Annotated in this window: 53 protein-coding genes and 1 pseudogene (1 of these 54 only partly in view); 20 read left to right on the top strand and 34 right to left on the bottom strand. The window is 71.2% G+C overall.

Features of this window, described 5'->3' with window-relative positions; all coding sequences use genetic code 11:
* Positions 1 to 517: 517 nt before the first annotated feature.
* The 3 genes from ppdK to Q5762_RS20790 all read right to left on the bottom strand — a co-directional run bounded on the left by ppdK (position 518) and on the right by Q5762_RS20790 (position 5,666).
* Positions 518 to 3,229 (bottom strand): pyruvate, phosphate dikinase, encoded by a 2,712-nt coding sequence (ppdK, locus tag Q5762_RS20800; protein ID WP_315893681.1) that lies wholly within the window; start codon positions 3,227 to 3,229, stop codon positions 518 to 520.
* Between the two features lie 376 nt (positions 3,230 to 3,605).
* Positions 3,606 to 4,742 (bottom strand): tRNA dihydrouridine synthase DusB, encoded by a 1,137-nt coding sequence (gene dusB, locus Q5762_RS20795; protein WP_315893680.1) that lies wholly within the window; start codon positions 4,740 to 4,742, stop codon positions 3,606 to 3,608.
* A gap of 33 nt (positions 4,743 to 4,775) precedes the next feature.
* On the bottom strand, positions 4,776 to 5,666 hold the full coding sequence (locus Q5762_RS20790; RefSeq protein WP_315893679.1) for a helix-turn-helix transcriptional regulator: 891 nt from the start codon (positions 5,664 to 5,666) through the stop codon (positions 4,776 to 4,778).
* A gap of 53 nt (positions 5,667 to 5,719) precedes the next feature.
* Here Q5762_RS20790 and Q5762_RS20785 point away from each other — a divergent pair, with 53 nt between their 5' ends.
* Positions 5,720 to 7,234 (top strand): MFS transporter, encoded by a 1,515-nt coding sequence (locus Q5762_RS20785; protein ID WP_315893678.1) that lies wholly within the window; start codon positions 5,720 to 5,722, stop codon positions 7,232 to 7,234.
* A 25-nt stretch (positions 7,235 to 7,259) separates the two neighbouring features.
* On the top strand, positions 7,260 to 7,763 hold the full coding sequence (locus Q5762_RS20780) for a GNAT family N-acetyltransferase (protein ID WP_315893677.1): 504 nt from the start codon (positions 7,260 to 7,262) through the stop codon (positions 7,761 to 7,763).
* Between the two features lie 112 nt (positions 7,764 to 7,875).
* On the opposite strand, the gene Q5762_RS20775 is transcribed toward Q5762_RS20780, so the two are convergent.
* On the bottom strand, positions 7,876 to 8,079 hold the full coding sequence (locus Q5762_RS20775; protein WP_315893676.1) for a DUF6243 family protein: 204 nt from the start codon (positions 8,077 to 8,079) through the stop codon (positions 7,876 to 7,878).
* 263 nt (positions 8,080 to 8,342) lie between these two features.
* Between Q5762_RS20775 and Q5762_RS20770 the strand changes: the two genes are divergently transcribed.
* A complete protein-coding gene (locus tag Q5762_RS20770) occupies positions 8,343 to 9,377 on the top strand; it encodes an aldo/keto reductase (RefSeq protein WP_315893675.1) in 1,035 nt (344 codons plus the stop codon).
* A 33-nt stretch (positions 9,378 to 9,410) separates the two neighbouring features.
* Positions 9,411 to 9,995 carry a TetR family transcriptional regulator gene (locus Q5762_RS20765; protein WP_315893674.1) on the top strand — a complete coding sequence of 195 codons (585 nt, stop codon included), beginning with the start codon at positions 9,411 to 9,413 and terminating at the stop codon, positions 9,993 to 9,995.
* Positions 9,996 to 10,071: 76 nt separating this feature from the next.
* On the opposite strand, the gene Q5762_RS20760 is transcribed toward Q5762_RS20765, so the two are convergent.
* The gene (locus Q5762_RS20760; RefSeq protein WP_315893673.1) at positions 10,072 to 11,454 is read right to left on the bottom strand and encodes a glycine--tRNA ligase; all 1,383 of its coding nucleotides are present in this window, start codon (positions 11,452 to 11,454) and stop codon (positions 10,072 to 10,074) included.
* A gap of 175 nt (positions 11,455 to 11,629) precedes the next feature.
* Between Q5762_RS20760 and Q5762_RS20755 the strand changes: the two genes are divergently transcribed.
* The 4 genes from Q5762_RS20755 to Q5762_RS20740 are packed head-to-tail and all read left to right on the top strand — an operon-like array spanning position 11,630 to position 14,806.
* Entirely contained in the window at positions 11,630 to 12,634 is a 1,005-nt protein-coding gene (locus tag Q5762_RS20755) for a metal ABC transporter substrate-binding protein (protein ID WP_315893672.1), read from the top strand.
* Positions 12,635 to 12,657: 23 nt separating this feature from the next.
* The gene (locus Q5762_RS20750; RefSeq protein ID WP_315893671.1) at positions 12,658 to 13,428 is read left to right on the top strand and encodes a metal ABC transporter ATP-binding protein; all 771 of its coding nucleotides are present in this window, start codon (positions 12,658 to 12,660) and stop codon (positions 13,426 to 13,428) included.
* Between the two features lie 10 nt (positions 13,429 to 13,438).
* Positions 13,439 to 14,335, top strand: coding sequence for a metal ABC transporter permease (locus tag Q5762_RS20745; RefSeq protein ID WP_315893719.1), 897 nt, complete (start codon positions 13,439 to 13,441; stop codon positions 14,333 to 14,335).
* A 48-nt stretch (positions 14,336 to 14,383) separates the two neighbouring features.
* Positions 14,384 to 14,806: a transcriptional repressor gene (locus Q5762_RS20740; RefSeq protein WP_315893670.1), complete on the top strand. Its 423-nt coding sequence runs from the start codon at positions 14,384 to 14,386 to the stop codon at positions 14,804 to 14,806.
* A 76-nt stretch (positions 14,807 to 14,882) separates the two neighbouring features.
* Here Q5762_RS20740 and Q5762_RS20735 read toward each other — a convergent pair whose 3' ends face one another.
* The 6 genes and pseudogenes from Q5762_RS20735 to Q5762_RS20710 all read right to left on the bottom strand — a co-directional run bounded on the left by Q5762_RS20735 (position 14,883) and on the right by Q5762_RS20710 (position 19,001).
* Positions 14,883 to 15,401 carry a YcxB family protein gene (locus Q5762_RS20735; protein WP_315893669.1) on the bottom strand — a complete coding sequence of 173 codons (519 nt, stop codon included), beginning with the start codon at positions 15,399 to 15,401 and terminating at the stop codon, positions 14,883 to 14,885.
* A gap of 29 nt (positions 15,402 to 15,430) precedes the next feature.
* Entirely contained in the window at positions 15,431 to 16,255 is an 825-nt protein-coding gene (locus Q5762_RS20730) for an isoprenyl transferase (protein WP_315893718.1), read from the bottom strand.
* 18 nt (positions 16,256 to 16,273) lie between these two features.
* Positions 16,274 to 17,023, bottom strand: coding sequence for a DNA repair protein RecO (gene recO / locus Q5762_RS20725; protein WP_315893668.1), 750 nt, complete (start codon positions 17,021 to 17,023; stop codon positions 16,274 to 16,276).
* A gap of 69 nt (positions 17,024 to 17,092) precedes the next feature.
* A pseudogene (locus tag Q5762_RS20720) lies at positions 17,093 to 18,169 on the bottom strand (S8 family serine peptidase).
* A gap of 371 nt (positions 18,170 to 18,540) precedes the next feature.
* Entirely contained in the window at positions 18,541 to 18,756 is a 216-nt protein-coding gene (locus Q5762_RS20715) for a hypothetical protein (RefSeq protein ID WP_315893667.1), read from the bottom strand.
* Complete coding sequence (locus Q5762_RS20710; RefSeq protein WP_315893666.1) at positions 18,753 to 19,001, bottom strand: hypothetical protein; 249 nt, start codon at positions 18,999 to 19,001, stop codon at positions 18,753 to 18,755. Before Q5762_RS20710 ends, Q5762_RS20715 begins: the two co-directional genes overlap by 4 nt.
* Before the next feature lie 117 nt (positions 19,002 to 19,118).
* Here Q5762_RS20710 and Q5762_RS20705 point away from each other — a divergent pair, with 117 nt between their 5' ends.
* Positions 19,119 to 19,952 carry a helix-turn-helix transcriptional regulator gene (locus Q5762_RS20705; RefSeq protein ID WP_315893665.1) on the top strand — a complete coding sequence of 278 codons (834 nt, stop codon included), beginning with the start codon at positions 19,119 to 19,121 and terminating at the stop codon, positions 19,950 to 19,952.
* Positions 19,934 to 20,203, top strand: a complete 270-nt coding sequence (locus Q5762_RS20700) for a DUF397 domain-containing protein (RefSeq protein ID WP_315893664.1) — start codon at positions 19,934 to 19,936, stop codon at positions 20,201 to 20,203. The genes Q5762_RS20705 and Q5762_RS20700 overlap by 19 nt, the downstream gene beginning before the upstream one ends.
* Here Q5762_RS20700 and Q5762_RS20695 read toward each other — a convergent pair.
* Positions 20,193 to 20,645, bottom strand: coding sequence for a DUF3592 domain-containing protein (locus Q5762_RS20695; protein ID WP_315893663.1), 453 nt, complete (start codon positions 20,643 to 20,645; stop codon positions 20,193 to 20,195). The two genes, Q5762_RS20700 and Q5762_RS20695, sit on opposite strands and share 11 nt — an antisense overlap.
* A gap of 84 nt (positions 20,646 to 20,729) precedes the next feature.
* On the opposite strand from Q5762_RS20695, the gene Q5762_RS20690 reads away from it, so the two are divergent.
* The gene (locus tag Q5762_RS20690) at positions 20,730 to 21,581 is read left to right on the top strand and encodes a hypothetical protein (protein WP_315893662.1); all 852 of its coding nucleotides are present in this window, start codon (positions 20,730 to 20,732) and stop codon (positions 21,579 to 21,581) included.
* A gap of 152 nt (positions 21,582 to 21,733) precedes the next feature.
* Positions 21,734 to 23,107, top strand: a complete 1,374-nt coding sequence (locus Q5762_RS20685) for an FAD-dependent oxidoreductase (protein ID WP_315893661.1) — start codon at positions 21,734 to 21,736, stop codon at positions 23,105 to 23,107.
* Between the two features lie 74 nt (positions 23,108 to 23,181).
* Here the strand turns inward: Q5762_RS20685 and Q5762_RS20680 are convergent, their stop codons facing one another.
* Positions 23,182 to 23,802, bottom strand: a complete 621-nt coding sequence (locus Q5762_RS20680) for a LuxR C-terminal-related transcriptional regulator (protein ID WP_315893660.1) — start codon at positions 23,800 to 23,802, stop codon at positions 23,182 to 23,184.
* Between the two features lie 64 nt (positions 23,803 to 23,866).
* Positions 23,867 to 25,918: an MMPL family transporter gene (locus Q5762_RS20675; RefSeq protein ID WP_315893659.1), complete on the bottom strand. Its 2,052-nt coding sequence runs from the start codon at positions 25,916 to 25,918 to the stop codon at positions 23,867 to 23,869.
* Positions 25,919 to 26,137: 219 nt separating this feature from the next.
* Here Q5762_RS20675 and Q5762_RS20670 point away from each other — a divergent pair, with 219 nt between their 5' ends.
* Positions 26,138 to 27,943 carry a LuxR C-terminal-related transcriptional regulator gene (locus Q5762_RS20670; protein WP_315893658.1) on the top strand — a complete coding sequence of 602 codons (1,806 nt, stop codon included), beginning with the start codon at positions 26,138 to 26,140 and terminating at the stop codon, positions 27,941 to 27,943.
* 84 nt (positions 27,944 to 28,027) lie between these two features.
* A complete protein-coding gene (locus Q5762_RS20665) occupies positions 28,028 to 29,407 on the top strand; it encodes an FAD-binding oxidoreductase (protein WP_315893657.1) in 1,380 nt (459 codons plus the stop codon).
* Positions 29,408 to 29,423: 16 nt separating this feature from the next.
* On the opposite strand, the gene Q5762_RS20660 is transcribed toward Q5762_RS20665, so the two are convergent.
* Entirely contained in the window at positions 29,424 to 30,116 is a 693-nt protein-coding gene (locus Q5762_RS20660) for a TerB family tellurite resistance protein (RefSeq protein WP_315893656.1), read from the bottom strand.
* Between the two features lie 252 nt (positions 30,117 to 30,368).
* On the bottom strand, positions 30,369 to 32,126 hold the full coding sequence (leuA, locus tag Q5762_RS20655; RefSeq protein WP_315893655.1) for a 2-isopropylmalate synthase: 1,758 nt from the start codon (positions 32,124 to 32,126) through the stop codon (positions 30,369 to 30,371).
* A gap of 294 nt (positions 32,127 to 32,420) precedes the next feature.
* Here leuA and Q5762_RS20650 point away from each other — a divergent pair, with 294 nt between their 5' ends.
* Together Q5762_RS20650 and Q5762_RS20645 are read left to right on the top strand one after the other, a co-directional pair.
* Positions 32,421 to 33,497, top strand: coding sequence for a M4 family metallopeptidase (locus Q5762_RS20650; protein WP_315893654.1), 1,077 nt, complete (start codon positions 32,421 to 32,423; stop codon positions 33,495 to 33,497).
* 24 nt (positions 33,498 to 33,521) lie between these two features.
* Positions 33,522 to 33,785: a protealysin inhibitor emfourin gene (locus Q5762_RS20645; RefSeq protein ID WP_315893653.1), complete on the top strand. Its 264-nt coding sequence runs from the start codon at positions 33,522 to 33,524 to the stop codon at positions 33,783 to 33,785.
* A 199-nt stretch (positions 33,786 to 33,984) separates the two neighbouring features.
* On the opposite strand, the gene era is transcribed toward Q5762_RS20645, so the two are convergent.
* From era to Q5762_RS20610, 7 genes are all read right to left on the bottom strand, one after another.
* Positions 33,985 to 34,935, bottom strand: a complete 951-nt coding sequence (gene era, locus Q5762_RS20640; protein WP_399495211.1) for a GTPase Era — start codon at positions 34,933 to 34,935, stop codon at positions 33,985 to 33,987.
* Positions 34,936 to 34,975: 40 nt separating this feature from the next.
* Complete coding sequence (locus Q5762_RS20635) at positions 34,976 to 35,920, bottom strand: WxL protein peptidoglycan domain-containing protein (RefSeq protein WP_315893717.1); 945 nt, start codon at positions 35,918 to 35,920, stop codon at positions 34,976 to 34,978.
* A gap of 113 nt (positions 35,921 to 36,033) precedes the next feature.
* A complete protein-coding gene (locus tag Q5762_RS20630) occupies positions 36,034 to 37,377 on the bottom strand; it encodes a beta-xylosidase (protein WP_315893651.1) in 1,344 nt (447 codons plus the stop codon).
* Between the two features lie 210 nt (positions 37,378 to 37,587).
* Complete coding sequence (locus Q5762_RS20625; protein WP_315893650.1) at positions 37,588 to 38,070, bottom strand: hypothetical protein; 483 nt, start codon at positions 38,068 to 38,070, stop codon at positions 37,588 to 37,590.
* A 201-nt stretch (positions 38,071 to 38,271) separates the two neighbouring features.
* Positions 38,272 to 38,634: a cytidine deaminase gene (locus Q5762_RS20620; RefSeq protein ID WP_315893649.1), complete on the bottom strand. Its 363-nt coding sequence runs from the start codon at positions 38,632 to 38,634 to the stop codon at positions 38,272 to 38,274.
* Positions 38,635 to 38,661: 27 nt separating this feature from the next.
* Complete coding sequence (locus Q5762_RS20615) at positions 38,662 to 39,390, bottom strand: hypothetical protein (RefSeq protein WP_315893648.1); 729 nt, start codon at positions 39,388 to 39,390, stop codon at positions 38,662 to 38,664.
* Positions 39,391 to 39,510: 120 nt separating this feature from the next.
* Positions 39,511 to 40,332, bottom strand: a complete 822-nt coding sequence (locus Q5762_RS20610) for a helix-turn-helix transcriptional regulator (RefSeq protein ID WP_399495215.1) — start codon at positions 40,330 to 40,332, stop codon at positions 39,511 to 39,513.
* Positions 40,333 to 40,491: 159 nt separating this feature from the next.
* Between Q5762_RS20610 and Q5762_RS20605 the strand changes: the two genes are divergently transcribed.
* The gene (locus Q5762_RS20605) at positions 40,492 to 41,892 is read left to right on the top strand and encodes an MFS transporter (protein WP_315893646.1); all 1,401 of its coding nucleotides are present in this window, start codon (positions 40,492 to 40,494) and stop codon (positions 41,890 to 41,892) included.
* Position 41,893: 1 nt separating this feature from the next.
* Here Q5762_RS20605 and Q5762_RS20600 read toward each other — a convergent pair whose 3' ends face one another.
* The 5 genes from Q5762_RS20600 to Q5762_RS20580 all read right to left on the bottom strand — a co-directional run bounded on the left by Q5762_RS20600 (position 41,894) and on the right by Q5762_RS20580 (position 47,427).
* Positions 41,894 to 42,247, bottom strand: coding sequence for an MmcQ/YjbR family DNA-binding protein (locus tag Q5762_RS20600; RefSeq protein ID WP_315893645.1), 354 nt, complete (start codon positions 42,245 to 42,247; stop codon positions 41,894 to 41,896).
* The gene (locus Q5762_RS20595; RefSeq protein ID WP_315893644.1) at positions 42,237 to 43,544 is read right to left on the bottom strand and encodes a hemolysin family protein; all 1,308 of its coding nucleotides are present in this window, start codon (positions 43,542 to 43,544) and stop codon (positions 42,237 to 42,239) included. Before Q5762_RS20595 ends, Q5762_RS20600 begins: the two co-directional genes overlap by 11 nt.
* A gap of 19 nt (positions 43,545 to 43,563) precedes the next feature.
* Positions 43,564 to 44,067, bottom strand: a complete 504-nt coding sequence (gene ybeY / locus Q5762_RS20590; protein ID WP_315893643.1) for an rRNA maturation RNase YbeY — start codon at positions 44,065 to 44,067, stop codon at positions 43,564 to 43,566.
* Positions 44,068 to 44,078: 11 nt separating this feature from the next.
* A complete protein-coding gene (locus Q5762_RS20585) occupies positions 44,079 to 46,187 on the bottom strand; it encodes a PhoH family protein (protein WP_315893642.1) in 2,109 nt (702 codons plus the stop codon).
* 124 nt (positions 46,188 to 46,311) lie between these two features.
* The gene (locus Q5762_RS20580) at positions 46,312 to 47,427 is read right to left on the bottom strand and encodes a PfkB family carbohydrate kinase (protein WP_315893641.1); all 1,116 of its coding nucleotides are present in this window, start codon (positions 47,425 to 47,427) and stop codon (positions 46,312 to 46,314) included.
* A 296-nt stretch (positions 47,428 to 47,723) separates the two neighbouring features.
* On the opposite strand from Q5762_RS20580, the gene Q5762_RS20575 reads away from it, so the two are divergent.
* Both Q5762_RS20575 and Q5762_RS20570 read left to right on the top strand, forming a co-directional pair.
* Positions 47,724 to 49,046 carry an MFS transporter gene (locus tag Q5762_RS20575; protein WP_315893640.1) on the top strand — a complete coding sequence of 441 codons (1,323 nt, stop codon included), beginning with the start codon at positions 47,724 to 47,726 and terminating at the stop codon, positions 49,044 to 49,046.
* A gap of 123 nt (positions 49,047 to 49,169) precedes the next feature.
* Positions 49,170 to 49,502 carry a hypothetical protein gene (locus tag Q5762_RS20570; protein ID WP_315893639.1) on the top strand — a complete coding sequence of 111 codons (333 nt, stop codon included), beginning with the start codon at positions 49,170 to 49,172 and terminating at the stop codon, positions 49,500 to 49,502.
* Positions 49,503 to 49,554: 52 nt separating this feature from the next.
* Here Q5762_RS20570 and Q5762_RS20565 read toward each other — a convergent pair whose 3' ends face one another.
* The 6 genes from Q5762_RS20565 to Q5762_RS20540 form a co-directional block, all read right to left on the bottom strand.
* A complete protein-coding gene (locus tag Q5762_RS20565) occupies positions 49,555 to 50,559 on the bottom strand; it encodes an adenosine deaminase (protein ID WP_315893638.1) in 1,005 nt (334 codons plus the stop codon).
* A 4-nt stretch (positions 50,560 to 50,563) separates the two neighbouring features.
* Positions 50,564 to 51,466, bottom strand: a complete 903-nt coding sequence (locus Q5762_RS20560; protein WP_315893637.1) for a ribonuclease Z — start codon at positions 51,464 to 51,466, stop codon at positions 50,564 to 50,566.
* A gap of 3 nt (positions 51,467 to 51,469) precedes the next feature.
* On the bottom strand, positions 51,470 to 51,829 hold the full coding sequence (locus Q5762_RS20555; protein WP_315893716.1) for a histidine triad nucleotide-binding protein: 360 nt from the start codon (positions 51,827 to 51,829) through the stop codon (positions 51,470 to 51,472).
* A 79-nt stretch (positions 51,830 to 51,908) separates the two neighbouring features.
* Complete coding sequence (locus tag Q5762_RS20550) at positions 51,909 to 53,087, bottom strand: tetratricopeptide repeat protein (protein WP_315893636.1); 1,179 nt, start codon at positions 53,085 to 53,087, stop codon at positions 51,909 to 51,911.
* A complete protein-coding gene (locus Q5762_RS20545; protein ID WP_315893635.1) occupies positions 52,997 to 54,061 on the bottom strand; it encodes a tetratricopeptide repeat protein in 1,065 nt (354 codons plus the stop codon). The genes Q5762_RS20550 and Q5762_RS20545 overlap by 91 nt, the downstream gene beginning before the upstream one ends.
* A complete protein-coding gene (locus tag Q5762_RS20540; RefSeq protein ID WP_315893634.1) occupies positions 54,058 to 55,326 on the bottom strand; it encodes a tetratricopeptide repeat protein in 1,269 nt (422 codons plus the stop codon). Before Q5762_RS20540 ends, Q5762_RS20545 begins: the two co-directional genes overlap by 4 nt.
* Before the next feature lie 94 nt (positions 55,327 to 55,420).
* Here Q5762_RS20540 and Q5762_RS20535 point away from each other — a divergent pair, with 94 nt between their 5' ends.
* A protein-coding gene (locus Q5762_RS20535) for a hypothetical protein (RefSeq protein ID WP_315893633.1) crosses the window boundary here: on the top strand, positions 55,421 to 55,661 show its 5' portion. The gene runs 140 nt beyond the window's last position; 241 of the gene's 381 nt are visible here — the first part of the coding sequence; its start codon is at positions 55,421 to 55,423; its stop codon lies off the right edge, out of view.

Raw genomic sequence — 55,661 nt, 5'->3', positions numbered from 1 at the left:
CCACACTTGAAAAGCATCGCGGGGACCTGGGGCAAACGGAAAAGCTGTGGGGGTCGGGCAGGAAACCTTCAGGACCGAGGTGGCGTGGCGAAGACCGTGGGGGGCTTCACACGTCCGGCGGCGGTCGGCGAGGGTTGCGGCTCACTTGCCCGGCATGGGTAATGGGCGCGGCCACCGGGTGGGGATCCGGGGGCCGCGCCCGCCCTGTTCTTTGCGCAACCAATCGTGGAAAGTTCAAAGCGGAAAGTTCAACGGCCAATAATTCAACCGGCCTCGATTGAACATGAATCCACATTTGTCGAACATCCCGGGGTGGCCCCGCGGTGGACCCTGGGCGGACGAAGTACGACGGGGCGGACACCTCCGCACAAGGTGTCCGCCCCGTCTCTCTTGCTGGCCGGAGCCGCCGCCCATCGGTTTGAGGGTCGGGGACGAACGGCGGCTCCGGCGGTCTTTGCTACTGAACGCCCGGTCAGCGGGCGCCCCGTAGCGCGCCGGCCGGCGACTCAGCGAGTGCTCAGCGGCTGTCGGAGCCCTTCGACTCCGCCGCCGCGCGACCGGCCTCCAGGCGCGCCACCGGGATCCGGAACGGCGAGCAGGAGACGTAGTCGAGGCCGACCTCGTGGAAGAAGTGCACCGACTCCGGGTCGCCGCCGTGCTCGCCGCAGACGCCGAGCTTGATGTCGGGGCGGGTGGCCCGGCCGGCCTCGACGGCGCTGCGGACCAGCGCGCCGACGCCGTCCTTGTCGATGGTCTCGAACGGCGAGACACCGAAGATGCCCTTCTCCAGGTACGCGGTGAAGAAGCTGGCCTCCACGTCGTCCCGGGAGAAGCCCCACACGGTCTGCGTGAGGTCGTTCGTACCGAAGGAGAAGAACTCGGCGGCCTCGGCGATCTGACCGGCGGTCACGGCGGCGCGCGGCAGCTCGATCATGGTGCCGAGCGCGAGCTTCAGCTCGACGCCGGTCTTGGCCTGGACCTCGGCGATGACCTGCTCGGCCTCGTCGCGGACGATCTCCAGCTCCTGGACGGTGCCGACGAGCGGGATCATGATCTCGGCGCGCGGGTCGCCCTTGGCGTCGATGCGCTGGGCCGCGGCCTCGGCGATCGCCCGGACCTGCATGGTGAACAGGCCGGGGATGACCAGGCCGAGGCGGACACCGCGCAGACCCAGCATCGGGTTCTGCTCGTGCAGCCGGTGCACCGCCTGGAGCAGCCGCAGCTCGTTCTCGTGCGGCTCCTTGCGGGCCTCGGCGAGGGCGACACGTACCGACAGCTCGGTGATGTCGGGCAGGAACTCGTGCAGCGGCGGGTCGAGCAGCCGGACCGTGACGGGCAGCCCGTCCATGGCCTCGAAGAGCTCGACGAAGTCCTTCTTCTGCAGCGGGAGCAGGGCGTCCAGCGCCTCGGTCCGCTCCTCGTCGGTGTCGGCGAGGATCAGCTTCTCGACCATCTCGCGGCGCTCGCCGAGGAACATGTGCTCGGTGCGGCAGAGGCCGATGCCCTGGGCGCCGAAGCGGCGGGCGCGCAGCGCGTCCTCGGCGTTGTCGGCGTTGGCGCGGACGCGCAGCCGGCGGACGCGGTCGGCGTAGGCCATGATCCGGTGGACGGCGGCGACCAGCTCGTCGGCGTCGTCGGCGCCGGCGTGCATCCGGCCCTCGAAGTACTCGACGACCGGGGACGGTACGACGGGTACCTCACCGAGGTACACCTTGCCGGTGGAGCCGTCGATGGAGACGACGTCGCCCTCCTCGACGACCTGGCCCGAGGAGGTGGTCATCCGGCGGCGCTTGGTGTCGACCTCGAGCTCCTCGGCGCCGCAGACACAGGTCTTGCCCATGCCGCGGGCGACGACGGCGGCGTGCGAGGTCTTGCCGCCGCGGGAGGTCAGGATGCCCTCGGAGGCGATCATGCCGTCCAGGTCGTCCGGGTTGGTCTCGCGGCGGATCAGGATGACCTTCTCGCCGGAGCGGGACCACTTGACGGCCGTGTACGAGTCGAAGACGGCCTTGCCGACCGCCGCGCCCGGGGAGGCGGCGATGCCGCGGCCGATCTGCTCGACCTTCGCGTTCTCGTCGAACTTCGGGAACATCAGCTGCGCGAGCTGGGCTCCGTTGACGCGCTGGAGCGCCTCCGCCTCGTCGATCAGGCCCTGGTCCACCAGCTGCGTGGCGATCCGGAAGGCGGCACCGGCGGTCCGCTTGCCGACGCGGGTCTGCAGCATCCACAGCTGGCCGCGCTCGATGGTGAACTCGATGTCGCAGAGATCCTTGTAGTGGGTCTCCAGGGTCTCCATGATCTGCATCAGCTGGTCGTACGACGCCTTGTCGATCGACTCCAGCTCGGCCAGCGGCACGGTGTTGCGGATACCGGCGACGACGTCCTCGCCCTGCGCGTTCTGCAGGTAGTCGCCGTAGACGCCCTGGTGGCCGGAGGCGGGGTCGCGGGTGAAGGCGACGCCGGTGCCGGAGTCCGGGCCGAGGTTGCCGAAGACCATGGAGCAGATGTTGACCGCGGTGCCGAGGTCGCCGGGGATGCGCTCCTGGCGACGGTAGAGCTTGGCGCGGTCGGTGTTCCAGGAGTTGAAGACGGCCTCGATGGCGAGGTCCATCTGCTCGCGCGGGTCCTGCGGGAAGTCGCGGCCAGCCTCGGCCTTGACGATCTTCTTGAAGTGCTTGACGAGCTTCTTCAGGTCGGCGGCGTCGAGGTCGGTGTCGACGGTGACCTTCTTGGCGGCCTTGGCCTCGTCGAGGGCTTCCTCGAAGAGCTCGCCGTCGACGCCGAGGACGGTCTTGCCGAACATCTGGATGAGCCGGCGGTACGAGTCCCAGGCGAAGCGCGCGTCGCCGGCCTGGGCGGTGAGGCCCTCGACGGACTTGTCGGAGAGGCCGATGTTCAGGACGGTGTCCATCATGCCGGGCATGGAGAACTTGGCACCGGAGCGGACGGAGACGAGCAGCGGGTCGTCGGCCTGGCCGAGCTTCTTGCCCATCTTCTGCTCAAGGGCGTCCAGGTGGGCGCTGACCTCGTCGCGGAGCGCGCCGGGCTCGGAGCCGCTGTCGAGGTAGACCTTGCACGCCTCGGTGGTGATCGTGAAGCCGGGGGGAACGGGGAGGCCGAGGTTGGTCATCTCGGCGAGGTTCGCACCCTTGCCACCGAGCAGGTCCTTCAGGTCCCTGTTGCCCTCGGTGAAGTCGTACACGAACTTCTGATCTTTGTTTTCCGACACGTGTCTCGACTCCTCGAGGACTCGGTGGCTGCCCTGACGGCGAGGAACATACCCAGATCGAAGGCTCATGTGGAGGTACGCCTACCGGACACGTGGTCTTAACCACCCGTCCGCCAGTACATCGAAAGTAACTGACGAGTAGCTTCCGCTTTCAGACTCCGAAGCCCCCTTGACTCAAACCTGGGGATACGCGCTCACCTGAGCGCCATCCAGAGCATTTGCGTTCAACTCTTGAACGCAAGAGGGGTGGCACCCAGTGCCACCCCTCCATAAGTACAACACCCCGTAATCTGCTCATCTGAGCACCACCCCTATCAAGGGTGGCGAGGATCACGCCGTAAGAACGGCTTGATTCCCACGATCCGGACGTCCGGGATCAGCCCCCGGACGTGTCCAACTCCGCCTCCTCGCTGATGCCCGCGCAGTCGTACGGGTCCTTCAACCAGCCGTCCGGCAGGACCACGCGGTTGTTGCCCGAGGTACGGCCCCGGGGGCCGTCCGCGCCCGTCGGCCAGGGCTGGTCCAGGTCCAGCTCGCTCAACTGAGCGCTCAGCTCGTCGAGGGACGAGGTGATCGCCAGCTTCTTGCGCATCTCCGAGCCGACCGAGAAGCCCTTCAGGTACCAGGCCACGTGCTTGCGGAAGTCGATGACACCGCGCGACTCGTCCCCGAGCCACTCGCCGAGCAGCCGTGCGTGCCGCACCATCGCGTCCGCGACCTCGCGCAGCCCCGGCTGGGCGTAGCCGCCCGTGCCCTCGAAGCCCGCCACCAGGTCGCCGAACAGCCACGGGCGGCCCAGGCAGCCGCGCCCGACGACCACGCCGTCGCAGCCGGTCTCGCGCATCATCCGCAGCGCGTCGTCCGCCGACCAGATGTCGCCGTTGCCGAGCACCGGGATCTCCGGCACGTGCTCCTTGAGCCGCGCGATGGCGTCCCAGTCGGCGGTGCCTCCGTAGTGCTGCGCCGCGGTCCGGCCGTGCAGGGCGATCGCCGTGACGCCCTCCTCGACCGCGATCCGCCCGGCGTCCAGGTACGTGATGTGGTCGTCGTCGATGCCCTTGCGCATCTTCATCGTGACCGGCAGGGCGCCCGCGTTGGACACGGCCTCGTTCAGGATCGCGCGCAGCAGCGGCCGCTTGTACGGGAGGGCGGAGCCGCCGCCCTTACGGGTCACCTTGGGGACCGGGCAGCCGAAGTTCAGGTCGATGTGGTCGGCCAGGTCCTCGTCCGCGATCATCCGCACGGCCTTGCCGACCGTCACCGGGTCGACGCCGTAGAGCTGGATCGACCGCGGCTTCTCGCTCGCGTCGAAGCGGATGAGCTGCATGGTCTTCTCGTTGCGCTCGACCAGCGCCCGCGTCGTGATCATCTCGCTCACGAACAGGCCCTTGCCGCCGGAGTACTCACGGCAGAGGGTGCGGAAAGGGGCGTTGGTGATGCCGGCCATCGGCGCGAGCACCACCGGCGGCTGCACGATGTGCGGCCCGATGGCGAGGGGGGAGAACACGGTCATTAGGCCATTGTCCCGCACCGCCGCCGTGATCCGTCAGTCGTTTCGCCCACACAGCTCGTGCAGGCGTTCGAGCCCCTGGCGGGACTCCTCGTCCACCGGCACGTACGTCACCAGACGCGGCCCGGAGGCCGGTCCGAGCCAGACGTTGGTGTGCTCCAGGTGCAGGGTGCCGACATGGGCGTTGCGGATGAACTTCGTACGGCCGCTCTGCGCCACCACCTCGTGCCGCGCCCACATCTCCCGGAACTCCGGGGAGGCGTCCTCCAGGCGGTGCAGCAGCGCCTTCCAGGCGGGCTCGGCGAGGTGCTCGGCCATCGAGGCGCGGAGCTTGCCCGCCATCGCGCGCGTGACGTCCGGCAGCTCGGCGACGGAGGCCCGCCACTCGTCGTTGGTGAAGGCCAGCCAGATGCAGTTGCGGTCCTCGCGCGGCAGCGCGTCGAGGTCGCAGAGCAGCCTGCCGTAGGTGCGGTTGTACGCCAGGATGTCGTAGCGGCTGTTCTGGATGCAGGCGGGCAGCGGCTCCAGCTGGTCGAGCATCGCGCGCAGCGCGGGCGTGACGGTCGGGCACGGCGACTCGGGGTGCGGGTCGGCCTCGCCGCCGAGGGCGAAGAGGTGGGTGCGTTCGGTCGGGTCGAGCTGGAGGGCGCGAGCGAGGGCGTCGAGGACCTGCGGGGAGACGTGGATGTCCCGCGCCTGCTCCAGCCAGGTGTACCAGGTGACGCCGACAGCGGAGAGGTGCGCGACCTCTTCGCGGCGCAGCCCGGGGGTGCGGCGGCGCCGGCCTCTGGGCAGGCCGACCTGCTCGGGGGTGATCCGCTCGCGGCGGCTGCGCAGGAAGGCGGCGAGTTCGTGCCGGCGGACGTCGGTCCGGGTGGTGATCGCCGTGTCTGTCGCGGACTCGGGGGGCGCCGCCATCGTCGTCATGCTCCCAGGGTGCCGGGGCGCTCAGCCCATTGCCAGGTACTGCTGGTACCAGGATGAAGAAGCTCTGGTACCAGGCTGGCGCAGGGCCGATCGTCGATACCGTGCCTCCTACAGCCTCTCCCGCCTCTCCGGCCGTATCCCCCACGTCGACTGCCGTGCGGACCGGCGCCGTGGCCGATCACCCGGCTCCCGGCCTCGGCCCCCTCGGACTGTTCACCGTTCTCCTCGGCGCCGCGCTGCCGCTGATCGACTTCTTCATCGTCAACGTCGCCCTGCCGACGATCGACCACGACCTGGCGGCCGGACCGGCCATGCTGGAGCTGGTCGTCGCCGGGTACGGACTCGCGTACGCCGTGCTGCTCGTCCTCGGCGGGCGGCTCGGGGACCTCTTCGGCCGCCGCCGGCTCTTCCTCGCCGGCATGGCCGCCTTCGGCCTGACCTCGCTGGCCTGCGGGCTCGCGCCGGACGCCTGGACACTGGTCGGGGCGCGGGTGGCACAGGGTGCCGCGGCCGCGCTGATGCTGCCGCAGGTCCTCGCCACCATCCACTCCTCGACGGCGGGCGCGCGGCGCGCGAAGGCGCTGAGCCTGTACGGGGCGACCGGCGGGCTCGCGATGGTCGCCGGCCAGATCCTGGGCGGGGTCCTCGTCGCGGCCGACCTCTGGGGCAGCGGCTGGCGGGCGATCTTCCTGGTCAACGTGCCGGTGGTGGTGGCGGGTCTGCTGCTCGCGGTACGGACCGTCCCGGAGACCCGCTCGGAGCGCCCGGCGCCGCTCGACGTCCTGGGCACCCTGCTCCTCGGGCTCGCGCTGCTCACGCTCCTCGCCCCTCTTACAGAGGGGAGGGCGGCGGGCTGGCCGCTGTGGACCTGGGTCGCGCTGGGGATCTTCCCGTTCGCCGCGGCGGGGTTCTGGTGGGTGGAGCTGCGGGCGGACCGCCGGGGCCGTACGCCGCTGGTGCCGCCGAGCCTGTTCGCCCTGGTCTCCCTGCGCCGGGGGCTCGCGCTGTTGCTGCCGTTCTCGCTCGGCTTCGGCGGCTTCATGTTCGTGATCGCGGTCGCCCTGCAGCAGGGGCTGCGGATGAGCGCGGTGGTGTCGGGCCTGGCCCTGGTGCCGATGGCGGTGGCCTTCTTCGGGGTCTCGCTTGCGGGTCCTCGGCTGGTACGGCGCTGGGGCGCCCGGGTCGTCACGGCGGGCGGCCTCGTGCAGGGGCTCGGCATCGCCCTGCTCGCCCTGACGGCGTGGCGCTCCTGGCCGGACCTCTCGGCCTGGAGCCTGCTGCCGGGGGTGGCCCTCGCGGGCCTCGGCCAGGGCCTGCAACTCCCGGTCCTGTTCCGGATCGTCCTCTCCGAGATCCCGGCGGACCGGGCGGGCGTGGGCAGCGGCGTCATGGTGACCACCCAGCAGTCGGCCCTCGCGCTCGGCGTGGCGACGCTCGGCTCGCTCTTCCTGTCCCTGTCGGCGACCGGCTCGATGGGCACGGCGCTGACGGTGACGCTCCTGGTCCAGCTGGCGGCCGTCCTCCTGACGGTCTGCCTGAGCCTGCGCCTGCCGCGCACGGTGAACTGAGCACCTGTGGGGGCAGAGTAGGGGCATGTCTACGTACGAGACGATGTCGTTCCACCTGGAGACCGAGCGGCTGATACTGCGGCCTTGGGCCGAGTCGGACGCCGCCGAGTTCTGCGCCCTCCTCGCCGAACGCGGCAAGGGGACCCCCACGGTCGAGCACATCCGGACGTCCATCACGGAGCTGCTCACCGCGACGGAGAGCACCGGGATCGCCCTGCTGCCCATCCAGCGCCGCGACGAAGGCGACTTCATCGGCTACTGCGGGCTGATCATCGGCCGCTCCACCGTGGAGGAGCCCGAGATCGCGTACGAGTTGTTCCAGCGCGCGCATGGGCACGGCTACGCCACCGAGGCGGCCGGCGCGGTGCTCGATGCGGCTGTCGCGACCGGGCGGAAACGGCTCTGGGCGACCGTCGGCGCCTGGAACACACCGTCGTTCCGCGTCCTAGAGAAGCTCGGCTTCGAGCGGGATCACGTCTCCACCGAGGACAGCGGTGAAGTGGTCTGGCTCACCCGCTCGTTGCCGTGACGCGGGGGCGCGCCGCTGGGGTTCATGCTCACGTGTCCGCGTCGCGAACCGCATCGGCGTGGGCCCGGGTCACTGTTCGTGACCCGGGCCCACGTCGTCGTAGCGACTGTGACTACTCCTCGCCGCCCGTGGTGGTGGCCGAGGTGCTCTCGGAGGCCTCCGCCTTCTCGCGCATCTTCTTCAGCAGCTCGGCCTTCTGGTCGGCGGCCGCCTTGCGGTCGGCGTTGCGGCCCTGAACGGCGCCCTGCTGGTCGGCGCGGGACAGCTTCTTGCGCTGTCCGCCGACGCCGAGGAGGTTGTTGCGGCCCTTGGCCATGGGTGGTTCTCCCATCAGTGAGAAATGCGGTGGTCAATCGGCTGGCGCTGCACGGGACTTCAGCCCCGCGGCGCTCTCACTCGTAGATCTGGAAGAACGAATACATGGGCCCGACGCTACCTCGCCCGCCGGGACCCGGGCACGTCGATTTCCGGCGCGGTGCACCCCACCCGATCGAGTGAATGACAAACATTGAAATCTGTCAGCCGTCATGTCATAGTTGTCATGCGCCACCCTCCGCCCCACCTTCCGAGGAGACCCCCATGACCTCCGCCCGCACCCTCCCCACCCGCCGCCTCGGCACCACCGGCCCCCAGGTCTCCGCCCTCGGTCTCGGCTGCATGGGCATGTCCGCGCTGTACGGCGGGAGCGACCGCGCCGAGTCGATCGCGACCATCCACGCGGCGCTCGACGCCGGCGTCACGCTCCTGGACACGGGCGATTTCTACGGGATGGGGCACAACGAGCTGCTGATCAACGAAGCCCTGCGCACCGCCCCCGCGGCGGCCCGGGAGCAGGCGCTGACGAGCGTGAAGTTCGGCGCCCTGCGCACGGTCGAAGGCGGCTTCACCGGCTATGACGGCCGCCCCGCCGCGGTGAAGAACTTCGCGGCGTACTCCCTCCAGCGCCTCGGCACCGACCACATCGACATCTACCGGATCGCCCGCGTCGACCCCGACGTCCCGATCGAGGAGACCGTCGGCGCGATCGCCAAGCTGGTCGAGGCCGGGCACGTCCGGCACATCGGCCTCTCGGAGGTCGGCGCGGACACCCTGCGCCGGGCGGCGGCCGTCGCGCCGATCGCCGACCTCCAGATCGAGTACTCCCTGATCTCGCGCTCCATCGAGGAGAAGATCCTGCCGGCCGCGCGCGAGCTGGGCATCGGCGTCACGGCGTACGGCGTGCTGTCGCGCGGCCTGATCAGCGGCCACTTCTCCCGTGACCGCGAGCTCGGCCCGGGCGACTTCCGCGGCATGAGCCCCCGCTTCCAGGGGGACAACCTGCACCGGAACCTGGACCTGGTGGACCGGCTGCGCGCCCTCGCCGAGGCCAAGGGCGTGACGGTCGCGCAGACCGCCATCGCCTGGGTCCTGGCGCAGGGCCCCCGGCACGGCGCGGACATCGTGCCGCTCGTCGGCGCCCGCCGCCGGGACCGGCTCGCGGAGGCCCTCGGCGCCCTGGACGTGACGCTGGACGACGCCGACCTGGCCGCGATCGAGGAGGCTGTCCCGGCGGGCGCGGCAGCCGGCGAGCGCTACCCGGCGGCCCAGATGGCGCACCTGGACAGCGAGCACTGACCTGCGGGTTCGACTGACAGGTACTGTCATCTCATGCCCACCGAGACCCTCACCGCAGAGCGCATCCTCGAAGCCACCGAGGAGGTGCTGCGGCGCTACGGCCCGGCGAAGGCGACGGTCGTGGACGTGGCCCGGGTCCTCGGCGTCAGCCACGGCAGCGTCTACCGCCACTTCCGTACGAAGGCGGCGCTGCGGGAGGCGGTGACCGAGCGGTGGCTGAGCCGCGCCGAGGTGATGCTCGCCGAGCTGATCGCGACCTCGGGCGAGCCGGCCGCCGAGAAGCTCCGGGCCTGGTTCGCCGCCCTCTTCGAGGCCAAGCGGCACAAGGCGGGCGACGACCCCGAGCTGTTCGCGACGTACGGAGTGCTGATCGACGAGGCCAGCGGTGTGGTCGAGGAGCACATCGAGGTCCTGATCGGACAGGTCCGCGAGATCGTCGAAGAGGGCGTACGGAGCGGGGAGTTCACCACCCCCGACCCCGCCGCCACGGCCCGCGCGCTGTTCGACGCGACCGGCCGCTTCCACGACCCGATGTACGCCCCGGAGTGGCGACGCCCCACGATCGAGGCCGAGTTCGACGCGGTCCTCGACCTGCTGCTGCGCGGACTGCGCGCGTAGCTCCCGTACGTACGCCGAAGCCCCCGGCTCCTTCGAGGAACCGGGGGCTTCGGCGTGCGAGCGGTGCGACCGACCGTCAGCAGCCGAGCAGGCGGCTGCCCAGGTAGCCCTGGATCTGGTCGAGGGAGACGCGCTCCTGCTTCATGGTGTCGCGCTCGCGCACGGTCACCGCGTTGTCGTCCAGGGTGTCGAAGTCGACGGTGACGCAGAACGGCGTACCGATCTCGTCCTGGCGGCGGTAGCGGCGGCCGATGGCGCCGGCGTCGTCGAACTCGATGTTCCAGTTCTGCCGCAGGTCGGCGGCGAGGCCCTTGGCCTTCGGCGACAGCTGCGGGTTACGGGACAGCGGCAGGACGGCGACCTTGATCGGCGCGATGCGCGGGTCGAAGCGCATCACGGTGCGCTTCTCCATGACGCCCTTGGCGTTCGGGGCCTCGTCCTCGTTGAAGGCGTCGAGCATGAACGCCAGCATCGTCCGGCCGACACCGGCCGCCGGCTCGATGACGTACGGGGTCCAGCGCTCGCCGGCCTCCTGGTCGAAGAACTGCAGGTCGTTGCCGGAGGCCTTGGAGTGCGCGCTCAGGTCGTAGTCGGTGCGGTTGGCGACACCCTCCAGCTCGCCCCACTCGCTGCCGCCGAACTGGAAGCGGTACTCGATGTCGGCGGTGCGCTTGGAGTAGTGGGAGAGCTTCTCCTTCGGGTGCTCGAACCAGCGCATGTTCTCCTCACGGAGACCCAGGCCCGTGTACCAGTTCCAGCGCTGCTCCATCCAGTACTCCTGCCACTGCTCGTCCTCGCCCGGCTTGACGAAGAACTCCATCTCCATCTGCTCGAACTCGCGGGTGCGGAAGATGAAGTTGCCCGGAGTGATCTCGTTCCGGAAGGACTTGCCCATCTGCGCGATGCCGAACGGCGGCTTCTTGCGCGAGGTCTGCAGCACCTGGCCGAAGTTGGTGAAGATGCCCTGCGCGGTCTCGGGACGCAGGTACGCGACCGAGCCGGAGTCCTGGGTAGGGCCGAGGTGGGTGGAGAGCAGACCGGAGAACTGCTTGGGCTCGGTGAAGGTGCCCTTGTTGCCGCAGTTCGGGCAGTTCAGGTCGGTGAGGCCGTTCTCGGGGAGGCGGCCGTGCTTCTCCTCGTACGCCTCCTCCAGGTGGTCGGCGCGGTAGCGCTTGTGGCAGGAGGTGCACTCGGTCAGCGGGTCCGTGAACGTGGCGACGTGACCGGATGCCTCCCAGACCTCGGTGGCCAGGATCACCGACGAGTCGATGCCGACGACGTCCTCGCGCGCGGTGACCATGTACCGCCACCACTGACGCTTGATGTTCTCCTTGAGCTCGACACCCAGCGGCCCGTAGTCCCAGGCGGCGCGCTGGCCGCCGTAGATCTCACTGCACGGGTAGACGAAGCCACGGCGCTTGCTCAGGCTGACGATGGTGTCGATCTTGTCGGCGGCCACGGTGCTCTCTTCATTACGACGACGAAGTGCGAATGCTTCAGGTTACCGGCGCGCACACCCCCCGCATCAAATCGGTCCGGCCTCCGCGCGCACGCGGACGGGCGCGACCGAGCGTGTCCGGGAACACAAGTGGGGCAATTGACAATCGTTTCCAACTTTGTTGAAAATGACTGTCATGAACGTACGCCGACCGATACCCACCACCGCCATCGCCGGAGTCGTCACCCTGGGCCTCGTCACCCTGTCCGCCTGCGGCGGCGGGGCGTCCGACGCCTCCGACAAGTCCGCCGACGGCAAGCTCAGCGTCGTGGCGTCGTTCTACCCCATGCAGTACCTGGCCGAGCAGATAGGCGGCGACCACGTCTCCGTCAGCACGCTCACCGCGCCGGGCGTCGAGCCTCACGACCTGGAGCTCAAGCCGAAGCAGATCGGCGAGCTCGGCGAGGCCGGCTACATCCTCTACCTCAAGGGCCTCCAGCCCGCCGTCGACGAGGCGATCCAGCAGGCCGGCGTGAAGAACACCGTCGACGCCGCGACCCTCACCAGCCTGGAGGACCACGGCACCGAGGTCGGCCACGACCACGGCGCGGAGGAGCCCGGACACGAGGGCGAGGAGCCCGGCCACGAAGGCGAGGAGCCCGGCCACGAGTCCGAGGCCGGTGCCGACCCGCACATCTGGCTCGACCCGGTGAAGTACGCCGAGGTCGCCAAGGGTGTCGGCGCCTCCCTGGAGAAGGCCGACCCGGACAACGCCGCCGACTACAAGAAGAACACCGACGCCCTGGTCAAGAAGCTCGGCGATCTGAACACGGCGTACGAAACGGGTCTGAAGAACACCACCACCAAGACCTTCATCACCACCCACTCCGCCTTCGGCTACCTCGCCGAGCGGTACGGCCTGGACCAGGAGGGCATCAGCGGCCTCGGCCCCGAGTCCGAGCCGAGCCCCGCCCGCATGCAGGAACTCCGGACCATCGCGAAGAAGGACAAGGTCTCCACCGTCTTCTTCGAGACCCTCGCCAGCGACAAGACCGCGAAGACCCTCGCCAAGGACACCGGCCTCAAGACCGACGTCCTGGACCCGCTGGAGGGAATCACGGACCGGTCCAAGGGCGATGACTACATCGAGGTCATGCAGTCCAACCTCGCCGCGTTGAAGAAGGCCCTCGGCGCGAAGTGACCCACGCACAGCAGGAGGCACCCGTGAGCGCGCCCGTCACTCCCGTCATATCCGTCCGCGGAGCCACGGCGACCCTCGGCGCGCGCCCGGTCCTGCGCGGCGTCGACCTCACCGTGAACGCCGGTGAGGTCGTCGCGCTGCTCGGCGCCAACGGTTCCGGCAAGTCGACGGCCGTCCGCGCCGTCATCGGCCAAGTGCCCCTGACCGGCGGCACGATCACGCTCTTCGGCACCGAGCAGAAGCGTTTCCGCGAGTGGGCCCGCGTCGGCTACGTCCCGCAGCGCACCACCGCCGCCTCCGGGGTCCCCGCCACGATCCGCGAGGTCGTCTCCTCCGGCCGGCTCTCCCGCCGCCCGTTCGGCTGGATGACGAAGGCCGACCGGGCCGCCGTCGACCGGGCCATCGAGCTGGTCGGCCTCGCCGACCGCGCCAAGGACTCCGTCAGCGCCCTCTCCGGCGGCCAGCACCAGCGCGTCCTGATCGCCCGCGCGCTCGCCTCCGAGCCCGAGCTGCTGATCATGGACGAGCCGATGGCCGGCGTCGACCTCGCCAGCCAGGAGATCCTCGCCGGCACCCTGCGCGAGCAGGTCGCCGGCGGCACCAGCGTCCTGCTCGTGCTGCACGAACTCGGCCCGCTGGAGCCGCTGATCGACCGGGCCGTGGTCCTCCGCGGCGGCTGCGTCGTCCACGACGGCCCGCCGCCGAAGGCCGTCGGCCAGCACGCCCTGCCGGGCCACGACCACGTCCATCCGCACGCGGCCGACGAGCCGCTCCGCACGGGTCTGCTGACCTGAGGAAGCTGACCTGATCATGGAATTCCTCGAACCGGCCTTCATGCAGCGGGCGCTCCTCGCGGCCGTCCTCGTCGGCATCACCGCGCCCGCCGTCGGCATCTTCCTGGTCCAGCGCCGCCAGGCCCTGATGGGCGACGGCATCGGCCATGTCGCGATGACCGGTGTGGGCCTCGGCTTCCTGCTCAACAGCAGCCCCGTGTGGATGGCCACGCTCGTCGCCGTCGCCGGCGCCGTGCTGATGGAGCTGATCCGGACGTACGGACGTACCCGCGGCGACCTCGCGCTCGCGCTGCTCTTCTACGGAGGCATGGCGGGCGGCGTCATGCTCATCCAGGTCGGCGGCGGCTCCAACGCCAACCTGCTGTCGTACCTGTTCGGCTCGCTCTCCACGGTCTCCGAGGAGGACGTCACCGCGATCGCCGTGCTCGCCGCCTTCGTGCTCCTCGTCACCTTCGGTCTGCGCCGCCAGCTCTTCGCGGTCAGCCAGGACGAGGAGTTCGCCCGCGTCACCGGCCTCCCGGTCCGCGCCCTGAACCTGCTCGTCGCGGTGACCGCCGCCGTGACCGTCACGGTCGCGATGCGGGTCGTCGGCCTGCTCCTCGTCAGCGCCCTCATGGTGGTCCCGGTGGCGGCGGCGCAGCAGCTGACCCGGTCCTTCCGCGCGACGTTCGTCCTCTCGGTCGTCATCGGTACGGCCGTCACCCTGACCGGCACGATCACCACCTACTACCAGGACCTGCCGCCGGGCTCCCTCATCGTGCTGCTCGCGATCGGCGTCTTCATCGTCCTGACGGTCCTCGCGGCGCCCCTGGCCAGGCGCCGCGCACGGGCGGCGGAGGCGGCCGCGGCGGCCTGCGACGCACGGGTCCCGCTCACCCGCCGCCCCTCGGACGACGTCACGGTCTGAACAGCCTGGCAGAATGGCTGGGGCAACGGAACTTTCAAGGAGGCCCCTGTGACGACGGCAGGACCGACGGCAGGACCCCCCGTACGCGGCCGCTCGACCAAACAGCGGGCCGCGGTCGCGGCGGCACTGAACGAGGTGGACGAGTTCCGCAGCGCCCAGGAGCTGCACGACATGCTCAAGCACCGGGGCGATTCGGTGGGCCTCACGACGGTCTACCGCACGCTCCAGTCCCTGGCGGACGCGGGCGAGGTCGACGCGCTGCGCACCAGCGACGGCGAGACCGTCTACCGCCGCTGCTCCACGGGCGACCACCACCACCATCTGGTCTGCCGCCTGTGCGGCAAGGCGGTCGAGGTGGAGGGCCCGGCGGTGGAGCAGTGGGCGGAGACGATCGCGTCCCAGCACGGGTACGTGAACGTGGCGCACACGGTCGAGATCTTCGGCACGTGCGTGGAGTGTGCCGCGAAGTGATCTGACGTAACGGAAAGGGCCCGCACCGGAGGAATCCGGTGCGGGCCCTTTCCGTGGCGCGTCTTCGTGCCGCCCGTCAGAGGCGGGTGATGCTCCGGTCCAGGAGATCACGGAGCCGGTCGACGTCGACGGGGTCGGCGAGCCCGCGCTTGGGCAGGGCGGCCACACCGGCCCGCGCCTTGTCGGCCGAGAGCAGGACGAACTGCGTCGGCGTCTCGACGTACCGGGGCATCATCGGCCAGCGGTTGGCCGTCTCGGCGTCGCGCGTGGTCCAGCTGACCCCCTGCTCGTCCACCCGGGCCCGGAACTCCCCCTGCCGTTCGACCATCGCGAACACCTGCCGCGCGGCCAGCCGGGGCGTCAGCGGCCCGAGCACGGCGACGAGCGTCCCGAGCCCCACCATGAGAGCCACCCGCGCCCGGTTCGGCTCGCCCGGGCCGAACAGCTCCAGGGCGACCACCAGGAACGCCAGGACGGCGACCGGAGGCAGCACCCACCGCAACCGCCGGAACATGCCGTGCCGCAGCTGTACTCGTACGGCGTCGACCACGTCGGCCCGCGTCGGTACGTAGACCAGCTCCACGGCCTCGCGCATCTGTCCCCCCACCTGTCCCCCCATCTCCGTCACGTCTTGTTGAGGACGGCCATGTCCGCCGGGTCCACACCGCCGAAGCGGCGGTCGCGGGAGGCGTACTCGACGCACGCCCGCCACAGGTCGCGGCGGTCGAAGTCCGGCCACAGCACGTCCTGGAAGACCATCTCGGCGTAGCTGCTCTGCCAGATCAGGTAGTTGGAGGTGCGCTGCTCGCCGCTGGGGCGGAGGAAGAGGTCGACGTCCGGCATGTCCGGGTAGTACAGGTACTTCTGGAAGGTCTTCTCGTTGACCTTCGACGGGTCGAGCCTGCCCGCCGCCACGTCCCGGGCGATGGCCTGCGCGGCGTCGGCGACCTCGGCGCGGCCGCCGTAGTTGACGCAGAAGTACAGCGTCATGGCGTCGTTGTCGACGGTCTGCTCCTGCGCGACCTGGAGCTCCTGGACGACGGACTTCCACATCTTCGGCATGCGGCCGACCCAGCGGATCCGGATGCCCAGCTCGTTCATCTCGTCACGCCGGCGCCGGATGACGTCCCGGTTGAAGTTCATCAGGAAGCGGACCTCGTCGGGCGAGCGCTTCCAGTTCTCGGTGGAGAAGGCGTAGAGCGAAAGATTCTTCACCCCGAGCTCCAGACAGCCCTTGAGTACGTCCAGGACGACGCCCTCGCCGACCTTGTGCCCCTCGGTGCGCGGCAGCCCGCGCTCCTGGGCCCAGCGGCCGTTGCCGTCCATCACACAGGCGACGTGGTTCGGCACCAGCTCGGCGGGGAGCTTCGGCGGGCGCGCGCCGGACGGGTGCGGCTCCGGGGTCTTGTACTCCCGGATCTTCCGTCCGAGGATTCCGCGTCGTGCGATGGCCATGCGATGGGTCTCCTAGCTCTTCTCTACGTACCGCAGTGAGCGCAGGCCGCGCTCCAGGTGCCAGTGCAGATAGGCGGACACCAGCCCGCTGCCCTCCCTGACGTGACGCGGCTCGCACGCGTCCGCCGTCGCCCAGTCGCCGCTGAGCAGCGCGCTGAGCAGGCCGATGGCCTCCGGAGAGGGTACGACGCTGCCGGGCACCCGGCAGTCGCCGCATATGACGCCGCCCGCCGCGACCGAGAAGAACCGGTTCGGTCCGTGCAGGCCGCACTTCGCGCAGTCCTCGAAGCTCGGCGCGTAACCGTTGACGGCGAGCGAGCGAAGCAGGAAAGCGTCGAGGATCAGATGGGGCGCGTGCTCGCCCCGGGCGAGGGTGCGCAGCCCGCCGACGAGCAGCAGGTACTGCTGCACGGCCGGCTCGCCCTCGTGGTCCGTGAACCGCTCCGCCGTCTCCAGCATCGCCGTCCCGGCGGTGTAGCGGGCGTAGTCGGTGACGATCCCGCCGCCGTACGGGGCGATGGTCTCGCTCTGCGTACAGAGCGGAAGCCCGCGCCCGACCAGCTCGCTCCCCCGGGCGAAGAACTGCACGTCGACGTGGGAGAACGGTTCCAGCCTGGCCCCGAACTTCGACTTGGTCCGCCGCACCCCGCGCGCTACGGCGCGTACGCGCCCGTGACCGCGCGTGAGCAGGGTGATGATGCGGTCCGCCTCACCCAGCTTCTGGGTGCGCAGCACGATGCCGTCGTCGCGGAACAGGCTCATGGCCCCATTCTCCCGTACGACGACGGAGCCCCGGGCCGGTACCCGGGGCTCCGTCGTCGTGGAGGGGGCTCAGTAGCCGCCGGCGTGGACGAGGTGTCCGTAGTAGCGCCCGCTGACGGGCGCGTTCGGGTCGCCGGCGAAGCCGTACGCGGCGGGCTGGGCCGCGGCGTCGGTACGGAGCTTGGCGGCCACCTGGGCCGGTGTCATGCCCGCGCACGGCCCGGTGAGGCAGAGCGCGGCCGCGCCGGCGACGTGCGGCGAGGCCATCGAGGTGCCGGAGAAGACAAGGGTGCCGCCACGGGAGCGCGTGGACTCGATGCACACCCCCGGACCGGCGATGGTGTGGTCGGCGTCCGCGGTGCTGACGGCGAAGCTGGAGAAGTCCGCCGCGGTCTCGTCCTCGTCGGTCCGGCAGGTCGGGGCGGCGCCGCCGCCGGGCAGGCCGTTGAAGTCGGCCATGGCGGTCACGGTGAGGACCTCGTCGAAGGCGGCGGGAGTGTGGTTGGCGAAGTCGACGGCGTCGTTGCCGGCGGCGACCACCATCGTGACGCCGGCCTCGTCGACCACGCGGCAGATCGCCTGGTGCTCCGGGTCTCCGTTGGTGAGCCCGCAGTTGCCGTCGTCGGCGCCGTCGCCGCCGAGGCTCATGTTCGCGACCTTGATGCCGAGCGTGGCGGCGTTGTTCGCCAGCCAGTCGAGCCCGCACACGATGCTGGAGGTGGATCCGCGGCCGGAGGAGCCGAGGACCTTCACCGCCTACAGCCGGGCGCCGGGAGCGACCCCGACCACCTCGTCGCCGTTGTCCCGGGCGGCGAGGGTGCCGGCCACGTGGGTGCCGTGGCCGTTGCTGTCCCGGTAGGACCCGGGCCGCGGCGTCGTGCAGTTGATCCCGCCGGCCACGTTGAGATCAGGGCGCCGGTCGTCGATCCCGGTGTCGAGGATCGCCACCGCCGTGTCGACGGCACCCGTCCCGTCCCCGGCGCGCGTGCTGCTCACGTCGCCCTCGATCCGGTCCACCCCGGTGGGCAGCACCTGCTGGGTGGCCTGTACGGGCAGATCGGGGGCCACGGACTTCACGTCCTCGGCCGCCCGCAGCGCGGCCACCCGGGACTCCGGGACCACCGCCGAGTACCCGGACCAGCGCATGTCGGTACCGGAAGCCCGCCCGCACTCCATGGTCCCGGCCGTGCTCCCGCACGATCGCGTCGAGCCGGTCACGGGCCGAGTCCTCCAACACGACCACGTACCGCCCCTCCGGCTGGGCCGCCGCCTGCGCCCCCGTGAGTCCCCCGCCAGCAACGCCCCCGTCACTGCGGACACCGCAGCCATCCGGTACGCCGGTCTCGCGAACCGGTCTCGTCCCGCCATGCCGAACACCTCGTTCCCTTTCGCGGTCAACGAATTGCGAACTCCGAACGGGTTCGCGGCGACCACGTACCCGGTGCGGCGACGGGCGCGCAGCGCGGGCGAGGCGGATGGACTAACAGACCGCCGGGCGACACGTCACGCGAGCGGGATCAGGGAACCTCGCCGCGACTGCGCGCGTTCGCGTGCGCGGTCGCGGCGCGGAGCCGCTCCGCCGAGGTGGCCTCGCGCACCCCCTCGGGCTCGGCGTCCCACTCCCGCCCGCCGCCGAGCGGCCGCAGCTGGATGTACGGGCCCACGTGTCCCATGACCGTGCCCACACGTCCGGTGCGGATCTCGATGACGTACGACCCGATGGGCAGTTTCATGACCGGCCCCCTTCTTCCCGAGGCGGGAGTACGGCGGCGGCCAGCAACCGCGCCGTTTCCACCGTGCAGCGTCCCAATTCGATGAGCGGCGGCCGGCCCGGGGAGTCGGCGGCGAGGGTGACGGCGTCGAGCCCGAGGGAGGGAAGCACGATTCCCGCCCGTACGAGTGCCTCGCGCAATTCCGCCACCGTCTCGCTCGCTTCTTCGACGGCCCCCGTGATCGACCGCGTGCCTTGTTCCTTCACCAACGCGCCCCTTTCCGAATCCATTTCCCGTTTACCGCACCCAGGGTGGTTCCGGATCCCTAGAATCGATAGATGCGCAGGTCCTACAACTGCGGGGCAGGGTTCGGGAGTCAAACCATGGCCAAAGCCAAGCGGCAAGCCACGTGGGCGTTCTTCGGCGAAGAACTGAAGGCCAGGCGGGAGGCGAGGGGGCTTACGCAGCAGGAGCTGGGCGAGCGGGTGTTCGTCTCCGGTGGATACATCGGCCTGTTCGAACTGGGAATTCGGAAGCCGCAACTGGACGTTGCTCAGCGAATCGACGAGGTCCTACAAACCGGAGGTTTTTTCGAACGAGCGTGCCTCAATCTCATCGACGCCTCGCCGTACGCGTCCTATTTCGAGCCGGTGGTGGAGCTGGAGGCGCTGGCGACGAAGATCTGCGAGTTCGCGCCGACGGTGATGCCGGGGTTGTTGCAGACGGCGGAGTACGCGCGGGCGGTGACGCTCGCGGCGAACCCGTTCGTCACCGAGGCGTACGTGGAGGAGAAGGTCACCGCACGGCTGGATCGGGCGCGGATCCTCAAGGCCGCTACAAGACCCGAGTATTGGGTGATCGTGCACGAAAACGCGCTGCTGACGCCCGTGGGCGGGCCAGCCGTGATGGCCGCACAGCTGGAGCACGTGGCGGCGCTGGCGCGCGAGCGGGCGGTGCTGGTGATGGTGCTGCCGCGGGCGGCGGGAGCGCACGCCTCCATGGCCGGCTCACTGAAGCTCATGGAGTTCGAGGACGCGCCGCCAACGGGCTATACAGAGACGGCGTTTTCGGGGACGTTGCTGGACGATCCGGCAGTGGTGAAGCGTGCACAGCGCGCCTACGATCTGCTCAGGGCCGCCGCTAAGTCGCCGGAGGCGTCCCTGGCCCTGATCGAATCGGCGGCTGAGGACTACAGACGATGCGCGAGTACGACCTGAGCAACGCCCGCTGGTTCAAGAGCTCCTACAGCAACGGCGAGGGCGGCGACTGTGTCGAGGTGGCGTACGACTTCGTCGGCGCCGCGTGGCGCAAGAGCACTTACAGCGATGGCGACGGCGGCAACTGCGTCGAGGTCCTCGACAACGTACCCGGCGTCGTCCCCGTCCGGGACAGCAAGAACCCCGCCGGCCCCGCCCTCATCGTCGCCGCCCCCGCCTGGGCGACGTTCGTCGCCGGCGTCAAGGGCTGACGATCAGACCCACCGTCGCCAGTACGCCCGCCGCGACGGACAGGAGTGCGGTTCGCCGCGCGCCCCGCACGGAGCTCTGGCGGGACCTGCGCTCCCGGCGGACCGTCGACATCGTCCCCATGTGCAGGCGCTTCGTGTTCTCGGGGTGGTGGACGAGCGGGTACGAGTCGCCGACCACGTACGCGGGGCCGACCGTCGCGCCGCTCTGGTGCCGGGCGGTCCCGCCGCCGGGGGACTCGAACTCGTACACGGCGTGCGCGTAGCCCCGCGTACCGAAGGGCACCAGGCTCACCAGGCGCGCCTGGACCTCGATGCCGGATTCGCTCAGCTCCTTCATCTTCTTCAGTTCGGCCCCCTCACCGGACATCAGCATCAGGCTGAAGATGCAGAGCGGCACGGACGCGATGATGAAACAAACGAGCACCACAGTCACCAAGTTCACAGGCGGACCGTACACACCACGGGTCCCGAACGAAACCCTCATATCCCCTTCACCGCGTGGACCTCGCGCCTTACGATCACGCGCATGTCGACTACCTCGCCCGTACCCGTCCTCCAAGGCAACCGAGGCACCGAACTCCGCGCCGAGGGCGAGGAGCTGGTGCTGAGCCGTCCCGACGAGGTGCTGCGCATCCCGTTCGCGGCGATCGCGCGGGTCCGGGCCCAAGGGCGGGACGTCGCCCTGGAGTTGACCGCTCCCGCCCTGGCCGAGCCGACGGTGTACCGGATCGAGGACGTGAGCCGGGCCGCCGCCACCGCCTTCGCCGACGTGGTGAACGGCGCGCTGCCCGCACGTCCCGCCGGCGAGGAGACGGTCGACGGCGCCACGCTCGTCACGATCCGCAGCCTGCGGACGGCCGACGCCGACGAGGACGGGGGCGAGGACCTGGACGACGTACAGCGCGGACTTCCCGCCCCCGACAAGTGGACGTTCTACACCGCCGCCGCCGCGGTCGCGGTCCTCGCCGTCGTCGTCGGTGTGCTCGACAGGAACGGGGGCCGCGGGATCGCGACACTGCTGCTCGGGGAACTGGGCGTGGGAGCATTTTTCCTCAGCTGGGCGGGGCTGGCGTCGGTGTGGCGCGGGTGGTATCTGCCCCGCTACGGCATCACCGTGGACGCGAGGCAGGTCTACCGGAACGGCAACACCACCCTCGCGTACACGGACACCGACGGCGTGACCCATCACATCTGGGGCACCAAGCAGAACGGCACCGTCCGCGTCGCCTACCACCCGCGGAAGCCGAATACCGCGGTCGTCTGCGAGGGGTGGGGCAGCCTGGTGGGCGGGGTGACCCTGTTCCTGTTCATCACCGCCGTCGCCGCGCTCATCGTCTACGGGACGGCCGCCCTGGCCCTCCCCGCCTTCGGCGGCTAGGAGCGATTCCCGACCTGCCTTATGGAACCCATAAGTCCGTCTTATGGGGCCATAGACCGGGGGCGGGTACCGGCGCGCTTCGGGCGTTATTTAGGGTGACCTAAGTGACGACAGCCATCGTCGTCGCGTCGTTTTGCGAAGGGAACCCTGACATGCCCCGCCCTCTCCGGGTCGCGATAGTCGGCGCCGGCCCCGCCGGGATCTACGCCGCTGACGCGCTGCTGAAGTCCGAGGCCGCCGCCGAGCCGGGCGTGTCGATCGACATCTTCGAGCGGATGCCGGCCCCCTTCGGTCTGATCCGGTACGGCGTCGCGCCCGACCACCCCCGCATCAAGGGCATCATCAACGCCCTGCACCAGGTGCTCGACAAGCCGCAGGTCCGGCTCTTCGGCAACATCGACTACGGCACCGACGTGCACCTGGACGACCTGCGCTCGTTCTACGACGCCGTGGTCTTCTCGACCGGCGCCATGGCCGACCGCGAGCTGAAGATCCCCGGCGTGGAGCTGGACGGCACCTTCGGCGCCGCCGACTTCGCGTCCTGGTACGACGGCCACCCGGACGTTCCGCGCACCTGGGAGCTCTCGGCGGAGAAGGTCGCCGTGCTCGGCGTCGGCAACGTGGCGCTCGACATCGCGCGCATCCTCGCCAAGACCGCGGACGAGCTGCTGCCGACCGAGATCCCCGCGAACGTCTACGACGGGCTCAAGGCCAACAAGGCCGTCGAGATCCACGTCTTCGGCCGCCGGGGCCCGGCGCAGGCGAAGTTCAGCCCGATGGAGCTGCGCGAGCTGGACCACTCGCCGAACATCGAGGTCATCGTCAACCCCGAGGACATCGACTACGACGAGGGCTCGATCGCCGAGCGTCGTAAGAACAAGCAGACCGACATGGTCGCCAAGACCCTGGAGAACTGGGCGATCCGCGACGTCGGCGACCGCCCGCACAAGCTCTTCCTGCACTTCTTCGAGTCGCCCGTCGAGATCCTCGGCGAGGACGGCAAGGTCGTCGGCCTGCGCACCGAGCGCACCGAGCTGGACGGGACAGGGAACGTCAAGGGCACGGGTCGGACCACGGACTGGGACGTGCAGGCCGTGTACCGCGCGGTGGGCTACCTCTCCGACGAGCTGCCCAAGCTGCCCTGGGACACCGTCAGCGGCACCGTCCCGGACGAGGGCGGCCGGGTCATCGAGGAGGGCGGCGACCACCTGGCGTCGACGTACGTCACCGGCTGGATCCGGCGCGGCCCGGTCGGCCTCATCGGCCACACCAAGGGCGACGCGAACGAGACGGTCGCGAACCTGCTGGACGACTTCGCGAACAGCCGGCTCCTCACGCCCGCCACCCCGGAGACGGACGCTGTCGTCGCCTTCCTGGAGGGCAAGGGCCTCACGTACACGACATGGGAGGGCTGGTACGCCCTCGACGCCGCCGAGAAGGCGCTGGGCGAGCCGCAGGGCCGCGAGCGCGTGAAGATCGTCGAACGCGAGGACATGCTCCGCGCGAGCGGCGTCGAGCTCGGCTGACGCCGCGCCCGTCCCCCGTACGACCGGGCCCCGTCGGCACCCGCCGGCGGGGCCCGCCCCGTCTCGGCGGCGTCTCAGCGGCCCGGGGCCACCAGGCCCGACTCGTAGGCGACGATGACGAGTTGGGCCCGGTCCCGGGCCGAGAGCTTGCCCATGATGCGGCTGACATGGGTCTTCGCGGTGAGCGGGGACAGCCCCAGCGCCTCGGCGATCTCCGTGTTGTTCAGTCCCCGGGCGACCAGGGCGAAGACCAGCATGGCGATCACCCAGCCGGAGACCCTCAGCACCTCCACCATCTCGTGCGGGTTGACGAAGAGCTGCATGGTGAGCGTGAGGGACGTGACGGAGAGACCCACGATCACCGTGCGCTTCGCCCGGCCGGTGGCCGCGACCGTGTACAGCGCGGTCATCGTGGCGGGTAGCGGCGCCAGATGCATGTAGTCAAGGCCGTGGTACGGGGCGACGCAGGCCGCCATGGCCAGCAGCACCGGCATGGGCGCCTTGCGCCGCCAGGCCAGCGATACGTACGTGGCGAGCAGCAGCGCCCAGCCGAGAGCGTCCAGCCGGCGGCCGTCGTCGACGGTGAGCGCGATCACCGCCGCGAGCACCGCCAAGGCCGCGGCGGCCGTCGCGTCGCGCCGCACCGGGTGCGTCGCCGCCTGCGGGTCACGGGTGAAAGCCGCTGCGAAGTCCATGGTGTTCATCCTCCCTGCGGGCGGGGGCTCCTGACAGTCCGGGGAGCCCCCCACCCGCCCCGGATCAGACCCGTACGGGCTCCCGCTCCGGCCCTGAACCGGCTGTTGACGCGGGCTTCTTGGCCAACGGGCCCGGCCACCACACCTTCCGGCCGAGCAGCACGCTCGCGCTCGTGACGAGGTACGTGCGGACGAGGAAGGTGTCGAGCAGGACGCCGACCGCGATGACGAAGCCGAGCTCCGCCAGCTGCACCATCGGCATGTTCACCAGGACCGCGAAGGTGGCGGCGAGGACGAGCCCCGCCGAGGCGATCACGCCACCGGTCGTGCGCAGGGCCGTCAGGGCCGCCGCGCCCGGCTCCACACCGTTCAGGCACTCCTCGCGCATCCGGTGCATCAGGAAGATGCCGTAGTCGACGCCGAGGGCGACGAGGAAGACGAAGGAGAGCAGCGCCAGGCCCGGATCCGTGCCCTCGAAGCCGAAGAGGGACTCGAAGACGAGTCCGCCGATGCCGAGGGCCGCGCCCCAGACGGCGACGACCGCGGCGACCAGGATCAGTGGTGCGACGAGGCTCCGCAGCAGCACGATCAGCACGATCAGCACGACGACGATGACGAGCGGGACGACGATGTTCCGGTCGCCGGCGTTGGTGTCGGTCATGTCGAGCTGTTCGGCGCCGGCCCCGCCGACGTACACGCCGTCGCCGAGCGCGGATCGTAGCTCCCTGATCGTCCCGGTCTCGGCCGCGGACTGCGGCGGATGCGCGGCGACGACGGATATCTCCGTCCAGCCGTCGCCGCTGCGGCCGCGCTCGGCCCGCGCGACTCCCTCGGTCCCGCGCGCGGTCTCCAGGGCTGCGCCGGAGGCGCCCGTCGGGGCGACGACGGTGATGGGCTGGGTCCCCAGCTCCGGGTACGCGGCGGCCAGGGTCTTCATCGCGGCGACCGCCTCCGGGGTGGAGGTGAAGGAGTCCTCCTGCTTGAGCGCTCCGGGAAGGTTCAGCGCGCCGAGCGCGAGGGCGGCCAGGGCGGCGGCGCCCGTGAGCAGGACGGCGAGGGGGCGGCGTCCCGCCGAGGAGCCCATGGCGGCGAAGAGGGACCTGCGCCCGGCCTTCGGCTCGCTCCCGTATGCCGGGATCAGCGGCCAGAACACCCGCCGCCCGAGGACGACGAGCAGTGCGGGGAGCAGTGTCATCATCGCGACGAGGGCGCACAGCACGCCGACGGCGGCCGTGGGCCCCATCCCCCGGCTGCTGTTCATGTCGGCGGCGAGCAGGCAGAGCATGCCGAGGGCGACGGTCCCGGAGGAGGCGAGGACGGCGGGCCCGCAGCCGCGCAGGGCGGCGACCATGGCGTCGTACGGGCGCGGGAAGCGGCGCAGTTCCTCTCTGTACCGGGAGACGAGGAGCAGCGCGTAGTCGGTGCCGGCGCCGAAGACGAGGATCGTCATGACACCCGTGCTCTGTCCGGAGACGCTGATGTCGAAGCCCTGGTTGAGGGCGTAGGTGACGGCCATGGAGAGGTAGTCGGCGACTCCGGCGACGACCAGCGGGACGAGCCAGAGGAACGGACTGCGGTAGATGAGGATCAGCAGGATCGCGACGACGGCGACGGTCGTGTAGAGGAGCGGGCCGTCGAGCGAGTTGTAGACCTCGCTCGCGTCCGTGGCGAGGGCGCCGGGACCGCCGACCTCGCCGCTCACGGTCTCGCGGATGTCGCGGACGAGGGCGTCCCTGGCCGTTTCGTCCGTACCGGGCTCGGTACTGGACACGGCGTACAGGAGGGTGGTGCCGTCCTCGGACGGGACGGCCCTCGGCGTCGAGGTGAGCGGGTGATCGGCGGCGACCTGCTTCACCTCCCGGGCGGCGGCGGCCTTGTCGTCAGAGGTCAGTCCGCCCTCGCGGTGGTAGACGAGCACCAGGTCGGTGGATTCACCACCGGGCAGCTGCTCGGTGATCTTCGCGACCTGGGTCGAGTCGGCGCTCGCCGGCAGGTAGTCGACGGCGCGGTCGCGCTGGACGTCGCCGAGCTTTCCGGCCAGGGGTGCGGCGAGGGCGATCACGATCACCCACAGGGCCAGCACCCCCCAGCCGACGATTCTCTTACGGCCCTCCATCGCGGGCCTCCCTCCATCGGTCCTCTTTCGGGTCGATCCCAGAATCCCGGCGCTCGGAGGAGGATTCGTCGCGCTGACGGCCGAGTTGGGCGCTACTGCCGGGGGCGGCGCGCGGCGGTGATTACTCCCCGGGGAGTAGCGGGAAGCACCGACGGGCCAGGGGCGGCGCCCACCCATATTCTGGAAGGACCCGGGGGGCGGGAAGGGAAGTGAGCGGTCGTGGCTGCCGTCCCCGTCGAGCCGATTTCTGCCGTCGCGCGGGCGCGGGACGCGGTGGCTCGGGAGTCGTGGGCCGAGGCGTACGTGCTGCTGGCCGAGGCCGACCGGCACCCCTCCGCAGCGCCGGCACCCGCCGACCTGGACATGCTCGCGGACGCCGCCTGGTGGACGGGCCGCGTGGACGAGTCGGTCGCCGCACGGCTGCGGGCCCACGCGGCGTACCTGGCGGCCGGCGACCACCGGGGCGCGGGGGCCGTGGCGTGGTGGCTGCACTACGAGTACCGCTGCCTGGGCCGCCCGTCGGCCGCGGCGGGCTGGCTGCACCGGGCGCGGCACCACCTGGAGCACGTACCGGACTGCCCCGAGCAGTGCTTCCTCGCCTGGACGGACGCGGAGGAGGCCCAGGAACAGCGGGACCCGGCCGCGGCCCTGGCCGCCGCGCGGCGCATGAACCGTATCGCCGCCGCGTCCGGCGACCCGGGTCTGGTGGCCCTGAGCCGCCAGGCCCTGGCGGCGGTCCTCGTCGCGCAGGGCCGCAGGGCGGAGGGCATGGCCCTCCTCGACGACGCGATGGTCGCCGTCCTCGCGGGCGAACTGAGCGGTACGTTCACCGGCTGGCTCTTCTGTCTGGCGATCACCCAGTGCATGGAGGCGGCGGACCTCGCCCGCGCCGTGGAGTGGACGGACGCGGCGATGACCTGGTGCGAGCCCCCGTGGCCCCCGCACGCCCGGTCGCCCGAGCTGCCGAGCGCACCGAGCTCACCCAGCTCACCGAGCTCACCGAGCTCACCGGCCGCAACGACCGCGACGACCGCACCCAGCACGCCGACCGCCGCATCCTCCTCCCTCACCGACAACCCCTTCCGCGGGCTGTGCCGGCTGCACCACGTCGAGGTGCTCGATCTGCTCGGCGCCTGGACGCTCGCCGAGCACGAGGCCGGGAAGGTGTGCACCGAGGTGACGGTGGACAACCTGGACGCCGCCGCCGAGGCGTACTACGCGGCCGGGGAGATCCGCCGCCGCCAGGGACGGCTGGCCGACGCCGCCCTCTCCTACGGGCACGCCCATGAGCTCGGCCGGGTCCCGCAGCCGGGACTCGCGCTGCTGCGCCTCGCCCAGGGCAAGGCCGACGCGGCCGTGGCCGGGCTGCGGCTGGCGCTGACCTGTCAGAGCGACCCGAGTCACGACCTCCTGGGCCGGGCCCGGCTGCTCGCCGCGCAGACGGAGGTCACCCTCGCCGTCGGGGACGTGGAAGGAGCCGAGGCGGCGGTCCGGGAGCTGGAGGGGCTCACCGAGGGCGGAGACGTACCGCTCCTGGCCGCCATGGCCGACACCGCGCGCGGCGCCCTGGAGCTCGCCCGGCACGAGGCCGAGGCCCAGCGCCCGCTGCGTCGCGCGCTCGCGGGCTGGCTGGAGCTGCGCGTCCCGTACGAGGCCGCGCAGGTACGGATGCTGCTCGCCGCCGCCGACCGCGTCGCCGGTGACGAGGAGGCGGCCCGGCTGGAGCTGACGGCGGCCCGGGCGGCCTTCGAGCGGCTCGGCGCGCTGCCGGACGCCCGCCGCGCGGCGGCCCTGCTCACCGAGCGCCGCCGTGCACTGCCCGGCGGCCTGACCGCCCGGGAGGCGGAGGTGCTGCGGCTCGTCGCGGCGGGCGGCACGAACCGGGACATCGCCCAGGCCCTCGTCATCAGCGAGCACACGGTCGCCCGCCACCTCAACAACATCTTCGCCAAGCTGGGCGTGACCACCCGTACCGCCGCCGGCGCCTACGCCCACTCCCACGGGCTCGCCCCGGCCCCGGCATAGGCCGTATCGCCCATCCCCGGCCCCGGCCCGATGTGGGTGGTTCGCGCGATGCCGGCACCGGCGCCCCCGGCCTAGAACGGGTACATGGACACCACACAGACCCTCCCCGATGCGCTCGACACCCTGCGCGGCGCCGTCCGGGGCGATGTCGTCGTCCCCGGCGACGCCGCCTACGACGAGGCCCGCAAGGTCTACAACGCCCTCCACGACCGCCGTCCGGCCGTCGTCGTCCGGGCCGTGGACGCGGGCGACGTGATCGCCGGCGTGCTCTTCGCCCGGGACCACGCGCTGCCGCTCGCGGTCCGGGGCGGCGCCCACGCCGTCGCCGGCTACGGCACCGTCGACGACGGGCTCGTCGTCGACCTGTCCCGGATGCGTTCCGTCCACGTCGACCCCGTTACCCGTACCGCCCGCGCCGAAGGCGGCGCCACCTGGGGCGACTTCAACCACGCCACGCACGCCTTCGGCCTGGCCACCACCGGCGGGGTCATCTCCACCACCGGCATCGCCGGCCTCACCCTCGGCGGCGGCATGGGCAACCTGGCCCGCCGCTACGGGCTGAGCTGCGACAACCTCGTCCAGGCCGACGTCGTGACCGCCGAGGGCACCCTCCTCACCTGCGACGCCGATCACCACCCCGACCTCTTCTGGGCGCTGCGCGGCGGCGGCGGGAACTTCGGCGTCGTCACCTCGTTCGCGTACCGGCTGCACCCGGTCGCGGACGTCCTCGGCGGCGTCGTCCTCTATCCGCTCGACGCCGACGTGGCCCGCCGCTGGCGCGACATGGTCACCGACGCCCCCGAGGAGCTCAACACGATCTTCCTCATGGTGCTCGGCCCCGACCTGCCGTTCCTGCCGGAGCGCTGGCACGGCCGCCCGGTCTGCGGCCTGATGACCTGCTTCAGCGGCCCGGCGACGGAGGACGAGAAGGTGCTCGCCCTCCTCGACGAGCTGGGCCCCGTCGTCGGCAGGTTCGTGGAGCGGATGCCGTACCCGATGGTCAACACGCTCTTCGACGACGACCTGCCGCCGGGGCTCTACCACTACTGGAAGGGGAACTTCAGCCGCGATCTCACCGACGGCGCCATCGACGTCCACATGCGGTACGGGGAGACGCTGCCCTCGATGGAGAGCGACACGGCGATCTTCCCGATCGACGGCGCGTGCCACCGCGTCGGCCCCGAGGACACCGCGTTCGCCTACCGCGACGCCTCCTTCTCGGCCGCGTTCGGCACGACGCACACCGACCCCGCCGACAACGAGGCCAACATCGCCTGGACGCGGCGGTACGACGAGGCCCTGCGGCCGCACACCCAGGAGGCCGGCTACGTCAACTTCATGGACACCGACGACCAGGCCCGCGTACGGGCCAACTACCGGCAGAACTACGACCGGTTGCGGGCGGTCAAGCGCCACTACGACCCCGGCAACCTCTTCCGCCTCAACCACAACATCGAGCCATGACCCGATCGAGTGGTGGCTACAGGAGCGTCCGCGCCGTCGCGAGCAGCCGGGCCGTGTCGTCCGCGCACAGCGCCAGCGCGTTGCCGACGGTGTTCAGGACGTCCCGCTCCGCCGGGCTGTACGCCCCGTCCGCGAGCGCGATCCGGGCGCCCTGGAGCAGGATCGATTCGCGCCCGGAGGCGGCCAGGTGCGGGGCGAGCGGCTCCAGGGCCTCGTGCAGCTCGATGGCGAGGGCCGCGCCCCCGCATTCGGCGTCCGGCAGGAACCGGCCGGTGTCGGCGGCGAGCGCCTCGACCAGGTCGGTGAGCTGGACGCCGGTGCACTCGTCGTACCCGGCGGCGCGGACCGCCGTGACCGCGGTGTCCACGGCCGTACGGCACGAGGTGCCGCCGGCCGCCAGCACGGCGAGGGCGACGGTGTGCACGGCGTCCCGCAGCATCGCGCCGAACCGGCTCGTCGTGGGGTGGTCCAGCACGTCGGTGCCGAAGTGGGTGTGACAGGCGGCGCATTCGACGACCGGCCCGGCGTGGCCGCGGGGCAGCAGCGGAACACCGAGGACGGCGAACCGCCGACGTCCGGTCCGGCGCCGGTAGTTGCGGTCGCCGCCGCACTCCTCGCAGAAGAACTCGCCGTCGCCGACCGTGTTCCATGAGGTACGAATGCCGCAGAGGCTTACTTTTCGTCCGCGTGACTCTCGGGCAGACCTCACGCCGCACCTCCCTTGACGAACCGGCGACTTTGCCGACGTGGGGAGTGATGTTAGCCACATCCGTGATGTGGCGTCAGCACCCCGTCGGCAGATCGTCCTCGACTTGGCCGAGACGCGACGCCGTCGGAGGCGGTGCGGGGAAACGGCGGAGGCACCGCCGGCCGCTCCTCCCCGAGTCAACCGGAACGGGTGACGGGGAGAGCGGGCGACGGTGCCTCCGTGAAGATTCGACCGGACCGGTGCCGGACCGGATCAGCGTGCCGCGCGGTTGACCGCCGAGATGACGGCCTTCAGCGAGGCGCGGGTGGTGTTGGCGTCGATACCGATGCCCCACAGGACCTGGCCGTCGATGGCGCACTCGATGTACGAGGCGGCCTGCGCGGAGGCGCCCTCGCTCATCGTGTGCTCCTGGTAGTCCAGCAGCCGGGCGTCCACGCCGATCGACTGCAGCGCGGCGAAGAAGGCGGAGATCGGACCGTTGCCCGAGCCGCTCAGGACGGTGTCGGCGCCGTCCACGACCGCCTCGACGGTCAGCGTGTCGGTGCCGTCCGTGTCGGAGGTGGTCTGGCCGGAGCGCAGCTGGATACGGCCCCAGGCGTTGCCCGGGTTCGGCAGGTACTCGTCCTGGAAGACCGACCAGATCGCGGCCGGGGTGACCTCGCCGCCCTCGGTGTCCGTCTTCTGCTGGATGATCTTCGAGAACTCGATCTGCATCCGGCGCGGCAGGTCCAGCTTGTGGTCGTTCTTCAGGACGTACGCGATACCGCCCTTGCCGGACTGCGAGTTGACCCGGATGACGGCCTCGTAGGAACGGCCGACGTCCTTCGGGTCGATGGGCAGGTACGGCACCGCCCACTCGATCTCGTCCACGGTCCTGCCGGCGGCGGCCGCGTCGGCCTCCATGGCGTCGAAGCCCTTCTTGATGGCGTCCTGGTGGGAGCCGGAGAAGGCGGTGTAGACCAGGTCGCCCGCGTAGGGGTGGCGCGGGTGGACCTCCATCTGGTTGCAGTACTCGCTGGTGCGGCGGATCTCGTCGATCTGCGAGAAGTCGATCTGCGGGTCGACGCCCTGCGAGAACAGGTTCATGCCCAGCGTCACCAGGTCGACGTTGCCGGTCCGCTCGCCCTGCCCGAACAGGCAGCCCTCGATGCGGTCGGCACCGGCCATGATGGCCAGCTCGGCCGCCGCCACGGCCGTACCGCGGTCGTTGTGCGGGTGGACGGACAGGCAGATGTACGGGCGGCGGGTCAGGTTCCGGGACATCCACTCGAACCGGTCCGCGTGCGTGGACGGCGTCGAACGCTCCACGGTGGCGGGCAGGTTGAGGATGATCTCGCGGCCCTCCTCGGGCTGCCAGACGTCACAGACCGCCTCGCAGACCTCCAGGGCGAAGTCCAGCTCGGTGTCGGTGAAGATCTCCGGGCTGTACTGGTAGCCGAAGACCGTCTCGTCGCCCAGCAGCTTGTCCGCGTACTCCATGACCAGCCGCGTGCCGTCGACGGCGATCTGCTTGATGTCCTCCTTCGAACCGCGGAAGACGACCCGGCGGAAGGTGGGCGCGGTGGCGTTGTACAGGTGGACGGTGGCGCGCTTGGCGCCGACCAGGGACTCCACGGTCCGCTCGATCAGGTCCTCGCGGGCCTGGGTCAGGACGGAGATGGTGACGTCGTCCGGGATCGCGCCCTCTTCGATGATGGAGCGTACGAAGTTGAAGTCGGTGTCGCCGGAGGACGGGAAGCCGACCTCGATCTCCTTGTAGCCCATGCGCACCAGCAGGTCGAACATCTCGCGCTTGCGGGCGGGGCTCATCGGGTCGATCAGGGCCTGGTTGCCGTCGCGCAGGTCGGTCGACAGCCAGCGGGGGGCCTTGGTGACGCGCTGCTCGGGCCAGGTGCGATCGGGGATGTGCACGGCCTCGTACCGGCCGTACTTGTGGATCGGCATGCCGGACGGCTTCTGCGTCTGGGTGGCGTTGGTGATGGGCGTCGGGCGGCCAACGGGCTGGGACATTGCGTAGGGCTCCTCGGGTCCAACAAAGAGGGACGGCCGACTGTCGAACGCAACACCAGGTCCCGCGGGGAGGGGGTCGGCCTACGACTACAGGCCCTCGCCGCGGCAGCTAAGGAGAAGCAGCCCGAAACGCATGATGTGCCGCAGCCTAGCTGAGGTCCGCCGAGCGCGGACATCTTGTTTCAGTATGCGGGACGGTCATGCCGATAATAGGAAAGCGTGACGAATCACTCCATCTCGCGGATCATGGTCGCCGCTAGTGACAGTCTCATGACCCAGTGCCACATTGCTGGGATGACCTCCCACGCGTACCCGCCCGTCCATCCGGTGTTCTGCACGATCGTGCCGCCGCACCTGCTCGAACACCTCGCGGCCTCCGACAACCCGGCCGTCGCGGCCGCCGCCCGGCGCACCCTGGTCGCCGACGCGGCGAACCGGACCGGCCGCGTCCTTGCCCGGTCGGCCGGCGCGCCGACCGCGGCGCCGCCGTCCGAGCCCGCGCCCGCCCGCCCCCGGCGCACGATCCACGACGCGCAGAACGGCACCGAGCTGCCGGGCGTCGTGGTCCGCGAGGAGGGCCAGGAGGCCACCGGGGACGCCACCGTCAACCGCGCGTACGCGGGGCTCGGCGCCACCTTCGACCTCTTCCTGCAGGCCTTCGGCCGGGACTCGGTCGACGGCGCGGGGCTGCCGCTGCTCGCGACCGTCCACTACGACCGGAACTACGGCAACGCCTTCTGGAACGGCGAGCAGATGGTGTTCGGCGACGGCGACGACGACATCTTCCTCGACTTCACCCTGCCGGTGGACGTGATCGGCCACGAGCTGGCGCACGGCTTCACGCAGCACACGGCGAACCTGGAGTACTTCAGCCAGTCCGGCGCGCTCAACGAGTCCGTCTCGGACGTCTTCGGCTCGCTGGTGAAGCAGTACGCGCTCGGCCAGAGCGCCGATCAGGCGGACTGGCTGATCGGTGAGGGGCTGTTCCACCCGAATGTGCAGGGGACGGCGCTCCGCTCGATGAAGGCGCCGGGCACGGCGTACGACGACGACGTCCTCGGCAAGGACCCGCAGCCGGGCCACATGGACGACTACGTGCGCACCAGCCGGGACAACGGCGGGGTCCACATCAACTCGGGCATCCCGAACCACGCCTTCTACCTCGCGGCGACGGAGCTGGGCGGCAACGCCTGGGAGCGCGCGGGGCAGGTCTGGTACGACGTGATGACGGGCGGCACGCTCACCCCCGAGACCCGGTTCGACGAGTTCGCGCAGGCCACGGTGGCGGCGGCGAAGGCGCGCTACGGCGACGGGGCGGAGATCCAGGCCGTCCTGAAGGCGTGGGCGGCCGTCGGGGTACCCACGGACTGACGGGCCGGCTGGTAGACAGGGGCCATGCGAATTCGAGTGCGACGCACCGGTGGTTTCGCGGGCATCGAGCGGACGGCCGAGGTGGACACCTCGGCCGTGCCGGACGCCGTGGAGTTCCACACCCTGGCCGTCGCCGTCCTCCGCGAGGGCGGCGACGACGGCAGGGCGGGGCCGGACGGGTTCTCGTACGAGATCACCGTCGACGGCGAGACGGTCCGCTGCTGCGACCCCCGCCTGACCGCCCCGCAGCGCGCCCTGATCACGAAGGTCCTGAAAGAGGGCGCGTAGCGGTCCTGGAGCGTGAGGGCCCTGGAGCGTGAGGGGCCTGGAGCGTGAGCGCCCTGGAGCGTGAGCGCCCTGGAACCCAAGCTTGCGGAGCTGCTTCGGGACCCCTCTCTCACTGCCGCCCTCGCACCCCGAGGCCCCAGGGGGCCTCGCGGGCTTCGGACGGCTGCGCCGGCCTCCGGCCCGACGGTGCCGGGCCCGGCTAGAACCCAAGCTTGCGGAGCTGCTTCGGGTCGCGCTGCCAGTCCTTCGCGACCTTGACGTGGAGGTCGAGGAAGACCGGGGTGCCGAGGAGCGCCTCGATGTGTTTGCGGGACTTCATCCCGACCTCCTTCAGGCGGCTGCCCTTCGGGCCGATGATGATCCCCTTCTGGCTGGGGCGCTCGATGTAGACGTTCGCGTGGATGTCGAGCAGCGGCTTGTCCGCCGGGCGGTCCTCGCGCGGGATCATCTCCTCGACCACCACCGCGATCGAGTGCGGCAGCTCGTCCCGTACGCCCTCAAGCGCGGCCTCGCGGATCAGCTCCGCGACCATCACCATCTCCGGCTCGTCCGTGAGGTCGCCCTCCGGGTAGAGCGGCGGGGACTCCGGAAGGAGCGGGATCAACAGGTCCGCGACGAGCTGGACCTGCTTGTCGCCGACCGCCGACACCGGCACGATCTCCCGCCACTCGAAGCCCAGCTCCTTGGCGAGCTGATCGACGGCGATCAGCTGCTCGGCGAGCGTCTTGGAGTCGACCAGGTCGGTCTTGGTGACGATCGCGACCTTCGGGGTCTTCTTGATCCCGGCCAGCTCCTTGGCGATGAAGCGGTCGCCGGGGCCGAGCTTCTGGTCGGCGGGCAGGCAGAAGCCGATCACGTCGACCTCGGCCCACGTCGTGCGCACGACGTCGTTCAGCCTCTCACCGAGCAGCGTGCGCGGCTTGTGGAGGCCCGGCGTGTCCACCAGGATCAGCTGCGCGTCCGGGCGGTGCACGATGCCACGGACGGTGTGCCGGGTGGTCTGCGGCCGGTTGGAGGTGATCGCCACCTTCTGGCCGACCAGAGCGTTCGTGAGGGTGGACTTGCCCGCGTTGGGGCGGCCTACGAAGCAGGCGAAGCCGGCCCGGTGGACGGCTTCGGATTCTTGGTTACGAGCGCTCATGGAGGCCATTCTCCCCGATGCGCGCCCCGTCACGTACCCAGTGCACCGCTCAGTGCCCCGCGGAACCCGCGCGGCCCGCCTGGACCCGCCTCACCCGGAGCCCGATCAGCGCCGCCGCTCCCCCGGCCAGGACGGCCGCGGCGGCCACCCAGGGCAGCGCGAGGAAGGAGGCGCCGCCGGACTCCCGTACGTCCTTCGCGGTGGCCGTGAGCGTCACCTCGCCCCAGTCGAACTGCGGCGAACCCGTCCACCGCTCGGTCAGCCGGATCTTCTGGCGGGGCAGCAGCTCGGAGGGGATCTTCGCCAGGTCGCGGGCGAGCAGGGTGCGGCCGAAGACGCCCTCGGCGCGCAGGGCGACCTTGGGGTTGAGGGTGACGTTGCCGCGGTTGTGGAGGGTGAACGAGATGGTGGCGGTAGAGGTGCCCGCGCCGGGGACGAGCGGCCGGTCCTGGTCGAGGGTGACGTCCTCGACGGCGAGGGCCGGGACCGTGGGGCCGTTGACCCGGAGGTAGACCCGGGCCCCGACGGCGCGCTGGACGCCGACCGCGACCGAGCCTCCCCCTAGGGCTTCGCCCTGGGGGGACCCCCACCCGGCCTCCACGCGCTCGTCGAGGGCGACGACGGCGCCGGGATGGTCGCCGGGCTCCGCGTCCTCGGGGACGGTGAGGGTGTACGGGACCGTGACGGCGGAGCGCGGCGGGACGGTCACGCGGGCGCGGTCGGGCTTGATCCAGGCTCCGGCGCCGGTCTGCTTCTCCTGGCTGGTGCGGACGGCGAAGCCGCCGTCCCGCTCGGTGTTGTAGGCGTCGGCGCCGTAGAGCCGGAAGGTCAGCGGGGCGCCGGTCTTGTTGGCGACGGTGACCTGGTCCTTGACGGTCGTGCCGGGGTCGGCGGAGAGGTAGAAGTACGGCCGGCCGCCGAGCTGGGAGGCGGCCGGATAGACGGCCCACTCGCCGTTCTCGGCGGCCTGGGCGGCGGGGGCCGCGACGACCATCAGGAGGGCGGTCAGGACGAGGACGTACAGCTTGCTGCGCACGGTGCGGAGTACCCCCCGGGGTCGGAGCGGGCCGACCGGGTGCGCGCCCGGCCCGCTGTGTACTGCTGCGGTCAGCTGAGCGTGAGCGTCAGGACGCCCGCGTACGAACCGGGCGCGGTGAACGCCGGGACGTCGAGGGAGACCTTGGCGTCGACGGTGAACTCACCGCCGGTGAGCGTGCCGTTCGGGGTCGAGGCGAGGGTCGCCCCGCCACTGCCAACCGCGCCCGCCGAGCCGGGTACGCAGGTGCTCGGGCTGCCGGCCTTGGTGGTGCAGGCCGGGGTCCAGCTGAGCGCGCCGGCGCCGATAGACCCGCCGGGGCCGGTGAAGTCGGTGACCTTGCCGGTCAGGGACCAGCCCGCGGGGCCGCCGCGGAAGTCCTTGACCGTCACCGTCTTCAGATCGCCGGCCGCCGCGCCGCCCTGACCGAAGTCGACGGACGACAGCTGGACCGCGTCACCGGCCTGGGTCATCGACAGTTCGCCCGCGGTGACCGCCGCCGTGAGCTTCTGGCTGTTCGGCGGCTGCGGGGTGTCGTCGACGACGGTGTACGCGGCCGGTCCGGCGCCCTTCTCCGGGTCCCAGGCCGCCCCCTCGTACGCCACGATCCCGGTGGTCGCCTTGTCGTCGACCTTCAGGCGGGCGACGAATCCGCCCTCGCTGTCGGTCGTGACGGTCATCTTGTCGGGGGTCTCCGCGGCGCCGGCCCGGCCGACGACGGTGACCTCGGCGAGCGGGGTGAACTTGGCGCCGGTCACGGTGACCCGGACGCCCGGTGCCCCGGAGGCCGCGCCGAGCGAGATGTTCCGCTCGTTGGCGCCCGGCTGCGCGCTCGCGACGACCGTCTCGGAGACGGGCGCGGGCGGGTTGAGGACCGTACAGGGGGTGTCCAGCTCCATGATGTAGCTGGTGTGGATGTTGTAGTCGCCGGGCGAGAGAGTGATCGATCCGGGCGCGGTGACCGTGAACGTGCCGGTCATCGAGAACGGCGGGAAGGTGCCCTTTCCGGGGACGGGCGGGTTCTTCTTGGGGCCGGTGACGGTGACCGCGCCGGACTGGGCGCCACCGAGGACGACCTTGCCGCTCGGGGTCATGATGTCGGCGGGCAGGGCCAGGTCGACGGGGTTCGAGGCGGCCGGCTTGGTGATCGTGTAGGTCACCGTGACGGTGTCGCCGACCTTGGGTGCGGCCTTGTCGACCGTGATCTCGGCGGTCGTGGTGCCCTCGATGGGCGGAATGCCGGCGATCGGCGGCGGGACGCAGCGGGTGGTGAAGTCCACCGGCGCGGACGCGCTCCCCAGCGCGCCGGCCGGAGACGCCAGCGCGCCGCCCGCGGCGAACACGAGGGCGGTGGCGCCGAGAGCGGCGGTCCAGCGCCGTCTTCGGGTCCCCGCCCGGGTTCGGATGTGTGCCATGTGTGACCCCTCCTGAGGGATGAGAGGGCGCCATTGACGGCTGCCGGCCAGGAGAAGTCAATGGAATCGAAATGCACCGTCTGATGACCCATCAGATGCTGTCAAGATCGACGTTTCACCAGGTCACAAGGGGTGCAGCACAGGTACCGGCGTCGCCCAGGGCGACGCCGGTGGATGACGCGAACGAATGACGCGAACGAAGGGATCGCGCTAGAAGACGAACGGGCCGGGCGACTGCGAGGTGACCGCGTCGCAGTTCACGGTGACACCGAAGATCGTCATCGTGAGCGCGGTGCCCGCGAAGTACGAGTTGAGACTGTCGCCGACGGCCACGGTCGCGTCGAGCGGACCGATGGTGACGGACTGCTGCGCCGCCAGGGCCGGGTTCTTCTGGCCGCTGAACACGACGGTGCCGCCGGCGCCCCTGGCCATCGTCAGCTGCGCGTTGATGGTGTCGGCCCCGACCGCGACCGGCGTCTTGACGGCCGAGGTGAGGGTGATCGTCGCGGCCGTGCCGCTCTGCGTGGCCGCGAGGGTGGCGAGCCCGCCGCCCCATATCCCGCAGTCGTACGTGGCCGTGGCACTGCCCGGCGTGACGGCGCCGGCGGCCGGGGCGAAGGCGAGTCCGGTCACCGCGAGCGCGCCCGCGAGGACCGCGCCGATGCCTAATCTGCCTCTGTTTCTGCCTCTCATGAGGGTCGTACCCCTTCCCGATGAAGCACGCAGGGGTGCGGACGCTGCGTGAAGGCGTGAATCTGACGGTCCGTCGGACCGATCGCTGTCATTGACGCGCAACGAGCCGGGGAAGACAAGAGACGTTCCGTTGATTTTTCACAAGCGCGCAAAGGGGGCCCGGCGCGATGCCGGGCCCCCTCGGTGCTTCGCCGCCGGGCCTCAGCCCGCCGTGACCGCCGCGCGCAGCTGCCCGTCGGGCCCGGCGAGCAGCACGGGCGTGTCGGGGCCGCCGAGGTCGCGTACGGCCGCGCGGTCCTCGTCCGAGGCGGCGTCGGCCGTCGAGACGACGGCCGCGGCCTCCAGGGACTGGGCCCCGCTGGCCACGGCCATCGCGACCGCGGTCTGCAGCGCGCTCAGCTTGAGCGACTCCAGGGCCACGGTCCCGGCCACATAGGTGCGGCCGGTCTCGTCCCGTACCGCCGCGCCCTCGGGCACACCGTTTCGGGCGCGGGCGCTGCGCGCCAGCGTGATGATCTTGAGGTCCTCGGCGCCGAGGTCGCCGTGATCGGGCTGATTCGTCATGCCCCGAGGATAGGTCGGGGCACGGGGTCAGCTCTGCCCGGCCTTGGCCAGCTTGCCGGCGGCGATCTTGGCGAGGGCGTCGAACTCGCCCTTGCCGCCCGGGGTGTCCGCGAGGTGCAGGAAGCGGACGATGCCGGAACCCTGGCGGGCGATCATGATCGTCGGCTCGATGGTGATGCCCTCGGCGAGGTTCAGCTTCAGCCGGAAGGCGAGCGTCTCCTCGGCGCCCTGCGGGGCCGTGAGCTTCTCGACGCCCAGCTTCATCTTCGTACCGTCGGAGTCGGCCGTGAAGCCGGTGCAGCTCGCCAGGGCGGTGTCGATCTTCTTGGTGAAGTCCGCGGCGCCGGTGCCGGGGAAGGTCGCGACGTCCTCGACGATCTCGGACTCGTTGTTGCCCCGGGAGAACTCGGCGGACGCGCCCTTCGTGCCACCGGGGAAGTCGGAGCCGAGCGCGCTCGCGAGCGGCGCGCACTCGGGCTTGTCGGAGGTGACCTTGAGCTCGTCCGTCGGGGTCTTCGTGACCTTCCAGCCCGACGGCAGGTCCTTCAGCTCCAGCGCGGCGGCCTTCATCTGCGCGGCGGTCAGGGGCGTGGTGGCCGCGGGCGCGGCCGACGTGGTCTGCTCGGCGGCCGGCTTGTCGGCGGCCTTGTCCTTCGTGGTGTCGCCCTTGGCGTCGCCGCCACCGCACGCGGCGGTGAGGGAGAGAGCGGAGACGGCGAGGGCCGCGGCCAGGCCGTGGCGTATGCGAGTGCGCATGATGCGAGTGCCCTTTATGGGTGCGAGTTACGGGACAAACCGGCACCGGAGGGAGGGGACGGCCGGATCGCCAGGAGCATATACGGGCCCGCCGACAACTCCGTGCGCCCGGAGTCCCGTTCAGCCCGCGATCGGGTACATCGCCCCGCGCCGCCCCTCCGGCGAGACCAGCCAGGCCAGCTTCGCCTCGGTGTCCGCGACCGGCAGCGGGGCGTGCATGACGATCGTCAGGTCGGGCCGGGCGGGTACCCGCAACTGCGTCGCCTCCAGATGGAGTTCGCCGGCGATCGGGTGTCCGATCAGCTTGCGGATCTGGCCGCCCGGGGCGATGTCCCGCCGCTCCCACAGCGCCGTGAACTCCTCGCTCGCCGCCTTCGCCTCCGCCACGACCGCCTGGAAGCCGTCGTCGTCGGGGCAGTCCGAGCAGGCGGCCCGGAACTGGGCGACGACCTGGGGCGCCAGGCGCTCCCAGTCGGCGGCGCGGGAGCGGTACAGCGGGTCGGTGAAGAAGGAGATCAGGCAGTTCTGCGAGGTCTCGGGCCGCATGCCCAGGACCACCGACGCCGAGTCGTTGTACATGATCGCGTTCCAGTACACGTCCATGATGTGCGCCGGGAACGGCATCCACGCGTCGATCAGCCGCCGCAGCCCCGCGCACATGTCCCGCGCCGCCGGATCGACCTCGGGCGCGGGCGGGTTGAGGGCGGCGAGGACGTACAGATGGCGCCGCTCGGCCGGGCTGAGCCGCAGTACGCGCGCGACCGCGTCGAGGACCTGCGGGGAGACCGTGATGTCCCGGCCCTGTTCCAGCCACTGGTACCAGGAGACGCCGACGCCCGCGAGGACGGCGACCTCCTCGCGGCGCAGGCCGGGCGTGCGGCGGCGGGCGCCGCCGTCCGGGAGCCCCGCCTCGGCCGGGGAGACCCGGGCCCGGCGGTTCATCAGGAACTCGCGCAGTTCGGCCAGTCGGTGCGTCTTGGCAGCATCGTTCTCGACCGCTGTGGCCACGGCGTGCTTCCTCCCCCTGGATGCCTGGTGGTGCGACCAACAGGATAAGTTCCCGCTCCCCACGGATGTTCCCGGGCGCCGAGGGTGGTGGACATGGCAACCACGCTCGATTCCCCGACACCGACCACGGCCCCCGCTCCGCCGGCCCTGACCGGCCGCTCCCGGCTCGTCCTCTTCGTGCTGTGCGCCGCCCAGTTCATGGTGGCGCTCGAATTCTCCGTACTGAACGTGGCGCTCCCCGTCCTCGGCGCCGACCTCGGCATGAGCCAGTCCGCGCTCCAGTGGGCGGTGACCGCCTTCGCTCTGCCGTCCGGCGGGTTCCTGCTGCTCTTCGGCCGGATCGGCGATCTGTACGGGCGCAAGAAGCTGTTCCTCGGGGGCCTGGTGCTCTTCGGCGCGGCCTCGCTGCTGGCGACCTTCTCCTGGGACCCGGCCTCGTTCCTGACCGGGCGCGCCCTCCAGGGCCTCGGGGCGGCCGCGATCGTGCCGACCGGCATGTCCCTGCTGACCACGACCTTCCCCGAGGGCCCGCAGCGGGCCCGGGCGCTCGGCATCTCGGGGACGCTGATGTCCCTCGGTTTCACCGTCGGCATGGTGCTCGGCGGGGTCATGACCGACACGCTGGGCTGGCGCTCGACGATGGGGCTGCTCGCGCTGTTCAGCCTGATCGTGCTGCCGCTGGCACCCGGTGTGCTGGGCGAGTCGCGGACCGCGGACCGGCCGCGGCTCGACGTGCCGGGCGCGGTGACCGTGACCGGCGGCCTGCTCGCCGTGATCTACGCCCTGTCGACGGCGGCCGAGCACGGCTTCGGCGGCACCGACGTCCTCGTGACCCTGGTGGCGGGTGTGCTGCTGCTCGCGGCGTTCGTGGTGGTCGAGTCCCGGCACGAGTCCCCGCTCGTCTCGCTGCCGATGCTGCGCCGGCGGACGGTGGCCTTCGGCAATCTGGGCGGGCTCGTGACCTTCTCGATGATGTCCACGGTCATCTTCGTGCTGACCCTGTACCTCCAGGAGACGCTGGGCCTCTCGGCGTTCGCCACCGGCCTGGTCTTCGGCGTGCAGGGCGTCCTGTCGGTGCTCGCCGGATCGATGGCCTCGAAGGTCATCGGCCGGATCGGCGCCCGCCGCACACTGGCGCTCTCCCTGCTCGGGCAGGGCGTGTTCGTGGCGGCGCTGCTCGGCCTCGGCGCGGAGTCGGGCGCGGTGTACGCGACGGTCGGCGTCTCGCTGGCGAGCATGTGCCACCTCGGCGCGATCATCTCGTACGGCGTGACCGTCACCTCCGGTGTCCCGGACGAGGAGCAGGGCCTGGCGACCGGCCTGGTGACGACCACCCAGCAGGTCGCCCTCACCGTCGGCATCCCGCTGCTCGGCATCCTCGCGACGACCGGCCCGAGCCTGTACGACGGGGTGCGCACGGTCCTCGCGATCGACGCGGCGATCGTGGTGGCGGCGGCCCTGCTGGTCGCCCTCGGCCTGCGACGGAGGGCCTGAACTACGGCCGGTCCAGGCGGAGCCGTACCGCCTTCGGCAGGCCCGCGACCACCAGGTCGTACGAGTCCTCGACCAGCTCCCGGACCATGCGGTCCGGGAGCCCGCCGACGGTCACCGTGTTCCAGTGGCGCTTGTTCATGTGGTAGCCGGGCGCGATCGCCGGGTACTCCTCGCGGAGCCGGACCGCTTCCTCCGGTTCGCACTTGAGGTTGATCCGCAGCGGCCGGCCGTCGAGCCAGGACAGCGCGAACATCTTCCCGGCCACCTTGAAGACGGCGGTGTCCGGCCCGAAGGGGAACTCCTCCGTCGCGTCGTTGAACTCCAGGCAGAAGGCGCGCAGTTGGTCAGGCGTCATCGGTCGTCCCTTCCGGGTCGGCCCGTACGGGCTCCACGAGGACCGTCACGATCTTGTTCCGGCGGCCGGCCGGGGACTCGGCCGTCAGCCGCAGCGGGCGCCCGTCGGGCAGCTCCACGGCCGCCCTCGCGCCCGCGATCGGCACCCGGCCGAGCGCCTTGGCGAGGAGGCCGCCGACGGTCTCCACGTCCTCGTCGTCGTACTCGTCCGGGCCGAAGCCGTAGAGCTCGCCGAGGTCGCCGATGTCGAGGCGGGCGGTGACCCGGTAGCGGTCGTCGCCCAGCTCCTGGACCGGCGGCAGCTCGCGGTCGTACTCGTCGGTGATCTCGCCGACGATCTCCTCCAGGATGTCCTCGATGGTGACGATCCCGGCCGTGCCGCCGTACTCGTCGATGACGACGGCGACGTGGTTGCGCTCCTGCTGCATCTCGCGCAGCAGGTCACCCGCGTTCTTGGTGTCCGGCACGAAGGCGGCCGACCGCATCGCCGTCGACACGAGGTCGGACTCGGCGTCGCGGTTGATGTGCGTCTTGCGGACCAGGTCCTTCAGATACACGATGCCGACGACGTCGTCCTCGTTCTCGCCCGTCACCGGGATCCGGGAGAACCCGGAGCGGAGCGCGAGGGTGAGGGCCTGACGGACGGTCTTGTACCGCTCGATGGCGACGAGATCGGTGCGCGGCACCATGACTTCCCGCACGAGCGTGTCGCCGAGCTCGAAGACGGAGTGCACCATCCGGCGCTCGTCGTCCTCGATCAGCGACTCCTGCTCGGCCAGGTCGACCATCGCGCGCAGCTCGGCCTCCGAGGCGAAGGGGCCCTTGCGGAAGCCCTTGCCGGGGGTGAGCGCGTTGCCGATCAGGATGAGCAGCTGCGGGATCGGGCCCATGATCCGGGCCAGCGGCAGCAGGACGTACGCGGAGGCCGTCGCCGTGTTCAGCGGGTGCTGCCGGCCGATCGTGCGCGGCGAGACGCCGACGGCGACGTAGCTGACGAGCACCATCACCGCGATGGCGACGAGCAGCGCCTCCCAGGTCTCCGGGAACTCCTCCAGGCACGCGTACGTGACGAGGACCCCGGCCGCCATCTCGCAGGCGACGCGGACGAGCAGCGCCACGTTGAGGTAGCGGGTGGGATCGGCGGCGACCTGCGCCAGCTTCTCGGCGCCGCGGCGCCCGGACCGTACGGCCTCGGCGGCGCGGAAGCTGGAGACGCGGGCGATGCCGGCCTCGGCGCAGGCGGCCAGCCAGGCGACGATCACCAGCGCGACCGCTCCGAGGATGAGCGATGCGTTCATCGGGGGCCCGATTCCGGGGTCAGGAGACGGTGGGCGCCGGCGACGGGCCGGTGTGGCCCTTCTCCGCGCGCCAGCCGTCGACGATCGCCGCCTGGAGGCCGAACATCTCGGCCTTCTCGTCCGGCTCCTCGTGGTCGTAGCCGAGCAGGTGCAGCACTCCGTGGACGGTGAGGAGCTGGAGCTCCTCGTCCATGGAGTGCTGCGTCGGCGCGTCCTTGCCCTGCTGGGTGGCGACCTCGGGGCAGAGCACGATGTCGCCGAGGAGCCCCTGCGGGGGCTCCGCGTTCTCGTCGTCCTTCGACGGCGGACGGAGCTCGTCCATCGGGAAGGACATGACGTCCGTCGGGCCCGGGAGGTCCATCCACTGGATGTGGAGCTGCTCCATCGCCTCCGCGTCGATGACGATGATCGAGAGCTCGGAGAGCGGGTGGATGCGCATCCGCGCGAGCGCGTAGCGGGCGATGTCGAGGATCGCCTGCTCGTCGACCTCGGTTCCGGACTCGTTGTTGACGTCGATCGACATGGTGCTGGTGGCTACTTCCCGTTGCGGCTGTCGTACTGCTCGTACGCGTCGACGATACGGCCGACGAGCTTGTGCCGGACGACATCCTGGGAGGTGAGCATCGAGAAGTGGACGTCCGGGACGCCGTCCAGGATGTCCCGCACCTGGCGAAGACCGCTCTTCGTACCGCCAGGCAGGTCGACCTGGGTGACGTCACCGGTGATGACGATCTTGGACTCGAAGCCGAGGCGGGTGAGGAACATCTTCATCTGCTCGGGGTTCGTGTTCTGCGCCTCGTCGAGGATGATGAACGCGTCGTTGAGCGTGTTGTGCGTCAGCAGATAGTCCTGCGTGACGTACAGCGAGTCCTCGGCCGCGACCTGGATGCAGACGGTCTCCTCGCGCCCCGCGGGCTCGATGGAGTCGATGAACCGCATCGGGCGTCCGCCGCCGCCGCCCGCGTGGTACGCGTCACGCTTGCGGGCGAGACGGAAGGGCTCGATGCCCTCGGGGAGACGGATGTCGACGATGTGCGCGTCGCGGTTGAAGGGAACATCACGTCCGTTGACCCTGCCAGGCTTGCGTCCCGCAGCGGCCCGGCGTCGCGTGTATGCGACACCGCCCAGCGACTGGACCAGGGCGATAACGTCGTCACGGAGCACGATCGACGTAGTCGTGAACTGAATGCGGCACGTCCGGTCTGTTTGAGTGACCGGGCCTCCGTCGGTGTCGAGCAGTCCCTGGAGCACCGCGAGGCGGACCTCGGCCGAGTTGTAGAGGTAGTCGTCCGGTACGAACTTCGAGTACGACTTGCTCCCGAGCAGGTCCAAGGTGCGCAGCGCCTGCTTGAGCGGATGGGTGAGGACACCGCCCTCGCTGTCGCTCGGTGCCGACTCACGGTTGATGAGGTAGTTGTATCCTCCTCGCGACCTCGCCGTGATACCTGGAAGCGCCGTTTCCAGCGCGGAGATGAGCTCCGGATCAGCCGTGGCGAACGATGGTGTGGTCTTTCCCGAGATGCAGCCGTCGCCCAGCAGCAGACCCAACGCGTACGGATCAACCGGAACCTCGCGCTCGGGGAAGCACACCGGCGCCGTCAGCAGAGGCAACTCATACCGACGAGCATGGGCCGCCCTCAGGTTGCCGATCATGTCCTGGGTTTCGAGGACCCGCCACGGCTTATCACGGCGCTTGTCCGAGGCCGTTCGGACCGTCCAGAGGTGCTCGCCACAGCAGAGAGTCCAGGAACCGTCCTGGGCCGAGACCCGGTAGATATCCCTCTCGCCCTGCGGGTACACGCCGAGGACTGGAGTCGGCTCCCCGTTCGAGCCGATCACCAGGTCACCAACCTGGAGGTCGCCGATGGCGCGCCATCCGTCCGGCGTCAATACGTTCGTGAAGATCGGTTGGCTTCTACCCCTCATGTACGCCAGCGGCGCGACCTCGATCGTTCCGCTCGCCATCAGCTTCGGGATCGAGTCGGGGTCGAGCATGTCGTGCAGCGCGTCGTACAGCGGCCGCAGGTACGGGTCGATCTTCTCGTAGAGCGTGCCGGGCAGGAAGCCGAGCCGCTCGCCCGCCTCGACGGCCGGCCGGGTCAGGATGATCCGGGTGACCTGCTTGGACTGCAGGGCCTGGACCGCCTTGGCCATGGCCAGATACGTCTTGCCGGTGCCCGCGGGGCCGATGCCGAAGACGATCGTGTGCTTGTCGATCGCGTCGACGTACCGCTTCTGGTTGAGGGTCTTGGGGCGGATGGTGCGGCCGCGGCTGGAGAGAATGTTCTGCGTGAGCACCTCGGCCGGGGTCTCCTGGCCTGCCTCCGCCTGACCGTTCTCGCTCGCCCTGAGCATGGCGATCGAGCGTTCCACTGCGTCCTCCGTCATCGGCTGTCCGGTGCGGAGCACCAGCATCATCTCGTCGAACAGGCGCTGGATGAGGGCAACTTCGGCCGCCTCGCCCACCGCGCTGACCTGGTTGCCCCGGACATGGATGTCGGCCTGCGGGAACGCCTTCTCGATCACACGGAGGAGTGCGTCACCGGAACCGAGAACGGTCACCATCGGATGCTTGGCGGGGACGGTGAAGTAGGCGCGGGTCTCGCCCGGCGCGCCGTTGGGGGCTGTGGGTGTCTGAGTCATGGGCCGGCACTGTGGCCTGCACATACCTCCCGTTGCAGGGTTCTCGCTGCTCGACAACCTCTGGGCTACCAAGCCTACGACTTGGCACCGACAAGGCCGAGGGCTTTTACGAGGCGAAGCACGCCTACGACGGGGCGGCGCGGAAGCCGATGGTCGGGACGGCCCGGCGCAGCGGCCAGGGGCGGGTGGCGGCCGGGAGGAGGCGCTCCAGGAAGGCGTAGCGGGCGCGGAGGGCCTCCGGGTCCTGGCAGACGTGTTCCTGGACGTGCTCCCACCAGGCGGCGACCTGGCCCCAGCCGGGGGCGGAGAGGGAGCCGCCGAACTCCTGGACGGAGAGCGCCGCGATCAGCCCGGCGAAGGCCAGCCGGTCGGCGAGCGGCCAGCCCGCGAGCGTCCCCGTGACGAAACCGGCGACGAAGACGTCCCCGGCGCCGGTCGGGTCGAGGGCGGAGACCTCGATGGCGGGCACCTCGGCGGTCTCGCCGGTGGCGCCGTCGACCGCGTACGCGCCCTCCGAGCCCAGGGTGACCACGGCGTAGCGGACCTTGTCGGCGAGCGCCCTTGCGGCGGCCCGCGGGCAGTCGGTACGGGTGTACCGCATGGCCTCCTGGGCGTTGGGCAGGAAGGCCTCGCAGTGCCGGAGGTCGGGCAGCCCGGCGAGGTCCCAGCGGCCGGTGTCGTCCCAGCCGACGTCGGCGAAGACCTTCGCTCCGCCCCGCGCGGCCTGGGCGACCCACTCCTCTGCGCGGCCGGGCACGAGCGAGGCGACGGCGGCCCGGGCGTGCGGCGGGTAGGCGGGCAGGGCGCCGTCCAGGGGCGGGGCCTCGTGGCCGTGCGAGACCATCGTGCGCTCGCCCTCGTACGCCATGGAGACGGTGACCGGGGAGTGCCAGCCGGGCACGGTGCGGGAGAGCGAGAGGTCGATGCCCTCGCCCTGTTCCAGGGCGTCCCAGCAGTACTCCCCGTAGTGGTCGTCCCCGAAGGCGGCGGCGAGCGAGGTGCGCAGGCCGAGCCGGGCCAGGGCGGTGGCCATGTTGGCGACGCCGCCTGGGCTGGAGCCCATGCCCCTGGCCCAGGACTCGGTGCCGCGCACCGGGGCGCTGTCGAGGCCGGTGAAGATGATGTCGAGGAAGACCGTGCCGGTGAGGAAGACGTCGCAGGCGGGGTCCGTGGGCTCCCGCAGACGCACCAACGGGTCGACCCCGGCGTCGCGTTGCTGGTCTCCCCTTGCTGTGGTCACGGCAGGCTCCCGGTGATGGTGCGGATATGGGCCAGTGTGCCTGATGGGGACGGGGTGCCAGGGATGACGGAGGGCGAAAAATCGGCCATGACTACCCGCCGAATCCAGCCCCAAACCTCATAGTGACCCAGATCACAAATGAAATAGGGCTTTCCTTCCTCTTCGGGCTTCTCGGGGCCCTCACTCGCTTGATAAAACATGTCCCGCGATCCCGTGCAACACCGGGCGCTCCACCCTCCCCCTACGCCCTGAGGGCGTGGTGGGACCCCCATTCCCTCCCGTTCTCTGGAACGCCCATGTCGTCGCGCCCGCGTGCCCTGGGGCCTCTTGTCGCCCTGTTCACGGCCGGTTATCTCGCTCCGTACCTGCTCCCGACCGTCGTCGGCAGACTCTCCGCCGGACTCGGCCTCACCCCGGCCCAGGCGGGCCTGGTCGGCTCGGTCCTGCTGCTCGCCTCCGCCTCGGCCGGTTTCACGCTGGCCGCCCGCGTGGAACGGCTCGGCCCGCGCCGGGCGGCCCGGATCGGCCTCGGCGCGATGTGCCTGGGCTACGGCTCCGCGGCCCTCACCGCGAGCGTTCCGCTGGTGGTCGGCGGCGCGGTCCTGGGCGGCTTCGGCTCCGGTACGGCTCTTGCGGTGGCCGCGGCCGGCATCGCGGCCCAGCCGGACCCGCACCGGGCCTCGACGCTCGGCCTGCTCACGGTCTCGGCGACGGCCGGCGCGCTCTACCTCACGCTCCCGCACCTCGGCGGCGGCCACGCGCTGCCGTTCGCGGCGATCGCGCTGACGGCGGCGCTGGTGTGGCCGCTGACAGCGGGGCTGGGGAGGGGCACGGGCCGACCGGCGGCGAGTGCGCGGACGGAGACCTCCCCGCTGCCCCACCGCCGCTCCGGACTGGTGCTCGCGGCCGCGATCCTGTGCTGGTCGATGGCGCAGAACGCGCTGTGGGGCGTGAGCGGCCGGATCGGGCTCACCCAGGCCGGGCTCGGCGAGGTCACCGTCGGCGCCGTGTTCGCCGTGGCGCTGGGCGCCGGGCTCGCGGGCGTCACCGCGGCCGGCGCGCTCGGCTCACGCCTCGGCCGGGCCACGCCGATCGGGGCCGGTACCGCGATCATCGCGGTGTGCGTGCTGGTGAGTTCGGGCGCCGAGAGCCTGCCGGCGTTCGCGGCCGGCGAGATCCTCTGGAACGTCTTCTACCCGGTCGTCCTGTCGTACCTGCTCGGCCTCGCCGCCTCCCTGGACCCGCGCGGCCGCTGGGCGGTGCTCGTCGGCTCGGCGTCCTCGCTGGGCGTGGCCTGCGGCCCGGTCACCGGCAGCGTCCTGTCGGAAGCGGTCGGTTACCCGGGCATGGGCCTGGTCCTGTGCGCCCTGCTCCTGCTGGTCGCGGCCCCGATGACGGCGGTCGCCCTGCACACCTCCGGCCGCCCCCTGGTCCCCGGCTCGATCCACCGCCGCGGCGGCGCCCCGGCGGCGCTGCTCGCAGGCACGACGACCTCGGCGACGGGCCTGGTCCCGCAGCTGGGAGCGCCGGAACAGGAGGTCACCGAGATCTCGGTGCCGTCCCGCCGCCGCGCCGACCGCCGTGCCTTCCGCCTGGCCCGCCCGAGCGACCGGGGGTAGCGGCCGGGGGTAGCGCGGCCGGGCGCCGGCCTCATGCGTCCTGGGTGGGCGCGTCCCGTCGCCGCGCACTGCGCCAAGCGGCGCAAGCGACGCGCGGTGCGGGCCGCGGCGGTGGTCGACTGAATGCCGGACACGACTCCCGAAGCCCCGGAGGACACCATGGCCATCGTCGCGATCTTCGAGATTCCCGGCATGACCCAGGACCAGTACGAGCAGAGCGTGGTGAAGGTGACGGGCCGCCCCGGCCCGGCCCAGAAGCCCTCGGACTGGCCGGTGCCCGGCCTGATCTCGCACACGTCCTGCCCCACGCCCGAAGGCTGGTTCGTCGCCGACGTCTGGGAGTCCGAGGAGGCCTTCCGGCGGTTCGGCGAGATCATCGTGCCCATCCTGCGGGACCTCGGCGTCGCGGACGTGGAGCCGAAGATCTATCCGGTGTTCAGCGTCGTGACCCCGTAGCAGGCCCGCACCGCCCGCATGCCCGCACGCCCGCACGGCCCGCGCAGGCCTGCTACTCCGCGTCGAAGTCGTACGCCTCCACCTCGGCGAGGTACCGCGCCCTGCGCTCCTCGTCGTCCTCCAGGAAGGACGCCTCGAACGAGTTGCGGGCCAGCGTCCGCAACTGCTCCCGCTCCACCCCCAGCGCATCCCGCACCGCGTCGAAGTTGTCGCCGACGTAACCACCGAAGTACGCCGGGTCGTCGGAGTTGACCGTCGCCATCAGACCGGCGGCCAGCATCGAGGCCAGCGGATGGTCCGCCAGGACGTCGACCGCCCGGAGCCGTACGTTCGACAGCGGGCAGAGCGTCAGCGGTACCCGGTCCCGTACCAGACGGGACACCAGCGCAGGGTCCTCCATGCAGCGCAGCCCGTGGTCGATCCGCTCCACGCCCAGGACGTCCAGGGCCTCGACGATGTACGCCGGCGGGCCCTCCTCGCCCGCGTGGGCGACCTTGCGCAGACCGAGCGCGTCGGCCGCCGCGTACACCTCGCGGAACTTCGACGGCGGGTGGCCGACCTCCGCCGAGTCCAGGCCGACCCCCGTGATCCGGTCCAGATACGGCTTCGCGGCCTCCAGCGTCGCCAGCGCCGACTCGGCGGACTCGTCGCGCAGGAAGCACATGATCAGCCGGGTCGAGACGCCGTGCCGCTCCTCCGCCCGGTCGAGCGCGGCGGCCAGCCCCTCGACGACCGTCCCCATCGGCACCCCCCGCACGGCGTGCGCCTGCGGGTCGAAGAAGACCTCCGCGTGCCGCACGCCCTGCGCCGCCGCCCGCGCGAGGTACGCGTCGGCGAGCTCGGTGAAGTCCTCGGCCGTGCGCAGGACGGTCATCAGCCCGTAGTACAGGTCCAGGAAGGACTGCAGGTCGCTGAAGCGGTACGCCTCCCGCAGCGCCTCGGTGTCCGCGTACGGCAGCGTGACGCCGTTGCGCGCGGCGAGCGCGAAGGCCAGCTCGGGTTCGAGGGTGCCTTCGATGTGGAGGTGGAGTTCGGCCTTGGGGAGGGGGAGGGGCATGGATCTATCTTTTCGGTAGAGGGACCCTCATCAGGTCCTTGGCGACGCTCAGCTCACCCTCGAACCCGGCCGCCCGCGCCTGCCGTTCGAACACGGCCGGGTCGTCGTACCGCTGCGAGAAGTGGGTCAGGACGAGGTGCCGCACCCCCGCGTCGCGCGCGACGGCGGCGGCCTGGCCGGCCGTCAGATGGCCGTGGTCGGTGGCGAGCCGGACGTCCTCGTCGAGGAAGGTCGACTCGATGACGAGCAGGTCGGCGCCCTCGGCGAGCGCGTGCACGCCGTCGCAGAGCCGGGTGTCCATGACGAACGCGAACCGCTGCCCGCGCCGCACCTCGCTGACCGACTCCAGCGTCACGCCGTCCAGGACGCCCTCGCGCTGGATCCGGCCGACGTCCGGGCCCTTGATGCCGTGCGCGGCGAGCCGCTCGGGCAGGATGCGGCGCCCGTCGGGCTCGACGAGCCGGTAGCCGTACGACTCGACGGGGTGCGAGAGCTTGTACGCGTCCAGGGTGAACGCCTCGGTGACGGCGAGCGGCCCGTCGGCGGCCACCGGGGCCTCCGTCAGCTTCACCGTCTCGCGGTAGGCCGTCGCGTACCGCAGCCGCTCGAAGAAACGCTGTCCGCTCGCCGGGTAGTGCGCGGTGACCGGGTGCGGGACCTGGTCGAGGTTGATCCGCTGGATCACGCCCGCCAGGCCGAGCGAGTGGTCGCCGTGGAAGTGCGTCACGCAGATCCGGTCGATGTCGTGCGCGGCGACCCCGGCACGCAGCATCTGGCGCTGGGTGCCCTCGCCGGGGTCGAAGAGGACGCCCTGCCCGTCCCAGCGCAGCAGGTAGCCGTTGTGGTTGCGGTGCCGGGTCGGGACCTGGCTGGCGGTCCCGAGCACGACGAGTTCACGTACCGACACGGCTTATCCGGGCGGCCAGTTGAGGCCGCGGCCGCCGAGGACGTGCGCGTGGGCGTGGAAGACGGTCTGGCCCGCGCCCGCGCCGGTGTTGAAGATGACCCGGAAGCCGGTGCCGTCGATCTTCTCCTGCGCGGCGACCTCCCCGGCCTCCCGCAGCATGTCGGCGGCGACCGTCGGCGCGGCGGCGGCCAGGCTGGCGGCGTCCGGGTAGTGGAGGCGCGGGATGACGAGCACGTGCGTGGGCGCCTGCGGGTTGATGTCCCGGAAGGCGAGGGTCGTCTCCGTCTCGCGCACGATCGTCGCCGGGACCTCCCCGTCCGCGATCTTGCAGAACAGGCAGTCGCTCTGCGGCTCTCCGGCCATGGCCCGGCCCTCCTCGCCCTCGGTGATCAGTACACGGGGCATCGTATCGGCCGTGTCACCGCCCCGGCGGTCCACCGCGTCACCGCCCCCGCTCAGAACCCGGCGCGCGGCGCTGGAGGGCGGAGCGGCTCACCCAGTAGGTGATGATCACGGCCCAGAAGAGCGGAAAGCCGAGTGCCCTGACGGCGGACACGTCCACCGTCCACAGCGCCATGGCCAGCACCGAGTTGAGCCCGAGCAAGCCGACGACGAGGGCCATGGCGAGCACGGGCTTGCAACTGCGCGCCACGAGGAGCAGCGGGCGGCGCAGCCTCGACGGGACGCGCCGGGTGATCCAGACCGCCCAGCCCGCCCAGCCGCCGACGAGGACGGCCGCGCCGATCAGGAACGGGACGAGGGCCTCGCCGCCCGACGCGCCGCTCCGCAGCGGAGCCGAGCCGAGGGACGCGGCGAAGAAGCCGAGCAGGGCCACCCAGCGGGCGCCGGCGGCGGTGCCCCAGGCCATGGTCTCCAGGTTGTAGCGGGCCTGCCGGTCGTTCATGTCGAGCGCCGCCGACTCGACGAAGCCCTCGGCGGCCCTCGTCCACGCCCCGGGCCGGAACCAGCGGCGGCGCAGGTGCAGCAGGGAGAGGTTGTTGTGCGCCTCGCTGCTCTCCGGGTCGAGGCGCAGGGCCGTCTCGTAGGCCTGCTGGGCGACGCGGTGATTGCCGGTGCGCTGGGCGGTGAGGCCGACGAGGAAGTGCGCGTCGCTCTCCTCGGGGGCGAGCGCGACGGCCGTACGGGCGGCTTCGTACGCCTCGCGCCGGCGTTCCAGGCGGACGGAACGGTCGAGGACGGTGCCGAGGGCGTAGTGGCTGCCCCAGTAGGAGGGGGCGAGTTCGACGGAGCGCCGGGCGGACGCCTCCGCCTCCTCGTGCCGTTTGAGCGCGAGCAGGATGTGGGTGCGCATCAACCAGCCCGGCAGCGCGTCGGGTTCGGTGCGCAGGGCCCGTTCGACGGTGTCGAGGGCCTCCCGGTCCCGGCCCAGGCGGTGCTGGCAGCGGGCGAGCAGGACCAGCGTGGCGGCGTCGTCCGGGTCGGTCGCCAGGTGCTGGGCGACGAGGCCGGCGGCCTGCTCGTACCGTCCGACGTCGAAGAGCGCGTCGGCCCTGTCCAGCGTCGCGCTCATCAGACCCTGTTCCGGTCGTGGGTGATGCTCAGCAGGTTCGGTACGAGCCCCAGCCAGAACAGGACCTGGGGGATCGTGCGGTCGGTCCACGGCACGACGATGATCAGCAGGGCGCAGAGCGTGGCGAGGGCGGCCTGCCCGAGGACCACACGCGGCCAGAACAGCCGCCGTACGAGGTCGCGAACGGTCAGCTGGGCGCCGGTGCGCATGCGCCGGTAGCGGCGCAACGCCCCGAACCCCCACACGGCCGCCATCAGCGCGAGCGTCCAGAGCCGGGTGCCGAGGTGGACCGGGAGTTCCTTCGGCTCCTCGCCGTCGGTCGGGAAGACGTCGAGGGTGACGCCCGCCATGACGAGACAGAGCAGGGCGAGCCAGCGGGTGCCGCGCAGCATCCGGTAGACGGCCTTGTCGAGGTCCCGGCGCAGCGAGTTGGAGTCGGGGACGGCGGCGAGGGCGTCGGCGTAGAGGTCGACGACCCGCTCGGCGGACGTGCCGGGCTTGTTGGCCTCGTGCCAGGTGGCGTTGGAGACGGCGAGGTTGTCGGTCGGGTCGATGCGCAGGAGCTGCCGCACGGACTCCTGGACCAGGTCGTTCCGGCCGTTGAACGCGGCGACCTTGTACATGGTGTGCCACACCGAGACCTCGTCGGGGCCGCGCCGTACCGCCTCGTGTGCCTCCTGGAGCGCCTCCTCCTTCGTCCCGATGAAGATCAGCATCTCGGCGCGCTGGGTGCGCGGGCCAAAGAGGTGCGGCTCGAGGCGGATCGCCTCGCGCTGCGCCAGCTCGGCCTCGGGCAGCCGGCTCAGGTGGCGCAGGGCGAATCCGCGCATGAAGTGGCCGTCGGCCGACTCGGGTTCGAGCTTCAGCGCCTCCTCGGCGGCGTCGAGCGCCTCCTGGTCCCGGTCGAGACCGGAGAGGCACCGGGCGCGCGCGGTCCACGCCTCGTGGTCGTCGGGCGCCTCGGCGAGCCGCCGGTCGACCAGGGTCAAGCCCTCTTGGTACCGCTTCATGCCGTACAGCGCGTCGGCCTGTTCGACGTACGGATGCGTGGTCGTTCCACTCACAGCTTGCGCTTCTTCTTCAGGTAGGCGACCAGGTCGTCGTACATCCCGCCGTCGTTGGCGAACATCGCCACGTTGCGGGCGGAGGCGAACCAGGACTCGCTGGACGGCCGGATCTGCTTGGCGGCGCCCAGCAGGTCCTTCATGCCGATCATGCGTACGGTGCCGGTACGGGCGGAGTCGAGCAGCGCGGACTCGGCGGCGGTCTCGCAGACATGGGCGAGGTCGGCACCGGAGAAGTCCTCGGTGGCCTTGACGAGTTTGCCCAGGTCGACCGATTCGATGGGCCGCTCGCGCAGGTGGTAGTGGAGGATCGCCTCGCGCGCCGGGGCGTCGGGCGGCAGGACGAGCAGGGTGCGGTCGAGGCGGCCGGGGCGGCGCAATGCGAGGTCCACGTCCCAGGGCACGTTGGTGGCGGCGAGCACGAAGACGCCCTCGTTCTCGGCGCCGTCGATGCCGTCGAGCTCGGTGAGGAGCTGGTTGACGACGTTGCGCAGTCCGCCGTGGTGCGTGCGGGAACGCTTGGCGCCGAGGGCGTCCAGCTCGTCGAGGAAGACGACGCAGGGGGCCTGGGCGCGGGCCGTCTCGAAGAGGTCGTGGACGTTCTTCTCGGACGTACCGATGTACATGTCGAGGACGTCGGAGAGCGAGACCGACATGAAGCTCGCGCCGAGCTCGCCGGCGACGGCCCGGGCGATGAAGGTCTTGCCGCAGCCGGGCGGACCGTAGAGGAGCAGGCCGCCGCGGAGCGACTTGCCGTACAGCTTGCGGAGTTCGGGATTGCGCATGGGGGCGAGGAAGGCGGCCTCCAGGCGGTCCTTGACCTCCTGCATGCCGCCGACGTCGGCGAGGCGTACGGAGCCGGGGACGTCGACGTCCCAGGCGGAGGCGTCGCCGGGGTCGCCGCTGCCGTCGGCGGTGAGGGGCTGCTCGACGTCTCCGGTCACGAAGCGGGGACCGACGACGTCACCGACCTCCTGCTCGGCGGCGTCCCAGTCGAAGGTCGGGGCGGTGGTTTCCGCGGGGGCGTCCTGGGGCGCGGCGGGCGCTTCGGGGGCCATGGGCAGTCCCATCGCGCGGACCATCAGCGCCCGGGCCGCGTCGTCGCCGGGCGCGTGCTGGAGCGCGACCGCGGCCTCGGTGACGGCCTCGTCGCCCCGCCCCTCGGCGAGGAGCAGTTCGGCGAAGTGGAGCCGCAGGGGCACGTCTTCGGGCGCGGCGGCGACCGCGGCGCGCAGACTACGGATCAGGGGAGACTCGTCGGACATGCGGTCACCCTATGAACCGGCCCACCGCCCGCGCCCACCGGGTTCCCGAAATCCTGGTTGCCGGACCACCGGGTTCCCGTCCTACGGTGGGCCCATGAGTCGACGAGAACGCGTACCGCGCAGGCTGGTGGTGGACGGCACGGTCTGGCTCTGGTCGGTCGGGCATCTGCATCCGCCCTGCCGGGAACTGCTGACGCTGCGCCGCGCCGACGCCCCGCACGCCCGACTGCGCCTGGTCTTCCAGGAGGGCCCGGGCCGGGTGACGCAGGGCGCGTACATGGGCGCCGGCCAGGTCGCGGACACCAAGGACGGCTACCTCAACCTCAACGAGCCCG

The organism is Streptomyces sp. P9(2023) (genome assembly GCF_032436795.1).
GTDB lineage: Bacteria > Actinomycetota > Actinomycetes > Streptomycetales > Streptomycetaceae > Streptomyces.
Note: the sequence above shows the minus strand (reverse complement) of the source record. Positions and strands in the feature narration are given on the sequence as shown.

What these genes read in the sequence shown, in the direction of transcription:
- leuA (WP_315893655.1), bottom strand. Translation starts at nt 32,126, where the DNA reads ATGTCCCAGCCCGTTGGCCGCCCGACGCCCATCACCAACGCCACCCAG.
- Q5762_RS20585 (WP_315893642.1), bottom strand. Translation starts at nt 46,187, where the DNA reads ATGACTCAGACACCCACAGCCCCCAACGGCGCGCCGGGCGAGACCCGC.
- Q5762_RS20650 (WP_315893654.1), top strand. Translation starts at nt 32,421, where the DNA reads ATGACCTCCCACGCGTACCCGCCCGTCCATCCGGTGTTCTGCACGATC.
- Q5762_RS20555 (WP_315893716.1), bottom strand. Translation starts at nt 51,829, where the DNA reads ATGGCCGGAGAGCCGCAGAGCGACTGCCTGTTCTGCAAGATCGCGGAC.
- era (WP_399495211.1), bottom strand. Translation starts at nt 34,935, where the DNA reads ATGGCCTCCATGAGCGCTCGTAACCAAGAATCCGAAGCCGTCCACCGG.
- dusB (WP_315893680.1), bottom strand. Translation starts at nt 4,742, where the DNA reads ATGACCGTGTTCTCCCCCCTCGCCATCGGGCCGCACATCGTGCAGCCG.
- Q5762_RS20765 (WP_315893674.1), top strand. Translation starts at nt 9,411, where the DNA reads ATGCCCACCGAGACCCTCACCGCAGAGCGCATCCTCGAAGCCACCGAG.
- Q5762_RS20685 (WP_315893661.1), top strand. Translation starts at nt 21,734, where the DNA reads ATGCCCCGCCCTCTCCGGGTCGCGATAGTCGGCGCCGGCCCCGCCGGG.
- ybeY (WP_315893643.1), bottom strand. Translation starts at nt 44,067, where the DNA reads ATGTCGATCGACGTCAACAACGAGTCCGGAACCGAGGTCGACGAGCAG.
- recO (WP_315893668.1), bottom strand. Translation starts at nt 17,023, where the DNA reads ATGAGCCTGTTCCGCGACGACGGCATCGTGCTGCGCACCCAGAAGCTG.
- Q5762_RS20690 (WP_315893662.1), top strand. Translation starts at nt 20,730, where the DNA reads ATGTCGACTACCTCGCCCGTACCCGTCCTCCAAGGCAACCGAGGCACC.
- Q5762_RS20775 (WP_315893676.1), bottom strand. Translation starts at nt 8,079, where the DNA reads ATGGCCAAGGGCCGCAACAACCTCCTCGGCGTCGGCGGACAGCGCAAG.
- Q5762_RS20600 (WP_315893645.1), bottom strand. Translation starts at nt 42,247, where the DNA reads ATGACGCCTGACCAACTGCGCGCCTTCTGCCTGGAGTTCAACGACGCG.
- Q5762_RS20595 (WP_315893644.1), bottom strand. Translation starts at nt 43,544, where the DNA reads ATGAACGCATCGCTCATCCTCGGAGCGGTCGCGCTGGTGATCGTCGCC.
- Q5762_RS20675 (WP_315893659.1), bottom strand. Translation starts at nt 25,918, where the DNA reads ATGGAGGGCCGTAAGAGAATCGTCGGCTGGGGGGTGCTGGCCCTGTGG.
- Q5762_RS20755 (WP_315893672.1), top strand. Translation starts at nt 11,630, where the DNA reads ATGAACGTACGCCGACCGATACCCACCACCGCCATCGCCGGAGTCGTC.
- Q5762_RS20575 (WP_315893640.1), top strand. Translation starts at nt 47,724, where the DNA reads ATGTCGTCGCGCCCGCGTGCCCTGGGGCCTCTTGTCGCCCTGTTCACG.
- Q5762_RS20735 (WP_315893669.1), bottom strand. Translation starts at nt 15,401, where the DNA reads ATGCGCGAGGCCGTGGAGCTGGTCTACGTACCGACGCGGGCCGACGTG.
- Q5762_RS20610 (WP_399495215.1), bottom strand. Translation starts at nt 40,332, where the DNA reads ATGAACCGCCGGGCCCGGGTCTCCCCGGCCGAGGCGGGGCTCCCGGAC.
- Q5762_RS20790 (WP_315893679.1), bottom strand. Translation starts at nt 5,666, where the DNA reads ATGACGACGATGGCGGCGCCCCCCGAGTCCGCGACAGACACGGCGATC.
- Q5762_RS20645 (WP_315893653.1), top strand. Translation starts at nt 33,522, where the DNA reads ATGCGAATTCGAGTGCGACGCACCGGTGGTTTCGCGGGCATCGAGCGG.
- Q5762_RS20620 (WP_315893649.1), bottom strand. Translation starts at nt 38,634, where the DNA reads ATGACGAATCAGCCCGATCACGGCGACCTCGGCGCCGAGGACCTCAAG.
- Q5762_RS20770 (WP_315893675.1), top strand. Translation starts at nt 8,343, where the DNA reads ATGACCTCCGCCCGCACCCTCCCCACCCGCCGCCTCGGCACCACCGGC.
- Q5762_RS20715 (WP_315893667.1), bottom strand. Translation starts at nt 18,756, where the DNA reads ATGAAACTGCCCATCGGGTCGTACGTCATCGAGATCCGCACCGGACGT.
- Q5762_RS20605 (WP_315893646.1), top strand. Translation starts at nt 40,492, where the DNA reads ATGGCAACCACGCTCGATTCCCCGACACCGACCACGGCCCCCGCTCCG.
- Q5762_RS20700 (WP_315893664.1), top strand. Translation starts at nt 19,934, where the DNA reads ATGCGCGAGTACGACCTGAGCAACGCCCGCTGGTTCAAGAGCTCCTAC.
- Q5762_RS20705 (WP_315893665.1), top strand. Translation starts at nt 19,119, where the DNA reads ATGGCCAAAGCCAAGCGGCAAGCCACGTGGGCGTTCTTCGGCGAAGAA.
- Q5762_RS20540 (WP_315893634.1), bottom strand. Translation starts at nt 55,326, where the DNA reads ATGTCCGACGAGTCTCCCCTGATCCGTAGTCTGCGCGCCGCGGTCGCC.
- Q5762_RS20780 (WP_315893677.1), top strand. Translation starts at nt 7,260, where the DNA reads ATGTCTACGTACGAGACGATGTCGTTCCACCTGGAGACCGAGCGGCTG.
- Q5762_RS20680 (WP_315893660.1), bottom strand. Translation starts at nt 23,802, where the DNA reads ATGGACTTCGCAGCGGCTTTCACCCGTGACCCGCAGGCGGCGACGCAC.
- Q5762_RS20635 (WP_315893717.1), bottom strand. Translation starts at nt 35,920, where the DNA reads ATGGTCGTCGCGGCCCCCGCCGCCCAGGCCGCCGAGAACGGCGAGTGG.
- Q5762_RS20570 (WP_315893639.1), top strand. Translation starts at nt 49,170, where the DNA reads ATGCCGGACACGACTCCCGAAGCCCCGGAGGACACCATGGCCATCGTC.
- Q5762_RS20615 (WP_315893648.1), bottom strand. Translation starts at nt 39,390, where the DNA reads ATGCGCACTCGCATACGCCACGGCCTGGCCGCGGCCCTCGCCGTCTCC.
- Q5762_RS20625 (WP_315893650.1), bottom strand. Translation starts at nt 38,070, where the DNA reads ATGAGAGGCAGAAACAGAGGCAGATTAGGCATCGGCGCGGTCCTCGCG.
- Q5762_RS20785 (WP_315893678.1), top strand. Translation starts at nt 5,720, where the DNA reads ATGAAGAAGCTCTGGTACCAGGCTGGCGCAGGGCCGATCGTCGATACC.
- Q5762_RS20630 (WP_315893651.1), bottom strand. Translation starts at nt 37,377, where the DNA reads ATGGCACACATCCGAACCCGGGCGGGGACCCGAAGACGGCGCTGGACC.
- Q5762_RS20665 (WP_315893657.1), top strand. Translation starts at nt 28,028, where the DNA reads ATGGACACCACACAGACCCTCCCCGATGCGCTCGACACCCTGCGCGGC.
- Q5762_RS20565 (WP_315893638.1), bottom strand. Translation starts at nt 50,559, where the DNA reads ATGCCCCTCCCCCTCCCCAAGGCCGAACTCCACCTCCACATCGAAGGC.